Here is a 57,671-nt window from a genome sequence, read left to right as displayed (position 1 = left end):
CACTCAGGCCGAACGGACGCAGCCGTGTGTCGACCCGGAACACGAAGCCCTCGGCGCGTGGGCTTTCCAGCGTCACGGTCACGGCCCTGGCGATGCGCGTGAAGTACTCGTGGTTCGAGGTCGATCGGCGGCCGCCGCAGGTCTCGCCGTCGGCGCGGTAGGCGAAGATCAGATCGATGTCCGAGCTGAAGTTCAGCTCGCCGCCGCCGAGCTTGCCCATGCCGATGGCGATCAGGTCGACGGCCGCGCCGCGATCGTCGAACGGCTCACCCCATTGCGCCGCGGCGAGCCGGCGGTGGTGCGCCAGCGCGGTCTGCACGCAGGCGTCGGCGAGGTTGCTCAGGTCGGTGAGGATCTCATCGAGTTCCGCCAGGCCGCCGATGTCGCGCCAGCAGATGCGCAGCATCTCGCGCTGGCGCGCGAGCCGCAGTGCGCGGCCAAGCTGCTCCTCGTCGCCGGCCTCCACGCAGGCGTGCGCGACCTCGGCGGCGATCGTCCCCGGCGCTCGCGGCGCGTCCAACGCGCCGCTCGCGCGAAGCCCGTCGAGCATCTCCGGCCAGCGTTCGGCCGTGCGGCGCGCGAAATCGCTCGCCGCGAATACGCGGGCCGTGATCTGTTCGTGGTCGGTCTGCGACAGCGGCGACATGGCCCGCGAGCCTGCCACCGCCGCTGCGCCGGGGCAATCCCCGGCCGGCGCTCACATGCCGGCGGCTGCCTTGGCGAGCGCGGCCAGCGCCAGGGTCATCTGCTTGAACGGCGGTGCGTTCGGGTCCATGCCGTGCGCCGCGGCGAGCGAATCGGCCGACCGATACGTGACGCGCGTGCGCCCGTCCGCGGCCTGCCAGACCGACATCTTCAGCGGCAGGTCCACGCCGATCTCCGGGTTGATCTGCATCAGGGCCGTGCCGAGTTTGGGGTTGCCGAAGATCAGCACCTTGCTGGGGGCAAGGGTCTGGCCGACATTGACGGCGCCCTTTGCGTGGTCCACCTCGACGAAGGCCTTCAGCCCGCGGTTGCCGAGCGCCTTCTGGAGTCGGTCAAAGGTGGTCTGCACGTCGTCGGGGCTTTCGGTGGTGATGTAGTCACCGGCGCGGGCCGTGGTCGCGATGCAGACCAGGGCCGCGATCAGCAGTGCACGGAACATGGGGCTACCTCCGGGTTGGGTGGTTGCGATGACCGCTTGGGGCGCAGCGCGCGAATGACAGGAGACCGGCCGGGACCGGGGATGCTTGCGCGGGATTCAATTTTTCAGCACGCCAAGGTGGCGTTCCAGGAACCGCGTCAAGGGTCGGGGATTGCGGATATGAATCTTGCCGTCGCTGAGCTGCGGGTCCAGGAAACCGTCCACATCACTGTAGTCAGTGTAAACGTCCACGAACACCAGCCCACGCGCGCGGCATCCGGCGCGCAGTCGCTCGTTCATGTAGCAGACGTAGTGCAAGCGTTCGGCGTCCGATCCGAGGAACGGAAACGCCGGGTCCTCCCAGACCCGGTCGCGGTGCACGGGCGGGACCACGTTGTAGACGGCGATGGTCCTGGCGGCCGTGCGCGCCCGATTCAGCTCGATGGCGTCGAAATAGGCATCGACGACCTGGTCGATGACCGATTCGTGGTCGGTCTCGGCAAGTCGCTGCACATGTCCGCGGCAGTCGATCTCGCCAAAGCAGAAACAGGCGACGTCGTCGGCGTCCAGTCGATAATCGGCGAGGTCAAGCAGTTCGAGGCCGAGTTTCCCAAAGCTGTGCATCAGCCTGGGCCCCAGCCGGTGGGTATGCACTTCCACCGAGCGCGAACGCACCTTCTTCCAGCCAGCGTGACAGTGGCTGTCGCCGAAGGTGTGGATCTTGCGCCTGGGGCGGGTGCGAAACAGTCGCATGGGCCGTCGGGGTGGGCGGTGCGGCTCGGGCCGCGGAAGGCGCTACGGTATCATTGATCGACGATGCCACGGCCCGGCATGCCCGCCATCCCCGAAGGTTTCCACGAGCGGTTTGCACAGACCCATGCTGTGGCTCGACGACACGTTTGAAAAGACCCTGCCGCGCGATGGCGCGACCATTGACTATTTCATGGCGCTGGACGGCGAGGTCGTTCGTCACCAGGACCGTCGCCGCACCGTGCGTGCGCAGATCGGCGCTGAGTTCTTCTACGTCAAGACACATCGCGGCGCGCGCGTGAGGGAGATCCTGAAGAACCTCTTCTACCTGCGACTGCCGGTCATCGGTGCCCGCACGGAATGGACCGCCATCCAGCGCTTCCGGGCCTCCGGAATCCCGACCGTGGAGATGGTCGCCTACGGCGCCAAGGGGCGAAATCCGCTGACCCAGCGCTCGCTGGTCGTAACCCGGGCCCTCGAGGACACGATTGCACTGGACCGCTATTGCGAGCAGTGGCGTGACACCCCGCCGGCGTTCGTCGAAAAGCGCGCGCTAGTTGACGAACTCGCGGCGATCTCGCGGCGCATGCTGCTCGGCGGCATGAATCATCGAGACTACTACCTCGGGCACTTTCTGCTCGCGCGTGATTCGATCGAGGGCCTGAGACGTGGCGCACCGCCGCGTGTATATCTGATCGATCTGCATCGTGTGCAGATCCGCGGCAAGACACCGCGACGCTGGCTGGTCAAGGATCTCGGCAGTCTGTATTTCTCCGTGATGCACTTCGGCATTACACGACGCGACCTGTTGCGCTTCATCGTGCGTTTTACCGGTCGGCCGCTGCGTCATGCGCTCGGTGGCGACTGCCCATTCTGGTCCGATGTAGAGCGTCGCGCGATCGCCCTGTATCGCAAGATGTACGGCCACGCGCCGAAACTGCCTTGACCATCACCGCACTCACGTCGGCCGGTCGACCGGCGAACATGCCGCTGACGCGTGACGTTTCTCCTGAACATCTCGTTGCACCCTTCCGCGTGCCGGTCGGGCAGGCCGCCGGCCGAACCGGAGAACTGCAATTCACCGAAACCCTGCGCTGGCTGCCCGGCAAGCGACTGGTCGGCGCCGGGCGCTGGCACGATGAACCCGTGCTGATCAAGCTGTTCTACGGCGACGGTGCACGCAAGAACTGGCGTCGCGAGGATCGGGGCTACGCGACCCTCGCGAGGGCCGGCATTTCCGCGCCGTCGGTGCTGCACTCCGGTCCGGTCGACGGAACGGCCGCGTTCGTGCTGGTGGCCAGCTGGCTCGCCGATGCGCAGACGCCCCGCTCTGCCCTGCAGAACGCGACGAGCGATGGGGAGCGGCTGGCGATCTTCTCCGATCTTGTCGACCATGTCGCCGCCAACCACAACGCGGCGGTTGTCCAGAACGACATGCACCTGGGCAATTTTCTGCTCGCCGACGGCAAAGTCTATTCGATCGATGGCGCGCGGGTGCGCATGCACGGGCGGTTGTCACGGCACACCCGCAGCCAGAACCTTGCCGCATTTTTTGCGCTGCTGCCGCTGCGCATGTTGTCCGCGGTGCCGCAGCTGTTCCAGCGCTACGCACAGGCGACGGGGTTTTTCACCAACCGCGAGGCGATCGCCGCAATCGAGCGCCACACGGCCCGGCTGCGGCGCGAATCCACACGGCGACATCTGAAGAAGATGTTCCGCAATTGCACAGACATCAAGGTGGATCGCAACGGCGACCTGCGACGCATCTATGTGAGAAAACTTGACGGCGCGGATCCCGGTTGCGAACTGAACTTGAGCGCAATCGAACAACCACCGGATGGCGCGCGAATGCTCAAACAGGGAAATACCTGCACGATCTGGACGCGCGAGCTCTTGGGGCGAGTGCTCGCGGTGAAACGCTACAACATCAAAAACGCACTGCATGGACTGAAGCTGGCGCTGCGCCAGTCGCGTGCGCTCAAATCCTGGCGCAACGCGCACCGGCTGCTGTTTCATGGCATTGCGACGCCGGCGCCGATCGCCGCGATCGTGGAAAAGCGTGGCCCGTTCACGCGGCGCGCATGGTTTCTCGCGGAATGGGTTGATGCGCAGAACGCAGCCGAATTCTTCGCGTTTGACCGCGCGATGAACGCCGACGAGGCGCTGGTTGCCAGGCGGCTGTGCGACCTGGTGCAACTGCTGTCCATGAATGGCATTGTGCACGGTGATATGAAAGCGACGAATTTTCTGATTTGCCGCGATGACGTGTTGCTCCTCGATCTGGATGCGATGCGCGAACCGCGGTTTGGCTGGCTCGCGCGACGCGGCTGCGCGCGGGATCGACGCCGGTTTCTCGCCAACTGGCGGGATCGGCCAGAACTGCTGCGGCAGTTCGAAACACTCCTGAATGGCGGCTCGGCGGAAGCCGCCGGTCCAGGAAACAACAAGGGGTGATGTCTTGGTGAGACTATTGATTGCCGTGCTGCTTGTGGCGGTGGCGGCATACATCGGCTATCGGCTGTACCGGCGTTCACGCTGGAAGACGCTGGCGCCCCTGTTGCCCGCGCGGTTCAACTTCGGCAAGCGGCGCGACACCTTTCGTCGCGCACTTGATCTGCTCGAAGCGCGTGGCGGGCGTTTCATCCTCGAAACGGGCGTCGCGCGCGAGGGACTCGCCAAATCCAAATCGGACGGCGCGTCCACGATCGTGTTCGCCGCATGGGCGCAACAACACCATGCGCGCGTGGTGTCCGTCGATATCGACCCCGCCAGCATCTCGGCGGCGCAGGCCGCGGTCGCGCAGCTGGGCCTCGGGGAGTTTGTCGAGTTCGTGACCTCGGATTCGGTCGCCTACCTCGCGCAGTGCGACCGAGCGGTGGACCTGCTGTATCTGGACAGCTTCGACTATGACCGCAACGATCCGGCCGTGCAGCAGGCGAGCCAGGCGCATCACCTCGCCGAATTCAAGGCGATCGAGGCGCGGTTGCACGCCAACAGCATCGTGCTGATCGATGACTGCCGCATACGCGGCGGCGGCAAGGGTAAGCTCGTGATCGCCTACATGCTGGAACGTGGTTGGCGCGTCGAGTTGTCGCGCTACCAGATGCTGCTGGTGCGCGATTGAAACCCGCGCTGCATCGCGTGGTTCGCCTCTGGCGCTGCGACGCGCTCTGCAGCCCAGCCTGAACCTGATTGTGAAGGTTTATTACGTTGTCTGGATGGAGGACCTGGCTTCGCCGCTGTTGCGTGGTCAGGTGCTGGACATCTGTGCGATGTTTGCCCGACAGGAGGTCGATCTCACCTTCGTTTATTTTTCCAGACCGGAAGATGCGAAACCTGCTGGGCGACTGTTGCGACAAGCGCTGCCGGATTCTGTCGGGCTCGTGGTGGAACCGGTGGGGTTCCTCGGCTGGACGGCACGTCGCCTGGACTGGCAGTTCTATCGCCCCGTCCAGGGTCCGCTGGTCATCGGCCGCGTTGTGCGTACGCTGAAACGACTGATCGAACGGCGCGCCAGTGCCGTCGTTCACTTCCGCTCCTATCCGATTGCACTCGCGGGCGTTCGACTCAAGTCGAGACGCCCCAATCTCAGGGTGGTCTTCGATCCGCGGTCGCCGTTCCCCGAGGAAGGCGTCACGCTCGGGCGAATGAAACGGGGCGGCCGCACACACCGGTACTGGCAGGCGGTGGAACTGCGGCTTCTGCGTGGAGCGGACGCAGTCGTGGCCACCTCGAAGGCGTTTGGCCGGAGTCTGCTTGCGCGTGTGCCGTCGGCCGGCGTGCATGTCATCGGCAACAACGTCGACACGGCACGGTTCACGAGCGCGGCTGCCGACCGAACCCGCATTCGCCATGAACTGGACATCGATCCGGACGCGTTCGTGTTTGGTTATGTGGGCAGTCTGGGGTTGCGATTCTGGAACGACCCGAACGCCTACGCCGGTTTTATGCGTTCGATCGCGAAGTCCGGGCGGCCCGCCTGCTTTCTGTTTGTAACGCGAGATCAGCGGGTGCTACGCAAGGTCATGGCGGCGCACGGGATCGACGAGCGCCGGCACCGGGTGGTGGGCGCGTCGTTCGACGAGGTGCCCGGATATCTGGCGTGCATGGACGCCGGCCTGAACTTCATGGCGCAGCCCGATCCGCGTCTGAGCGTGAAGACCGTCGAATACCTCGCGGCGGGCCTGGCGGTCGTCACGAACGAACGGGCCTCCGGCGTGGCGGGCCTGGTGCGCGACAACGAGCTGGGCGTGGTCGTGGGCGATGAAACGGCATTGTCCACCGACGAGATTGAGCGGATATTCGCGCTCTTCGAGGCAAGGGACGAATATGCAAGTCGCGCAAAAAGCTACGCGCTCAGCGAGTGTTCTACCGAGGCGGTCTCCGGCAGATATCTGGCGATCTATCGGGCCTTGTGGGCCTAAATTGAATGACGATCCCTAGCGGTCCAGCCTCCTGCCTTTCTGATTCATTCTTCGCGTTTCTCTGGAAAGAAACAGCAGGTTCGTGCGTCGCAGATGCGGTTCCCGCGTGGTCCATTCATGGATCTGTTCGTAGATCCCGAACAGATAGTATTCGTGCGACTCGAGAAACTGTTTGAGGTTTTCGAACGACACGTGTCGTTGATTGGTCGGGCTCATTCCGGCCTCGACCAGAACGAGATCGATCGACTGTCTGGCGAGCGAATCCGTTGCACCCTTCAATACCTCGAGGTCACTGCCCTCGGTGTCGATCTTCAGGAAACCGATGCGCTCGATCGCGTTCCGCTCGCAGAATGCGTCGATGGTGTCGATCGTTACGGATTCGGTGGGCGAGTCGGCGTCCGGCTGCTCGCGGGACTGTTCGCGCAGGAAATACATCTCGGGGATGCCCTGCAGCACCATGGTCCCGTCGGCCTTCGCGGCGCCGAGCGCGATTCGATGACAGTGTGCCTGCCCGGTTCCGGCGAGGTGGTTGCGCAGCTTGCGATGATTGTCCGTGGACGGCTCGAAGCAGTGGATGGTCGTATCTGGAAAGTGATCCAGGAACAACCGCGCGGACTGGCCAACGTTTGCACCGACGTCGAACACAATGCTCGGCCGGAACATCGGCAGCGCCGCGGCGATGTCGTGGAACATGTCGACCCCGCGCGGCGGGAACCGAAAGATCCGTGTGCCCGTCAGGCGCTCGATCGCCTGTTTCATCCTGCCGGAGAGATTCATGTTTCAGCGTCGCTGTTTCGGGCGGTGGGCGCGGACCGAGCAGTGGATCGGATGAACCGGTCCGCGTTCGTCCGCATGTTGAACTGAGCGGTTGACGGCCGGGTTGCGAAGTATATCGGAACGACGAGTTCCGCCCGCGCTTCGAATAGACTGGCGGGCGGACGCCTGCGTGATCACGCCAGGCGTGCGGGTTGACAGCCGGTCGGACTCAGCACTCCGGGCGCCGCGCATTCTGGTACCGTCCGAATTCCGCCGCAACCGCTCCGGCCCGTCACCCCACATTTTCTGAGTCATGCAACACACGCCCGCTGCCGTTCTTCCGGACGATCTGACGTCCTACGATCTTCTGAAGACGCTGGCGTTGATCCTGATGCTGATCGATCATGTCGGCGCGTACTTCTTTCCGGAGCAGGCCGGCTGGCGAATCTTCGGACGGATATCGTTTCCGATCTGGCTGTTTCTGGTCGGCTATTCGAACACGCGCACGATCCCGTGGACACTTGTGGCCGGCGCGGTGGTGCTCGCCGCTTCATCGTTTGTCGTCGGCGAGCCGATTTTCCCCCTGAGCGTGCTGGTGACGATCATCGTCGCGCGACTGTGCAAAATACCGTGTGCGGACTTTGCATTTCCCGGCATTGGCCGGATGTTGGTGACCGCGGTATTGCTTACAGCACTGGTATGGCCAAGCCTGTTCGCATTCGAATATGGCGCGCTGGGCATGCTGTTCGCGCTGTATGGGCATGCGGTGCGGCATCGATCCGGCGATTCGAGGGGAGCGCCGGGCGTTCGCGTTTTCATGCCCCTGTCGGCATTGGCCTACATCGGTTATCAACAGCTGTACTTTCGGTTCAGCCTGCTGGATGGGCTGACCATGGCGGCCGGTGTCATTGCCATCGGTCTGCTGCTCGGCCTGTTCGAGTCACATCGCTATGCGAGACTCACCGCTGCGCTGCCCACGGCGATGACCGCGGTGCTCAAACTCACGGGGCGACGGACACTGGAGGTCTACGTGATCCATCTGCTGGCCTTCAAGGTGCTCGCGGCCCTGCTCTATCCCGAGCGCCATTCCCTGTTCGAATTGCATTGGTACTGAATCTCATCGCGCCATGGCAGTCCATGACATCGTGAACCCATCCACGGCCGGCGGCCGCGCCATGGTTTTTGTGTTCTCGCTCGCCATCTTTCTCGGCGCGGCTCTGTTGTTCATGATCCAGCCAATGGTGTCGCGGCTGGTGTTGCCGACCCTGGGCGGGTCGCCGGCCGTGTGGATCACGGCGGTGATGTTCTTTCAGGCCGTGCTTCTGCTGGGCTACCTCTACGCGCATCTGTTATCCACACGCGTAACGCCGTGGATGCAGCCGGTTGTTCATGTCGTGCTGCTGTTGCTCGCCCTGGCGAGCCTACCGGCAACACGGCCCGACGCCGGTTCCGCCGAGATCACGACGCAGCCCGCGCTCTGGTTGCTGGGGCATCTGTCGCTGTCGATCGGCCTGCCGTTCTTCGCGGTTTCGGCGACCGCGCCGCTCATGCAGCGGTGGTTCGCCCGCAGCGGTCATCGGCACGCGCATGACCCGTATTTCCTCTACGCCGCAAGCAACCTCGGCGCGCTCCTGGCCCTGCTTGCGTATCCGGTGCTCGTCGAACCGGCGCTGGGGCTGGATCAGCAGAACCTGGCATGGGCCCTGGGCTACGCGCTGTTGCTGATGGTGATCGCGATCTGTGGCGGGTGGATGATTCGCTCGAGCCGTCCGGAGCGGCCTGCGGTGGATGTGACCGGCGCGCGGGCCGCGCGGGTGCCACCCGATTGGCCAACACGTTTGCGCTGGCTTGCATTGGCCTTCGTGCCGTCGGCGCTACTGTTGGCCGTGACGCTGTATATCAGCACCGATGTTGCCGCGGTTCCGTTTATCTGGGTCGTGCCGCTGGCCCTGTTCCTGCTTTCGTTCGTGTTCGTCTTCGCGCGGCGGCAGTGGCTGAAGGCGCACTGGATGCTGGAACTCCAGGCCTGGGCGTTCATTGCCCTGGCAATCTTCTGGGCGATCGACGACGGCTGGATGCGGCTGGTGCTGCACCTCGCCGTGCTGTTTCTGACGGCGATGGTGTGCCATGGTGAACTCGTGCGGCTGCGCCCGCACGTGAGCGATCTGACAGAGTTTTATCTATGGATCTCCGTCGGCGGTCTGCTCGGCGGGGTGTTCTGCGCAGTCATCGCCCCGCTGGCTTTTGATGGTGTATACGAGTACCCGCTGGTCGTGTTGCTCGCCGCTTTGTTGAGACCGCGCGCGAGGGCGTCATCGGGGCGCGCCATGACCCGACTCTCGTGGCTCGATTTCGCACTGCCCGCGCTGCTGGCGGTGTTCTTTCTGCTTCCGCGTGCATTCCCGGCGCTGAATCCGGACCAGTTCGGCGCCGCTGGCGTGTTTGTCTTCTTCGCCGCGATCGCCGTGGTGCTCGACCGGTTTCGCAACCATCCGGCCCGATTCGCGCTCGGTCTGCTGCCGCTGCTGGCGACCGCGCATGCGTCCAGCACTGCGGGTGCAGTGCAATTGCGCGACCGCAGTTTTTTCGGCGTGTACTCGGTGGTCGACAAGGGCGACGGCAGCATCCGCTACCTGGTGCATGGCCGTACCGTGCACGGCGCCCAGCGCCTGCAACCGGATCGCGCCACGGAGCTGGCCACCTATTACCACCACGCGGCGCCGCTTGGTCAGATCGTTGAGGCAATGCACGCTGCGGGCCGCATTCGCAACATCGGCGTACTGGGCCTTGGGGCGGGCACGCTCGCCTGCATTGTCCGCCCGGGCCAGTCGATCACGTTCTATGAACTCGATCCGCTCATGGCCGAAATCGCCCGTGACACGCGGTACTTCAGCTTTCTGGATCGTTGCGCCCCGCAGGCGCGGATCATTCTCGGCGACGGACGGCTCAAACTCGCGCAGGCGACCGATGGCGCATACGACCTGCTGGTGTTCGACGCCTTCACCTCCGATGCGATCCCGATGCATCTGGTGACCCGCGAGGCGCTCGGCATGTACCTCGACAAACTCGCGCCCGGCGGCCTGTTGATGTTCCAGATCACGAACAACTACGTGGACCTCGAACCGGTCCTGGCGCGGCTGATCGATTCTCTCGGGCTGGCCGGACGGGTCGGTGAATTCACGCCGACCGCCGCGCAATCCGCCGACGAGATATCGGCCTCGAAATGGGTCGTCATCGTACACTCGGAAGCCGACCTGCCGGGTGTTGCGCAGGGTGACGGCTGGCGAGCTCTGCCAGCCGTAGGCAGCGGCACGCATCGCGTCTGGACCGATGACTACTCGAACCTTTTCGAGGCGCTGTATCTGCGCACCTGGTTGCTTGGCCCCGAACGTTTCGGGGGCGATCAGGCAGGCAGTCATCAGGCCGACCGGGCCGCGTCGTTGTGATGCGTGCGGGGTTCCGTTATGGTTGCGGCGTTTTGGGGTACACCCGGAATCCGGGTGATTCGCTTTCCGTTGGAGGATCAGATGATCAACAAGTTCCTGCTCGTGGCCGGCACCACATTGCTGCCGCTGTCCGCGTTCGCGGAGATGAAGAAGAAGGTGGTCGAGCAGTCCGTACCGGTCGACTCTCCCGTCGCGCTCACGGTACTCGGCGTGCTGGCGGCCGTGCTCGCGGTACGTTTCTTCCGCAAACGTTGAGCACCCGGCGCGACGCGGAGCCCTGTCTCCGCGCCGCGCCTGATCGACAGCCATCACGCGCGGTTACGCTGATCCCGGCGCGACAACCGCGGCCTTGATACCGCGCAACGCGGCGGGACGCTCGGCAACGATCAGCCGAGCCCCGTGCGCGGCGCACGCAACGGTCCCGATGATTGCCGGGCTCCGGGCTCGGAGCACCGCCTTCCCGAAAATCAGGTCCGTTTACAGAGCGGGCCTCAGCCCCTCACCAGCGTTGTTTGATGCGCGCGCAGTGCGAGCGTGTCGTCGTTCGAAAACGCGTGGCAGCAACCACCAGCCGGGGAGTATGACCTGTAACAGGTAGCGCAGTGGGGTCTGCGGCTGGAAGTACGCAAAGGTCAGATAAGTGCCGACGATGAACCAGGCCAGAAAGACGCTGGTGATGTTCCGGCCGGATCGTTCAAGCAATGCGAACAGGGCGAGAAAGACCGAAAGCGCCGTCATCACATGAAAGGCAGCATGCTCGTAGAGCCAGCGGTTCAGATCGATCAGTTTCCGCATGGTCGCAGACGGTGTCAGCGGCCCCGGATCCAGCGCTTGCGCGTACACGGCGCGCGTATCGGCGTGTTCGGTCAACAGGCTGTGGCCGGCATCAAATCCGAATGCCTGGTATTCGAGGTGCGGATAAAATTCGCCCAGATAGTCCAGCGGCGCCTGCGCGAGCCAGCGTAGCGTCTTCTCGGCGCCGGCGTAACGAATGGCGGCGAGCACGGAGGGTTGTTCGACTCGCGGCGGCCCGAGACTGGTCATGAACTGAACCAGTTCATGGCATTGCGTGCGCTCCACGAGCGCGCGGCCCTGCTCGGTGCTGCAATCGGTTTCGTACATCGCCAGATCGCATTTGAGCCGGCATTGCAGGCTCTTTTTCACCAGATCCGGAAAGAATGCCCGACCGTAGGGGTCTTCCGGAAAGTTCCGGACGAAGTACTGGTCTTTCTGCTGGTGAACCAGGAGCACCGCAGTTCCCAGCAGCACGACACCAATCAATCCCGACCGCCTGGCCGGTTTGGACAGGTTCGCCGTCAGCATCGTGGCCAGCAGCGCCAACGGCAGGATCATCAGTTGTCGGCGGGCCATCGTCGCCAGCAGGACCAGACCGAACAGCATCACCCAGAGCCTCGCGCCTCGATTGCCCCGCTCGTGACTCAACACCAAGCACAGCAAGAGCACGAAGGTCCATGCCGTCACCTCCGCCCAAAACCCGTTCGCGACGAACATCGTCGCCACGATCACAAGCGGTGTCGACACCACGAGCACAATGCGGCCCGTCGTGCTGGTCGTACGCCAGTGCTGTTTCACCCACAGGGCCATCAGGCCGAAGAACAGACTGTGCCACCCCAACAGCAAGTCGTTCAGATTCAGCCACGGCTGAAGGTTGGCGAAGCGCGCCAAAGCAAGCAGCATCCAGCCGAATCCGGGTTGTCGAAGTGCATGCCCCTGCGGGTGCATCCCGAGGGCAATGTAGGCATAGCTGTCAAACGAGAAGAACTGTGGGAGCAACGACCACAGCAAGGCCCCACCTGCGAGCGCGCCCGCGATTACCGTCGTCAGATTCGCACGCGATGTCGGCATCAGCATGTCCTGAGACAATCCCGTGGCGTCGTTGCGCACGAGTCAATTCCGGGTGAACGGGCGTGGTTCAATCGCCGACTCTCCCGGGGTCGTCTACCAGCCCCAGCAGGTAGGCGCCAGCTTCCGCCAGGTCGCGCCCGTAGGCGAGCACGCCGTCTTCATGACCGCCCATCGCAAAACCGCCGGGCAGCGCCGGATGCTGCGCCAGAATGCGCTCGGTCTCGGCCGCCATCTCAGCCGTGCCATAGGGGACGTCGGGGCTTGTGACCGGCAAATGCAATGCGTCCGCCGATCGCCATAGTGCTGGCGCGTGGACGTGAATCACGGCCTGCACCTGCGGTCGACAGCGATAGATCGCCGCATGCGTCATCGATTCCGACGACGGCGGTATCGGGCCGCGCGACCGCACGCTGTTATTTTTTTCATCGACTCGCAGAACATGGCACAGGTGTTCCGGCCCGATGGATTCGAGTCCGCCGGTCTGCGAACCGGTGACCACGAATCCGCCATCGGGCCAGCGAATGCTCAGGTTTCCATAGGCCGCGCCGTCGTAGCGCGTGCCATCCTGCCCGACCAGACCGCGTTCGCGGCAGCGTCGGAACCAGTTCAGCAGCGACGCGACGGCTGGCAACGCGAGAGCGGGTGCCGACTCGTGGTGCAACCGGAATTTGATGACGCCGTCCGCTGTCTGCATCGTTTTTCGATTGAATCGGGTGGCAGATCTGGCGAACCGTCACGCGCAACCTGACTCGGGAAGCTCTGATCAAGCCAGATTCGCTCAGGGTATTCCCCAGGGAAACTCTGATCAATTCGGCGTTTTTCGCGGCACAAGCAAGGGACGCCGTTTGCGACGGCTGCATGCCGTTGAAATTTCGAGAAAACGAAAAATCACGCTTTTTCGTTTTCGCTGCTCTGGCAACCCTGGATGGATGATCAGAGCTTCCCTAAGGGAAGGCGCTGATATCAAGGACCAATCGGGGCAGCCACGTTCAGATTGTCGGCCGCCTCCCGCAGGCGACGGTCGCGAGTCCAGAAGCCAGCCCCTGCGACCATAGCCGAGCCTAAGAGGTGAATATCGATCCAGCCTAGGCCACGACCCATGAGTTGGTGATGCTCTATCAGCGCAAGCGCTTCATCGTGCGTAATCGGGTTGATCGCGGGCAGTTCGCCCAACAGGGAAAGCAGCTCTTGGCAGTTACTTAGATTGCCGCAGGCCAGTTCGCCAATAACGAACGGATGGATGAGCACTTCTTCGCGCTCCAGCAGCGCCACCAGTCGGGGTTCGCCCTGGCGCAGGTGGTCGACCCAGATGGAGGTGTCAACCAGCAGCATCCGAGGCTTCCCTGCGGCGTGGAACTTGTTTCAGATCTGGCTCGGAACCGCCCAGGGCCGCCAGGCGGCGCGCACTTTCCCGAGCAATCAGGGCCTCCAGCCCTGCCCGGACCAGCGCGGTCTTCTCACGAATTCCTGTCAGGCGCCCCGCTTCGGACAGCAAGCTGTCGTCGATATTCAGTGTCGTTCTCATGCATACAATATAAGCATCATTGTATGCATCCACAAGTGGACGCAGTCAATTTAAGGGCTCTGACCCCTTTGCCCTGACCCCTTTGCCGGACCCCTTTGCCGGCCGCACGGGGTTGCGATCAGGCGGCCCTGAACCGGCGTCGCAGTGCGAACATGCCCGCCAGCACGAGTAGCAAGGAGGGCGGCGTGGGCACGAGGTCCGGAGTGGTGGTTTGATCGGTAAAGTTGAAGGTCGCGCCGGGCCCACTATCGTCGGCGATGATCAGGAGCCCGACATCGAATACCCAGTAGGGGAAGGTGTAGCCACCGGTAGGCGATGTGGCGAACCCAAACCCGTTTGTGCTTACACCGCTGTCGCGATAGTACTGGGTCACCGCCGACCCGTCCCAAAGCATCCCGAGGTCGGGTCCGCTGAACAGATTGAATGGACCTCCCGGCCAGCTGCCGCCCTCCAGTGACTGCAGCGCCACCACGCTGGTCTTGTCCATGAAGAATTCCAGGATCACGTAATCGCCGGCGGCAACCGTGCCCCCAGTGACGTCACCGGTGGTGACGAAGCGTCCGTGATCCTGGCCGCCATTGGCACTCCAGTCCCACATGATGTTGGCACTGGCGGAGCGGCAGAGGGTGAGAAGCAACGTCAGGAGAAGGAGGCGTCGGATCGGATTTTTCATGGTGTGGTGACCCTTGTCGGCGAACCGGTTCGTGCGGGGGCGCGAAGTGCCCGCGACCGGCGGTGCTTTCGGGCATTGGCACCGACGGCCGGGAGGATAACACGCCTCAGGGCCTGGACCGCTCCGTCGGCAGGCCGTCGGGTCCGGCATCCGTCTCGGTGTATCCCCGGAGCCTGGACATCTTGACCGATCCCCGGATTGAAGCTGTTGCTGGGGTCCACTCGCGGTAGTTCGCGCGCAGCGCCGGCTTGGTCGCTTACAAGTAGCCGACGGCTCGGCCGGGTGCTCGGCGCCTCGTCCAATTCTGCGCCGCTGGGAATCCTGACCCAGCGAAAACGCGGGCACCCGCTACCCTGTTCGACATACACGCCATCGAGAAACAGCATGTGAAAGTGCACGTTCAGGTTCAATGCACGTCCGAAGCGCTAGCAGGCTGTTGGACAATGGGGACAGACCACGGTTTCGTGAAAAGTCCAAGAAAAACCGTTGTCTGTCCCCAGTTATTTCCCAATCTCAAACTCTACTCTTCGGCGACCGGCCGCGACGCGAAGCGCGCCTCAAATTCTCACGCGCGTCGGGAACTGCCGGCGAGGGATTAGCCCGCGGACGACGGGAACAAGCTCGCCGCGCGACTACCAAAAAAAGGCAATGCCGCAAGGCCGAGCAACAGCAGCAGAGGTGCCGGTGCGCTGGGCACCCAGGCCACCGGGCCGAATTCGAGTGCGACAAACGCACCGAGGGAATCCAGCGTGCCGACGGCGGCGGTGGAGCCCAAGGCGAGATTGAGGCCGAGAAAATGGCCCTGGGGGTCCAGCAGGCTGGCCAGTTCCGCGATGCTGACGGCCAGATCATCCGGGTCACTCAGAATCGGGTGGACCGACAGGAAATCGGTGTCGTCGAATAGCTCGAAGACGTGCAGCACGGGTCCTACTAAAATATTTCGCAGGTCAAACTCGAACACCGAGTCGAGCTGGATATTGACGCCCGGGCGCATCGCGATGGTCGTGCCGCTGATGGCTCCAGTCAGGGTGATGGTGCCGGTCGGGTCCTCGAACTCTCCGCGCTGATCGATCGGGTCGATATCCGGTGTCGCATCGTCGATCGCGAAGGTCACCAGTACGGATTCCCCCAGCTGGAATCCCTGGAATGCTGCGACCTCCGGATCGACCGGGCCAAGTTCGACAAAGACGACCGGTCCGGCGTTGAACGTAAATCCGATCGGTGCGGCAACCGCCGCCGGTGCGACGCAAGACAGCAAGAATGCTGAAAGCAGCCTTTTCATCTCATGTACCCCTGTGCTGATCCGGCGAGCCAAATTCCGCCGACCCTCCTATTGGACCATCCAGTTTCGACAGATGCCAGCGAGGCCCGGGTCGGTCACCTTGCATACATCGGTCCGCGGGTTCTGGATGTCAAAACGATTTGGGAGCGTCGGGGACCGGGGCGCGGGTATCGGAATTGTGGCGGGGTCAGTGCCGCGCAAATTACAAATTACAAATTACAAATTACAAATTATTGGGGACACAAATTATTGGGGACAGACCACGTTTATCGAATATTTTAGCGCGCAGTTATCAATGACCTCGCCGACAAAAAAGCCCCGCCGGAGCGGGGCTTTCGTGTGGTGAAGCAGGTTCGTCTGCCCGCATGAGCGGGCAGACGACGGGCGCTTACATCATGCCCATGCCGCCCATGCCACCCATGTCGTCCATGCCGCCGCCCGGCACGGCGCTACCGTGCTCTTCCTTCTTCGGCGCTTCGCTGACCATCGCCTCGGTCGTGATCATCAGACCAGAGACCGACGCGGCGTTCTGCAGCGCGGTGCGGGTGACCTTGGTCGGGTCCAGGATGCCCATGGCAACCATGTCGCCGAATTCACCGGTCGAGGCGTTGTAGCCGTAGTTGCCTTCGCCGGCGCGGACCTTGTCGAGGATGACCGAGCCTTCGAGGCCGGCATTCGCGACGATCTGGCGCAGCGGCTCCTCGATGGAGCGACGCACGATGGAGATGCCACGATCCTGATCGGTGTTGTCGCCCTTGGCGTTGTCGAGCGCGGAGATGGCACGCACCAGCGCGACACCGCCACCGGGGACCACGCCTTCCTCGACGGCGGCACGCGTGGCGTGCAGCGCGTCTTCGACGCGGGCCTTTTTCTCTTTCATCTCGACCTCGGTTGCGGCACCGACCTTGATGACGGCCACGCCGCCGGCCAGCTTCGCGACACGCTCCTGGAGCTTCTCCTTGTCGTAGTCGGAGGTGGCTTCCTCGATCTGCTTGCGGATCTGCTCGACACGGTTCTTGATCTCGGTCGAGTCGCCGGCACCGTCGATGATCGTGGTGTTTTCCTTGGAAATCTGCACCTTCTTCGCACGGCCCAGATCTTCCAGCGAGGCCTTCTCCAGCGACAGGCCGACCTCTTCGGAGATCACCTGGCCGCCGCTCAGGATCGCGATGTCCTGCAGCATGGCCTTGCGACGGTCACCGAAGCCCGGCGCCTTCACGGCGCAGACCTTCACGATGCCGCGGATGGAGTTCACGACCAGGGTCGCCAGGGCCTCGCCCTCGACGTCCTCGGCAATGATCAGCAGCGGCTTGCCGGCCTTCGCCACACCTTCGAGCACCGGCAGCATCTCGCGGATGTTGGAGATCTTCTTGTCGTAGAGCAGGACGAACGGGTCGTCGAGCTCGGACTGCTGGCTCTGCTGGTTGTTGATGAAGTACGGCGACAGGTAGCCGCGATCGAACTGCATGCCTTCGACCACGTCGAGTTCGTTCTCCAGGGTGGAGCCTTCCTCGACGGTGATGACGCCTTCCTTGCCGACCTTCTCCATCGCCTCGGCGATGATCGAGCCGATCGAGTCGTCGGAGTTCGCCGAGATCGTGCCGACCTGGGCGATGGCCTTGTTGTCCTCGCAGGGCTTGGACATGTCTTTCAGGCGCTCGACGACGACGCCGACCGCGCGGTCGATGCCGCGCTTGAGGTCCATCGGGTTCATGCCCGCGGCGACGGCCTTCAGGCCCTCGCGCAGGATCGACTGGGCCAGCACCGTGGCGGTCGTGGTGCCGTCACCGGCGGCGTCGGAGGTCTGCGAGGCAACCTCCTTGACCATCTGCGCGCCCATGTTCTCGAACTTGTCGGCCAGTTCGATCTCTTTGGCGACCGAGACACCGTCCTTCGTGACGGTCGGCGCGCCGAAGCTCTTGTCGAGCACGACATTGCGGCCCTTCGGGCCCAGGGTCACCTTCACCGCATTGGCGAGGATGTTGACGCCACGCACCATGCGCGAGCGGGCGTCGTCACTGAATCGGACGTCTTTTGCAGCCATTGCAAACTACCTCTATGAAATCTTCAGGGGATGGGGTGGAAACGGCGCGGACCGATCAACTGACCAGCACGGCCATGATGTCGTCTTCGCGCATCACGACCAGCTCCTGGCCGTCGAGCTTGACCTCGGTGCCGGAGTACTTGCCGAACAGGATCTTGTCGCCGACCTTGACGTCGAGCGGGCGCTTCTCACCACTTTCGAGAATCTTGCCGTTGCCGATGGCGAGGACTTCGCCCTGGATCGGCTTTTCGGTCGCGGAGTCCGGGATCACGATGCCACCGGGGCTTTTGCGCTCTTCGTCGAGACGACGGACCACGACGCGATCGTGCAGGGGACGGATATTCATTGCTGCCAGCTCCTCCTTAACGAGAGATGCAATGAGAAAAACGAGTGCGGAAAATTGTTAGCACTCACCAAAAGCGAGTGCCAATGGTAGGAGCGGCGCCGCGGATGTCAAGGGCGGAGATGGGAAATTTTTCCAGGCCGGCGTGGTTCGGAGGATCGGGCGAGGGCGAGGATGCCGGTCTGGACTGAGGCCGCTGAAGCCTTGGCGATTATTGAAATCAACCGCTTACAGGTCATCCCGGCGTTCGAACTCGCCCTCGATGGTGTTGCCGCTCGCCGGTCGGGCGCCGGGCCGGCCGGCGACATGGATCACTCCACGGTCGATGAGAGCGCGGACCAGCGCGCGGCGGCTGGCTGGGATCAGGAGCAGAAAGCCGATCGTGTCGGTCACGAACCCGGGGGTGAGCAGCAGAGCGCCCGCGACCAGCAGCGCGACGCCCTCGAGCAGCTCGGCGGCAGGCAGCGTTCCGGCATCGATGCGCTCGCGCGCCCGTGCAAGGGTTGCCATGCCCTGCTGGCGCAACAGGCTCACGCCAACTGCGGCGGTCAGCAGCACCAGACCAATCGTCGGCAGCGCGCCGATCACGCCGCCGACCTGAATCAGCAGATACAGCTCGGTGACGGGTACGGCGACGAACAGCGCCAGTGCGAGAGGGCCGGACAGTTGCATTACGCAGTCCCAGATGGGGCGAAACCGTAACCATACAAGACCGTTGGCCGGATTTGACTAGTCCCGCTAGGGTGCGTCGAGGGCCTTGGTGTATCTTGGCCGGATGGCAGAAACCGACGTTGTAGTGGCGCTGTGCACCTGCCCGGACGAGATCGTCGCCGGGGCGATCGCCGACGCCCTGGTGGGCGGACGACTGGCCGCCTGCGTGAACCTGATCGGCGGGCTGCGGTCCACCTATCGTTGGAAGGGCGAGGTCTGTTGCGACCCCGAGGTGCTGCTGGTCATCAAGACCACGACCGCAAACCTGGATGCGGTCACCGCGCGCGTGCGTGAGCTGCATCGCTACGAGCTACCCGAGCTGATCGCCCTGCCCGTGGTCGGCGGCTTCGAGAACTATCTGAACTGGGTGCGGGAGTCCGTGAAATCATGATTGACGCGTTTGCGGCGCGCTGGCGCGCCCTGCTGTGGATTTTCGCCGCCCTGTGGGCCGGCGCGGCCGGAGCGATCACAGACGACGACCTGCTGCCGCCGGAACAGGCCTTCGCACTTCAGGCTCCGCAGCTCGTCGACGGCGCGGTGCGCCTGAGCTGGCGCGTCGCCGATGGCTACTACCTGTACCGGTCCAAGTTCAAGGTGCTGGGCACGACCGAGGGCGTGACCCTGGGCGACCCGATCATCCCGCCGGGCGAAAAGAAGAACGACCCGTTTTTCGGCGATATCGAGATCTTCCGCGGGGCGGTGTCGATCGATGTGCCGTATCAAGCCGACCCGTTGCCCGACGCCCTGGATCTGAAAACCACGGTGCAGGGCTGCGCGGATATCGGTGTCTGCTATCCGCCGTTTCACCAGACCGTGACCATCGCGCTGGCGGGCGCCCCCGCCGCGGTCATTCCGGTCGCCGGCGCCCCGGCGCTGGCCGCGACGGCGCTGGCGCCGCTGGCCGACGCAGTTCCCGCCACGCCGCTTGCCGTCGCCGGGCTCGCGCCTGCGCTGGGCGATACCGCGCCGGCCGCGGGGCCGTTTGGCGGATCGGCGCTCGACGGGCTGACTTCACTCAGCCGGTCGCTCGGATTCAACGACGACGAGGACGACCTGCTGCCGCCCGACCAGGCGTTCCAGTTCATCCCGGAGGTCGTCGACGGCAACCGGCTGCGCATGCAGTTCCAGGCCGCGCCGGGCTACTACCTGTACCGCGACAAGATCAAGCTCGAACTCGTCGGTGCCGACGCACGCCTCGGCACGGTGGAACTGCCGCGCGGCGAGACCAAGGACGACCCGAGCTTCGGCACGGTCGAGGTCTATCACGGGTTGATCACGGCCGATGTCGCCGTCGAGCGCGCCGCCGGTGGTCCGCTCGCGCTCGATCTGAAGGCCGCCTACCAGGGCTGCGCCGAGCGTGGTGTGTGTTACCCGCCGATCAAAAAGACCATCGCGATCGAGCTTCCGGCGACGACGGTCGATTCGCGCGCGACGGCCGTGGCCGCCGCGCCCGTGGTGGCAACACCAGTTGTAGCGGCGCCGGCCCAGACCGCTTCCGCGCCCGCGCCGGTTGCGGCCGCGCCGGCCGCCCCGGTGGCGGCGCCGCCGGAGAGCGAACAGGACGAACTTGCGAAGTTCCTGCTCGAAAAACCGCTGATCGTGTCGGCCGGGCTGTTCTTCCTGCTCGGCCTGGGGCTCGCGTTCACGCCCTGCGTGTTCCCGATGATTCCGATCCTGTCCGGCATCATCATCGGCCAGGGCGACAAGCTGACCACGCGCAAGGCCTTCGTGCTGTCGCTGGTCTACGTGCTGGCGATGGGGCTGACCTACACGGTGGTCGGCGTGCTCGCGGGGCTCGGCGGCGCGAACCTGCAGATCTGGTTCCAGAACCCCTGGGTCCTGTCGATCTTCGCGGCGATCTTCGTGCTGCTGTCGCTGTCGATGTTCGGCTTCTACGAGCTGCAGATGCCGGGCAAGGTGCAGAGCTGGCTCAGCAATGTCTCGAATCGCCAGCAGGGCGGCAGCCTGACGGGCGTCGCGGTCATGGGCTTCCTGTCGGCGCTGATCGTCGGTCCGTGCGTGACCGCACCGCTGATCGGCGCGCTCATCGTCATCGGCCAGACCGGCGATGCGGTGCTCGGCGGCACGGCGCTGTTCGCGCTGTCCATGGGCATGGGCGCGCCGCTGCTCGCGATCGGCACCTCGGCCGGCAAGCTGCTGCCGCGGGCCGGCGTGTGGATGGACGCGGTGAAGGCCTTCTTCGGCGTCGGCCTGCTGGCAGTCGCCATCTGGCTGCTCGAACGCATCCTGCCGGTCGGCGTGACCCTGTTGCTCTGGGGCACGCTGCTGATCGCCAGCGGCGTCTACCTCGGTGCGCTGGACCCGGTCGGCCGCGACGGGCCGAACGGCTGGCGCAGGTTCTGGAAATCGCTCGGCGTGGTCGTCGCGCTGTACGGCGCGCTGCAGATCATCGGTGCGGCCAGCGGCGCGCGCGAGGTCTGGCAGCCGCTGCGTGGCCTGACCTCGTCAGTCGCCACCGGGGGCGCGGCGGGCACCGCCGCGCCTGCCCCCGCGCTGGGCTTCCAGAAGGTCAAGGGCACGGACGGGCTGGATGCCGCGCTCGCGCAGGCCGCCGCGCGTGGCCAGCCGGTGATGCTGGATTTCTATGCGGACTGGTGCATCTCCTGCAAGGAACTCGAGCACTACACCTTCAGCGATGCGAAGGTCGTCCAGTCGCTTTCGAGTTTCCTCGTACTACAGACCGACGTCACCGACAACGACGCGGCCGACCAGGCGCTGCTGAAGCGCTTCGGCCTGATCGGGCCGCCGGCGATTCTGTTTTTCACACCGGACGGCACCGAGCTGCGGGCCTACCGCAAGGTCGGCTTCGTGCCGGCCGAGGCGTTCGTCACGCACGTCGAGCATTTCAAGACCGCCGCGCAGGGCGCCGGCGGATGACGCGCGTGTCCCGCTGCCTGTCGATCCCGCGGTCGACCCGGCGTTGAACGCGCCGGGCCGCGGTCTGGCGATCGCCGCGATTGCGGCGCTCGGCGTGGCCGCCGGGGTCGCGGCCGGCCTGTACCTGCGTCCGGCCGTACCGCCGCCGGCGCCGGAGATGCGCACGCTGGTGCAGCCCAAGCCGGTCGAACAGGTCGCGGAATTTCGGTTTCTCGACCTCGAAGGCCGCGAGCGCGACGCGCGCGAGTGGCGCGGCAAGGTGCTGGTGGTGAATTTCTGGGCGACCTGGTGCCCGCCGTGCCGCGCGGAAATTCCGGGCTTCGTCGACCTGCAGAACCAGTACGGCGCGGCCGGCCTGCAGTTCGTCGGGATCGCGACCGATGACGAGCAGGCGGTCCGCGAGTTCGTCTCCCGCTACGGGATCAGCTACCCGATCCTGCTCGGCGATGAAGCGGGCTCGGAGCTGGCGCGTGCGTTCGGCAACGAATACGGCGGGCTGCCCTATACCGTGGTCTTCGATCGCGACGGAAGGCTCAAACGGGTGTTCTCGGGGCTCGTCCAGCACGCCGAAGCGGAGGCCGTGATCAAGCCCCTGCTATAGCGGCGGCGGTTCAGTTGGTGCGCGATCCGGCAGGGAATGTCGCGCAAATGTCGAAAAACTGCATGTAAACAACTGGACATGGCGCTGGTGCCCGGTCATGATGGGCGCGCGGTGCCAAGCGGCGCCCAACCCCCGGCAACCTCCAGCGAGAAGCACCAGTCCAGTGGCCTCGATTCTCGTCCTGCATGGTCCGAACCTGAACCTGCTCGGCACCCGCGAGCCCGAAATCTACGGCCGCACGACCCTGGCCGAAATCGACGCGCGGCTCGCCGGACTGGCTGCGGAAGCCGGCTTCGAACTCGACAGCTTTCAGTCCAACGCCGAGCATGAGCTGGTCGGGCGCATCCAGACCGCACCGGCCCGGGGCTGCCGGTTCGTGATCATCAATCCCGGGGCGTTCACGCACACCTCGATCGCCCTGCGCGATGCGTTCGCCGCCACCGCGCTGCCGTTCATCGAGGTGCACCTGTCGAACGTGTTCGCGCGCGAGGCGTTTCGCCACCGCTCGTACCTGTCCGACATCGCCGTCGGTGTGATCTCCGGCCTCGGGGCGGCCGGCTACGAGCTGGCGCTTGCCGCGGCGCTCAACCGCCTGTCGGCCGCCGGCTGAAGCACAACCCAACCAGACGAGAACCTTTGTGCCGATGGATATTCGCAAGGTCAAGAAACTGATCGAGCTGTTGGACGAATCCAACGTCGCCGAGATCGAGATCCACGAGGGCGAGGAGTCCATCCGCATCTCGCGCAATTCGACCAGCGCCCCGCCGATGGGCTTTGCCGCGCCCTGGCCCATTCCCATGGGCGGAATGCCCGGGGCGCAGCCCGCGCCGGCGGCCTCGGGCGCCGGTGCCAGCACATCGAGCGAACCCGCCGCGCCGGTGCACGATGGCGACCCGGTGACTTCGCCGATGGTCGGCACCTACTACGCGGCGCCGTCACCCGGCGCCAAACCGTTCATCGAGGTCGGCCAGCGGGTGTCGGCCGGTGACACGCTCTGCATCATCGAGGCGATGAAGATCCTCAACCAGATCACCGCCGATCGCGCGGGTGTGATTACGGAGATCTGCGTGGAAAACGCCCAGCCGGTCGAGTACGACCAGGTCCTGTTTTACATCGACTGAGGCGCCAGCGCGCCCGGTAACGGCCCATGCTCGAAAAAGTCCTGATCGCAAATCGCGGCGAGATTGCGCTGCGTATCCTGCGCGCCTGTCGTGAACTCGGCATCAAGTCGGTGTCGGTGCATTCCGATGTCGACCGCAATCTCATGCACGTGCGGCTCGCAGACGAGTCGGTCTGCGTGGGTCCGGCGCGCGCGGCCGACAGCTATCTGAACGTCCCGGCGCTGATCAGCGCCGCGGAACTGACCGACTCGGTGGCAATCCACCCGGGCTACGGGTTCCTGTCGGAGAACGCCGATTTCGCCGAACGTGTGGAATCCAGCGGCTTCGTGTTCGTCGGCCCGCGGCCGGACACCATCCGCCTCATGGGCGACAAGGTCGCCGCGATCCGGGCGATGCGCGAATCCGGCGTGCCCTGCGTGCCCGGTTCCGACGGTCCGCTGGGCGATGATCCGGACGAGAGCCTGCGCATCGGCCGCACGATCGGCTATCCGGTGATCATCAAGGCCGCCGGCGGCGGCGGCGGCCGCGGCATGCGTGTGGTGAATTCCGAGGCGACGCTGCTGAACGCCATCGCGCTGACCCGCGCCGAGGCGCATGCCGCGTTCGGCAATGCGACCGTGTACATGGAGAAGTTCCTGGATCACCCGCGGCACGTCGAGATCCAGTTGCTGGCCGACACGCACGGCAACGCCGTACATCTGGGCGAGCGTGACTGTTCCATGCAGCGGCGCCACCAGAAGGTCGTCGAGGAGGCGCCGGCGCCCGGACTCGACGAGGCCACCCGCACCCGCATCGGCGAACGCTGCGCAGAGGCCTGCCGGCAGATCGGCTACCGCGGCGCGGGCACCTTCGAGTTCCTGTTCCAGGACGGCGAGTTCTATTTCATTGAAATGAACACGCGCGTCCAGGTCGAGCACCCCGTCACCGAATTCGTCACGGGCGTGGACATCGTGCGCGAGCAGTTGCTGATCGCCAGCGGCGAGCCGCTGTCGATCCGTCAGGAGGACCTGCGCATGCGCGGCCACGCGATCGAGTGCCGCATCAACGCCGAGGATCCCGAGACCTTCATGCCCTCGCCGGGCACGATCCGCCAGTTCCACCCGCCGGGCGGACCGGGGGTGCGGGTCGACAGCCACATCTACAACGGTTACGTCGTTCCGCCCTACTACGACTCGATGATCGGCAAGCTCATCGTGCACGGCCGCGACCGCGAAACTGCGCTGGCGCGCATGCGTCAGGCGCTGTCCGAACTCGTCATCGACGGGATCAAGACCAACACGCCCCTGCACCAGCGCATCATGCGCGACTCCGGTTTCATCAAGGGTGGCGTGAACATCCACTATCTGGAGAAGCTGCTCGGCGCGTAATGGACTGGCTCGAGGTCTCGCTCGAAGTCAGCCGGGAGGCGGTGACCGGCACCGAGGCCTGCTTCGAGGCAATCGGTGCGCTTGCCATCACCCTGCGCGACGCCGCGGACGATCCGCTGTTCGAACCACCACCAGGCGCGACACCGCTGTGGCCGAGCGCGCGGATCACGGCACTGTTTGAAGCAACCGAAAGCGCCGGGCGCATCGCCGAGGCCGTCGCCGCGATGCTCGGCGCCGCAACCGCCCAGTCACTGCGGTTCGCGCCGCTGGCCGAACGCGAGTGGACGCGCGAATGGCTGGCGCACTTTCGACCGATGCGTTTCGGCCGCCGGCTGTGGGTGCTGCCGCATGCCGCGGAGCGACCCGACGACCCGGACGCGGTCTGCGTGCGACTGGACCCGGGGCTGGCGTTCGGCACCGGCACCCACGAGACCACGGCCTTGTGTCTGGCATGGCTGGACGGCGCGATCGACGGCGGCGAGCGACTGCTCGATTTTGGCTGCGGCTCCGGCATTCTCTCCATCGCGGCCCTGAAGCTCGGTGCCGCGGCGGCAATGGCCGTGGACATCGACCCGCAGGCGCTCGAGGCCACCCGACTGAACGCCGCCGCCAATGGCTGCGCCGCGCGCGTGACGGCCAGCGACGTGCTGCCGGCGGCGCGTTACGATGTCATCGTGGCCAACGTACTTGCCGGTCCCCTGGTCGAACACGCAGCCGCGCTGATCGAGCGTCTCGCCGCTGGCGGGCGCATCGCGCTGTCCGGCGTGCTGGCCGAACAGGCCGACGCCGTGATGACGGCCTACGCGCATGCGATCCGTTTCGATCCGCCGGCCGAACGCGGCGGCTGGGTACGCCTCGCCGGCCGGTGCGGCTGACATGCTGACCCAGTGTCCCGCCTGCCATGTCTGGTTTCGGCTGCGCCCCGAGCATATCGAGGCCGCGCAGGGGCTGGTGCGCTGCGGGCGCTGTCGCGAGGTGTTCAATGCGCTCGACGGACTCAAGGTCGAACGCGATGACGACGATCCGCTGAATCCCAAGACGATCCTGCCGGAGTGGTCCGAGGCCGAACCGGTTATGCGGCCGGACGACGATGCGGGCGTTGAATCGCCGCCCCGCAGTGATCCCCTGCACTGGGACGCCGATCGACGGCCGGCGGACGCGTCTGCCCCGGCCGATTCCCGGCGCCAGGCGGCGTTCGATCTGGATGCCGACGCGCCGTCCAGCGGCCCGGCGGAATCGCCCGATTCGCTCGACCCGGATACGCTGCGGGCCGTTTTGCGGGCCGCGCCCGGCCACTCGCCCGCGCGCCACGCCCGGCCCGCCACGCGGCGCCCGTCCACGGGGCTCGCGCTGTGGTCGGTCGGTGCGGTGATCGCCACGGTCACGCTGGCATTGCAGTTCATGCTGGCCGATCCGGCCTTCGTCGACCGTTATCCGCTGAGCCGACTCGTGCTCGAACCGTTCTGCCGCATCGCGCCGTGCAGCGTGCCGCCGCGTCGCGATCCGGCGCTGCTCGCGGTGATTTCGCGCGAGGTGCAGCAGGACCCGGATCGGGCCGACGCGCTGCAGGTGACCCTGACGGTCGTGAACACCGCGGACTTCGCGCAGCCCGCGCCGCGCGTGCAGCTCGCCCTGATGGCGGCCGGCGGACAGGTGCTCGCGCGTCGCGTGTTCGAGCCCGGTGAATACGCGGTGGCGGCCGCGATGATCGAACCAGCCGGGCGCATGCCCATGCGCCTGGACATCATCCGACCGGACGCCCGCGCATCCGGTTTTCAGATCGACCTGCTGTAATCCCGTGTGGAACATCGGCCCGATCGAGATTGTGAATCGCGTCGTGCTCGCACCGATGGCGGGCGTGACGGACCGGCCGTTCAGACAACTGTGCCGGCGGCTCGGCGTCGGACTCGCGGTGAGCGAAATGGTCAGCGCGAATCCGCTGCTCGCCGAAACCCGCAAGAGCCGGCTGCGTCGCGATCATCGCGGCGAGCCCGGCCCCATCGCGGTGCAGATCGCCGGGGCCGATCCGCGGCTGATGGCCGACTGCGCGCGCGAAAATGTCGACTACGGCGCCGAGATCATCGACATCAACATGGGCTGCCCGGCGAAGAAGGTCTGTCGCGTCGCCGCCGGTTCCGCACTGATGTCGGACGAGCAGCGTGTCGCGGAGATTCTCGATGCGGTCGTGCACGCGGTCGACGTGCCCGTCACGCTGAAGATTCGCAGCGGTCCGGACCCGTCCCGCCGCAACGCGGTGGCGATCGCGCGGATTGCGGAGTCCGCCGGCGTGCGCGCCATTGCGGTGCACGGTCGCACGCGTGCCTGCGCGTTTGGCGGCGCGGCGGAGTATGCAACGATCGCGGCGGTCAAGCAGGCGGTCGCGATTCCGGTCATCGCCAACGGCGACATTGATTCATTGCAGACCGCGCGGCGGGTACTGCATGAAACCGGCGCCGACGCTATCATGATTGGCCGCGCGGCACAGGGGCAGCCGTGGCTGCCCGGCGCGATCGCGCGGGCGCTCGAAACGGGCGCGTCGGCCGCGGAGCCGCAGCCCGCGGAAATCGGCGCATGGCTGTGCGAACATCTGCTCGCGCTGTACGATTTCTACGGCGAGGCGCAGGGCGTGCGGATCGCACGCAAACATATCGGCTGGTACCTGGCGGGCCGGCCGGACGGTCGCGCGACGCGCGCCGCAATCAATGAACTTGAAACCGCCAACGCGCAATACGCGGCCGTACGCGCGTGTTTTCCACCGACTTGTGGCGCAGAGGGGGCCGATGACCGTGGAGTCATCAACAGTCAAAACGGATATCGATCTGGCGGTTTCCGCGCACAAGCGTTCGGAACCGCTGCGTGAATGTGTGCGCGATGCGATCGACCACTATCTCGACCGCCTCAACGGCGAACCGCCGAGCGGTCTGTATCAGCTGCTGCTCAGTCAGGTCGAGCAGCCGCTGCTGGAATCGGTCATGCAGCATTGTGGCGGCAATCAGTGTCGGGCCGCGGAGGTGCTGGGCATGAGTCGTGCGACGCTGCGCAAAAAGCTGCGCCAGTGGAATCTGATTTGATCAGGCGCTGATCGACGCCCCGCGCAACGCGCCTGGTAGCGACATCAGGCAATCTTCATCGAACCCTTGGAGACCTCCGCGTGAACCGAATTCAGCGCGCGCTCATCAGCGTATCGGACAAGACCGGGATCGCCGACTTCGCGCAAGCGCTGGCTGGTCGTGGCGTGGCGATCCTCTCGACCGGCGGCACCGCGCGTCTGCTGAGGGAAGCAGGCGTCGAGGTGACCGACGTCTCCGAGCACACGGGCTTCCCCGAGATGATGGACGGTCGCGTGAAGACCCTGCATCCGCGCGTGCATGGCGGGATTCTGGGGCGGCGCGGCATCGACGATGCGGTCATGCGCGAGCATGGCATTGCGCCGATCGATCTGGTGGTCGTGAACCTGTATCCGTTCGAATCCACCGTGGCGAATCCGGCGTGCGAATTCGCCGATGCCATCGAGAACATCGACATCGGCGGGCCGACCCTGCTGCGCGCGGCCGCGAAGAACCATGCCAGCGTCGGAGTGGTCGTCGATCCATCCGACTACGCGCGCGTGCTGGATTCAATGGATGCGCATGCTGGTGCGCTGGACGACGCATTGCGTCTGGACCTCGCAACACGCGCGTTCGAACACACCGGGCGCTATGACGGCGCGATCGCAAACTGGCTCGGCTCGCTCGACGACGGGAAGGCCCCGGCAACCAATCTGCCGCGCACCCTGTCGTTGCAGTATGTCCGCGTCCAGCCGATGCGCTATGGCGAGAATCCGCATCAGGGCGCGGCGTTCTATCGGGAACACAGTCCGGCCGAGATCGGCATCGCAACCGCACGCCAGCTGCAGGGCAAGGAACTCTCCTACAACAACATCGCCGACGCCGATGCCGCACTCGAATGCGTGAAGCAGTTCGAGAGCCCGTGCTGCGTGATCGTGAAACACGCCAATCCATGCGGAGTCGCGGAGGCCGACGAAATCGCCAGGGCCTACGATCTGGCGTTCGAAACCGATCCGGAATCGGCCTTCGGCGGGATCATCGCGTTCAACCGGCCGCTGGATGAAGCCACCGCGAAGGCGATCGTCGAGCGGCAGTTCGTCGAGGTCATCATCGCACCGGCGATCGAACCCGGCGCCGTCGCGGCCGTCGCCGCGAAGAAGAACGTGCGCCTGCTGGAAACCGGGGAATGGACCGAGTCGCTCGCACGGCTGGATTTCAAACGCGTCAACGGCGGGCTGCTGGTTCAGGACGCCGATCTTTCGCTGTGCGAGAGTCTGCGCACGGCGACCGATCGCGCACCAACCAAGGACGAGGCCGTTGATCTGGTCTTCGCCTGGAAGGTCGCCAAATTCGTCAAATCCAACGCCATCGTCTATGCGAAGGGTCGACGCACGATCGGGGTTGGCGCCGGCCAGATGAGTCGCGTCAACAGCGCGCGCATCGCCGCAATCAAGGCCGAACACGCCGGGCTCGAAGTGAAGGGTGCCGTCATGGCCTCCGATGCGTTCTTTCCCTTTCGCGACGGGATCGACCAGGCCGCGGCCGCTGGCATCGTCGCGGTGATTCAGCCCGGTGGTTCCATGCGCGATGAGGAAGTCGTCACGGCCGCCAACGAACACGGCATGGCGATGGTGTTCACCGGCATGCGCCACTTCCGGCACTGACGGCGATGAATGTGCTGATCGTCGGTGGTGGCGGACGCGAGCACGCGCTGGCATGGCGCGTCGCGCAGTCGCCGCAGGCCGAGGCGGTGTATGTCTCGCCGGGCAACGCCGGGACCGCGCTCGAACCGCGCCTGACGAATGTCCCGATCGACGCGGACGACCTCGATGCGCTGGTCGCGTTCGCGCGCGAGAAGGCGGTGGGCCTGACCATCGTCGGGCCGGAAGCGCCACTGGTGATCGGCATCGTCGACCGGTTCCGCGAAGCGGGGCTGCGGGTGTTCGGTCCGACGGCGGCCGCGGCTGAACTCGAGGGCTCGAAGACCTATTCGAAGGATTTCCTGGCACGGCACAAGATTCCCACGGCCGCCTATGCGAGCTTCACGGAGGTCGGGCCCGCGCTGGCCTATCTTAAAAATCAGCGGTTCCCGGTCGTGATCAAGGCCGACGGGCTGGCCGCCGGCAAGGGTGTCGTGATTGCCGAGTCGCCTGCGGTTGCGTCGGACACGGTGCGCGACATGCTCGACGGCGGCGCGTTCGGCGCGGCTGGACAGCGCGTCGTCATCGAAGAGTTCCTGCGCGGCGAGGAAGCCAGCTTCATCGTCATGGTCGACGGCGAGCATGTCCTGGCAATGGCGAGTTCGCAGGATCACAAGGCACGCGACGACGGCGATCGCGGGCCGAACACCGGCGGCATGGGCGCGTATTCGCCGGCGCCCGTCGTCACCGCCGAGATGCACGACCGTGTCATGCGCGAGGTCATGCTGCCGACCGTCGCGGGCATGGCCGCGGAGGGTCGACCGTACACCGGGTTCCTGTATGCCGGCCTGATGATCGATGCGGCCGGCGTGCCGAAGGTGCTTGAGTTCAACTGCCGGTTCGGCGACCCGGAAACGCAGCCGATCATGATGCGGCTGAAGTCCGATCTCATCGAGCTGTGCGTGGCCGCCACCGAAGGGCGGCTCGACCAGGTCGAGGCGCGCTGGGATTCACGCGCGGCGCTGGGTGTGGTGATGGCCGCGGGCGGCTACCCCGGACGCTATCGCAGCGGCGCGCCGATCACCGGGCTGGACGAGGCCGAAAGCCCGGGCGTCAAGGTGTTCCACGCCGGTACGCGGCTCGACAACGGCCAGGTGCTGACCGCGGGTGGCCGTGTGCTGTGTGTGACCGCCCTCGGCGAGCGCATCCTGGATGCGCGCGTCGCCGCCTACGAACGCGTCGCGACGATCCGCTGGGACGAGGTCTATTACCGCACCGACATTGGTCATCGCGCGGTCGGACGCGATCTGGATTCCGATTCGAGCTGAGTTTCCGGTCAACCCAGGTTTCGCTTCGGGCCGGCTGCTATCCCGCCAGTTCCAGCAGCGCGGTCGCCAATACGGCCGACTGGCCCAGGTACGGCGCAAGTCGAATGTCTGCGTCGGGGTTTGCGGCCCTTGCCTCGTCCACCGCTGCGGGAATGTCGGTTGCGACATGGCGTCCGGCGGACAAGAAATACGGCAGCACGACAACCTCGCCTGCGCCGTCGCGCACGCACTGCGTGATGCCGTCCGGGATCGATGGCTCGGCCAGTTCCAGAAACGCCGCGCGCACCAGTTCGAAACGTGCACCGGCCTGTGCGGCGAGTCGCGCGGCCAGCTCACGCACCTCGTCGTTGGATGCCCCGCGGCGTGATCCGTGAGCGACCAGTACCAGCGCGCGCATGATTGAAAAATCCTGAAAATTTCCGGTGATTGATGCCCTGCCCACGGGGTGGAGGGCAGGACACGAGCCCCTATAATACCCGACCCTTGCGTGTGCCCAGGGCCGTGATCCACGGTCGGGTGCAGACAGGTTTCTGATGATGATTCGTTTACACGGCGCCCCGACAAGCGGTGCCGCCGAACCGGGAGGCCGCATGCCGAAACGACGTGGATCGACAATCACAGTGGCAGTTGCACTGTTCGTGCCGCTGCTGGCTTCAGCGCAGATGCCCTGGGGCGGCCCACCGCTGCCACCCCCGCCGCCACGCTATGTGCCGCCGCCGATGATCGATCCGGGCATCGTGCTCATGCCGCCCCCGCCGCCGATGGTGTTCGAGGATCGCGTCGCGCCACGCGCAGGTGGATGTCACCGCACGCCTGAGCGCGTCGCGGCCGGCCCGGACTGCTCGGCCATCGAGCAGGAACTGACGAAAAGCCGCACCGAACTCGATCAGCTGCGCGCGATCGTTGCCGACGCGCAGAGCGCAATCGCCGAACTCAAGGCGCAGCTCGCCGAGGCCACGGCCGCCCGCGAGGCGGCGCTGGCGACGCAGAACGAGCTGGGCAGCCAGATCGACGCACTGACCGGGCGCCTGACGTCCGCACAGGATGCCGCCGGCAATGCGGCGAACCAGGCGGCCGCGCAGCGGGCCGAACTGGAGACCGCGCTGGCCAGCTCGCGCGCCGAGTTCGCCGCCGCGCAACAGCGCTCGCAGAGCGCCGCCACGGCACTGGATGAGACCTCCGCGCGCATCGCCCGCCTGGAGCAGCGCACCCAGGCGCTGGACGCCCAGCGTGCCGCGGCCGAGGCACGCGTGGAGGAACTTCAGCGACAGCTGGCGGAACAGGCCGGCAGGGGCGCCGCGCTCGAACGCGAGCTTGAGGCCGAGCGGGCCCGAGCGAAGGCTGGCGCCGAGGCAGCGGACGCGGCGCGCTCGGCCGACGCCGATCAGCTCCGTCGGCTGCGCGAGACGGTCGCATCCGGTCGCGAGCGCATCGCTGCGGCCGAAGTGGCCGCCGCGGACGCGCAGACGGCGCTGGCCGCGGCGAGCAAGGCCGCGGATGCGCGCGACCGGTCGGCAGCGGTCGAAGCCGATCGCCTGCGTGCCGAGGTAACCGCTGGAGAACGGGAACTCGCAGGGCTGCGTGGGCGGATCGCCGAGCTTGAGGTCAGCCTGAGTGCTGCACAACAGGAACTCGTCACTGCGCGCATGGCGGCCCGGGATCAGGAGGCCCGCATCGCCCAAGGCGACCAGCAGGCCGCGGCTTGTGCCGCCGAATTCGCCGCAAGCCGCGCGGCGCAGGGCGCCCGCATCGCCGAGCTGGAAACGCAGCTTGCGGACTGCGCCGGTATTCGGGTCGAGCGCGAAGCGCTCGCCAACCAATTGGCCGCCCTCGAGGCAGCCACCCGCGACAGCGACGGTGACGGCGTGGTCGATGCCGAAGACCGCTGCGCAGAAACCGTGGCCGGCGCGTCGGTGCTGGCGAACGGCTGTGAGCCCGATGCCGACACCGACGGCGTCGCGGACCGCGCGGACCTCTGCCCTGCCACCCCGGCCGGACTGGCTGTCGGCGCAACCGGCTGTCCCGACAACGCGGCGATTGCGCTCGAGGGCGTGCAGTTCAAAACGGATTCCGCTGTGTTGCGCGAGGAATCGCGCGCGATCCTGGATCAGGTGGCCGCAACGCTGAACATCCACGCAACCCTGAAGCTCGAAGTCGCCGGTCACACCGATGCGGCGGGCGATGACGGCTATAACCTGCGCCTTTCGCAGCGCCGCGCCGAGGCCGTGCGCGAGTATCTGATCGAACACGGCGTGGCCGGTGAGCGGCTCGGCGCACGTGGTTATGGCGAGACGGAACCCGTCGCCGACAATGCCGATGCCGCCGGGCGTGCGGCCAATCGTCGCGTGGAACTGCGTCGGGTCGAGTAGGGCCACGCGCCCGGCGCGGCCCTGATCAGATACGAACCTCTGGCGGCACAGGGAAGTGCCGCCCTTTGCGACGGCGGCAAGCCGTCGGGAATGCAATCAACCGAACAACCGCGCTTTTGGCTCAGGAAGGTTCTGGCAAGTCAGGGTGAATTGATCAGCGCTTTGTCAGACCAATCCGGCCAGTCAGCATCTCGCGAAACATTCGCAAGTCCCCGCGCAGGCTGTACCAGGGATGCGAAAACGTCGCCGGCCGGTTGTGTTCGAACGCGGCATGGCCGATCCATGCAAATCCGTAGCCGGCCACCAGGCCGGCCAGCAGCCACCAGGCGTTTTGCGTGAGTGCCGCCATCAGCAGCGCCGCGAACGCGAACACAAGGCCGGCGAAATGCATGCGCCGGCAACGCAGGTCGGCATGCTGTGAGAGATAAAACGGATAGAACGCTTCGAAGTTCTCGAAGCGTTCGTCCGTCCGGTTCATTTCAGAAGATCGCCCGACTGGTAAAAGGCTGTTGAAAAAGGCCCATCCGTGGCCTTTTCAACATCGCAGCCGAAAAGCGCGGTATTCGGTTGCTCCCAAAAATCCAACACGTGTGTGTTCGATTTTCGAGCGAGACATCCCTGTCTCGCGCCAACAGACTGTTAAGGAACAAGCGGCAGGAACTCGTCGCCCGCAATCAGACCGGCCGGATCGGGTTTCCCGGTCGGCAGCGGCAGAAACCGGTTGGTCAGCCATAGCGGCGTCTGGTTCGCATAGAACGGATCGGCCGGATTCGGGATACCGCTGGCGCCGAGGGGCGTGATCTGTTGGGCCTGGATCGGACCCATTTCCGGCGGTACCAGGTGCGCAACGAAACGCCGTGCTGGCCCCATATTGAACTGGTAGTCCGCGGGCGTGTCGGCACGCAGCCGATCGCTCGTTGCGAGATCAATGCTGAGCGTTCCGCCGTCGACGGCAAAACCCTGCAACGCATCGACCGTGTTTGCGCCGGGCGGGACGTTCAGCAATGGCTCGAAATCCCCCAGCGTGTGCTTGAACACGATGCGGTGCAGCATGCCCCAGCGGTAGTCATCGAGGTTTTTCGACTGACCGAACGCGCCGTCGAATGCCGGGCTCGCAAACTGATCGAGCGCGTTCTTCATCGCAAGCAGGATCACGAAGTCGCGCGCATCGGCGACACTGTTGATGCCGGGCGTGCCGAAGAAATAGAACAGCTTGCTGGCGCTGCCGCCCTTGAAGGCATCGAAATTCTCGAGCACGTGGCGCAGGGCTCGTATGCGCGATTCCGGTTCCGGCAGGACGTCGTCCGCGAGCCCGTCTACCTTCGTGAAGGTCTCCAGGGTGCCGAACAGCAGGTCAAACGTGCCGCGAACGATGAAGTCGCGCCAACCGCTATAAAGCGTAGCGGCGACGCTGTTGGCGATCTCCGCGTCCGACGGCGGGCCGGGTTGCGCCGGGTTGTCGCCGAAATCAAATCCGTCATCCGTTCCGGTCGGCGTCGAGAAATCCCACGCCGCGAGCCGCTGTACGGCCGCGACGAGATTCGGCACGAGCAGCAGTGCCTTCAAGGGCAGCTCGGCTTCCGGACGCTGGGCGTTCACCAGGGCCTGGACGATGTACGGCACGAACACCGAGGCGTCGTGCAGTTTGGTCTCGCCCTGGATCGAGATCATGTCATCGAGCGTGAACTTCCGCTGATCGTTCTCCACAACCTCGGCGATCCGCGTGGCCATGCGCACCTGGCGATATCCGCCGTAATAGGTGCTGCCTTCGTTGAGATAATAGATTCCGCCACCGGCCCGCCACTGGTTCAGGGGGTTGTTGTCCGCAGTCGTTCCGACCGGGTCGCTGTTGGCGTTGATGATGTAACCGCGTGTCGGATTGATCTCGTTCGGCAACTCATCGTAGGGCAGGATCTCGAACGGCGTTGCCTGGTTGGGCTGCGGGTTGGCCAGCGCAGCCCAGTGGGTCATCGGGTCATTGCCGTTGCGGATGAAACCCGGGCCAAGGCCGGCGACCTTGTCCATCTGCAGGTCCGTGCGAAGTGGAATCTCCGCCATCGTGAAATAGGCGATGTTGCCGGCGTTGTCCGCGTAGCCCCAGTTCTGTGAACCCACGTCGAAGTACTCCAGCGCGGCGCGAAAGTTCTGCGGTGAATTCACGAACGGCAGCTGGCGGAAAAAGTGGAACTCCTGCGTAGCGAACTGGATGACACTGGCCACCGCCAGCGCGGTGACATTGGTCGGGTCGCTGAAATCGACGTTGACGATGGGTCCGAAATCCGGCGCGATCAGGGTCAGGCCCCCGGGATCCTGTGGGGTGATTCCGGAGTCGACCACGTCGTCGAACACGGTATTTTTGATCAGGTTGACCTTGTAGGTCTGCGGAATCAGCTGCAGCGGGCGCGGCATGTTCTCGACAAAGTACGCGACCGGAACGCCAGCCTGCGGATCGATCTGCAGTTTCAGCTGAAAGACGTCGGTCTGGTCCACGCGATTGACGGTCGAGCCCCAGCAGTAGCTTGCGGTGCAGCCTTGGCCGAACCCTGGTACGCCCGGGAAGCTGACGCCTGAAACCCAGTACGGCGTTTGTGCATCCGTCACGTCCAGACTCGCAATCGGAAAGAACAGCGACGGATTTTCCAGCGGTTGGTGCGGGTCGTTCGCGAACATCGGATAGCCGGATTCCGTCAGCGCGCCAGCGACCAACATCATGTTGCTGCCCATCGAACTCGAGGTCGGCCTGAGTGCCGCCTGCAACAGCGGGTTGGAGTCCACCTGCGACCGAAACTGCTTCAGCTGCGCGAGCAGTTTTCCCTGCTCAATTGCGGCCGCCGCGAGCGGGGTGGGGGCCTTGCCCATGTCATCGAAGTAATCGGGGATCGTCGGGGCAGACTCGAACGGAGCGGCGCGCCAGAGTTCCTCAAAGAACGCTGCGGCACCATCAAAGCCGGTTGCTGCGCCTACCCCCTGCAATGTCAGCAATGCAATCGTGCGATCGATATCAACCAAGCTTACGCCGAGCTGAAACGTCAGCAGCTTGACGATCGCCAGGGTGTCGGTTGGTGTCCATGCCGGAATGCCCGCCTTCGTGAGTTCCAGCGCGCCGTATTCCGGTGGAAGCTGCGGCGCCACGGCGATCAGCGTATTGATCGCAGCGGCGTAGGCCTGCAGGCACGCGAGGTCGGTGGCCGAAAGTACGGTTTCGGATCGTTCCGCCGCACGCCGCAGCCCCAGGGTGCGCAATTGCACGTCCTGTTCAAGGACGGCACTGCCAAGCAGTTCGGCAAGGGTGCCGCTGGCTGCGCGGCGCAGCACGTCCATTTGATACAAGCGGTTCGATGCATGGGACCAGCCGAGCACGAAGCAGGCGTCCGCGTCATTGGTGGCGGTGATGACGGGCTGGCCCGCGGCATCGGTGTCGAGACTGGCCGGTCCGTTCAGTCCGGGAAGCACCAGGGCGGCGGCGTGGACGCCGGCCGAGGCCAGTGTCAACGACAGTGACAGTGCACCCAACCCTGCGCGTACGATCTGGCGAATTCGCTTCATGGCGTCGTGACTCCGGCGGCTTGCTTTGGCGGTGGTCCTTGTTCTTCAAGTCATATGCTTTCAGGGATGGGTTGCCCATCACCTGAAACGTCTCGGAGTATAGCATCGGGCAGGCGTTGCACCGGAACGCGCAGTTCCGCAACGTCTGGCACAGTCGATTAGAAAATCTCCATATATTTATATACGCGCCTACTGTTCTGTGTGGCGGTTTCTCAATGCTGTCCAGAGTCCGCGAATCCGCTACACTTCCGCCAGTCGCGGCGCGTTCACCTTGTCTGAATCAGCACCTGCGGTGGCCGCAATGGTCGGCGGCTTCGTTCAAACGCTTTGGCCAACAGTCGTTGCGTGATCAGACCCGGCGCAGCGGAAGGGGAGTACGACGAGATGCGTGTAGACACACCAAAGACTCATTACCCACGGCTGACCGGCCTGGGTGCGCTGCTGGCACTGGCGCTTGCCCCGGGCGAGGCCCCGGCGCTGGATCTCTCCACCGGCGAACTTGAAGCCCGGCTCGACACGACGCTGTCCTGGGGTGTCGCGTGGCGCGTGAGCGGGCGCGACGACGACATCGTCGGCATCGCCAACGGCGGCAACGCGTACTCGGTCAACGGCGACGACGGCAACCTCAACTACGATCGCGGCGTTGTCAGCAACATCGCCAAGATCACCTCGGAACTGGATCTGCGCTGGCGCAACTTCGGCGCGTTCGTGCGCGGCAAGGCGTTCTACGATTTCGAACAGGAGGACTCCGATCGCGACCGGACCGACCTGACCAGCGAAGCGCTCGACGTCGTGGGCTCCGATGCGGTGCTGCTCGACGCCTACCTCTCGGCGAATTTCGACGTCGCGAATCACCCGGTCGCGCTGCGCGCCGGTGAACAGGTCGTCAGCTGGGGCGAGAGCACGTTCATCCCCGGCGGCATCAACGTCATCAACCCGGTCGACCTCTCGGCGCTGCGTGCACCCGGCGCGGAACTGCGCGAGGCGCTGCTGCCGGAGGGCATGTTCTGGGGCTCGGTCGGACTGACCGAAGACATCTCCGTCGAGGGCTTCCTGCTCTACGACTGGGATCGAATCGAGGTCGATCCGCCCGGCACGTATTTCTCCACCAACGACTTTGCCGGCGTCGGCGGCACCCGCGCGATGCTCGGCTTCGGTTCAGTCTCCGACATGCTGCCGGCCGGGCCCGCCGGCGCGGCGCTGGCCGGCAGTTCACCAGCAGGTTCGGTGGTGCCGCGCGATCCGGGTCGCACCCCGGGAAACAACGGCCAGTACGGCGTCGCCGTTCGGCTGTTCGTCCCGCAGCTAAACGAGACCGAATTCGGCCTCTACCACATCCGCTATCACAGTCGGCTGCCGATCATCAGCGGCCGGACCGGCTCGCTCGCGCCGATCGTGGATCCGCGCACCGGCCTGCCGGCCGGCGCCCTGGCCGGGGATTACGCCGGCAGCGCCGGGTATTTCCTCGAGTATCCGAAGGACATCAAGCTCTACGGGCTGTCGTTCAACACCCAGCTCGGCACCACCGGCGTTGCGTTGCAGGGCGAGCTTTCACACAAAAAAGACGTGCCGTTGCAGGTCGACGATGTGGAGCTTTTGTTTGCCGCCCTGTCACCGCTGGGTGTGCCCAGCCAGCTCGGGGCCTATGGCTTCAATTCAGAGGTGCCCGGTTTTATCCGGCGCGACGTATCGCAATTGCAGGTGACGGCGACGAAGGCATTCGGACCCGCACTGGGTGCGGATCAGTCGATCCTGCTCGCCGAGGTCGCCTGGAACCATGTGCATTCCATGCCGAAGAAGGATGACCTGCGGCTCGAGGTCGCCGGCACCTACACCAGCGGCAATCCGCTCGCGACGCTCGGCGGACTGCAACCGGCGACCGAGAAGACCGGGAATTTCGCCGATGGCGATTCCTGGGGTTACCGCCTGCTTTACCGCATGACCCTCAACAACGTGTTCAGCGGCGTGAACCTGTTGCCGCGCGTGGCCTGGGCGCATGATGTTAAGGGCAACTCACCCGGGCCAGGCGGGCCGTTCCTGGAAGACCGCAAGGCCATCACGCTCGGCTTGCAGGCGACCTATCTGGAAGCGTGGGAGGCCGACATCTCCTACACGAATTTCTTCGGTGCCGGGCGGCTGAACCTGGTCAACGATCGCGATTTCATCGCGGCGACCGTCAAGTACTCGTTCTGAGGCGGAGGGAAGCAAACGTGAAAACAATGAGCAAACTTGCCGCCGCCCTTGCGATCTGTCTGCTGAGCCCGCTGTCACGCGCCGAGATCAGCGCCCAGGAGGTCGCGCGTCTGGGTGCGGACCTCACGCCGCTGGGCGGCGAGAAGGCCGGCAATGCGGCCGGCACCATCCCGGCGTGGACCGGTGGCATCACGGCGCCGCCGGCCGGTTACACGAAAGGCATGCACCATCCGGACCCGTTCGCCGCTGATGCCGTCATCGCCAAGATCACGAAGGACAACATGGCGCAGTACGCCGAGCGGCTCACCGCGGGCCAGAAGGCGATGCTGGAGACCTATCCGAGCTTCTACATGAACCTGTACCCGACGCAGCGCAGCGCGTCGGCTCCGCAACGCATCTACGATGCGACGCGGACGGTGGCAAGCACGGCCAGGGTGACCGACGGCGGCAACGGCGTGACCGGCGCGGTCATCGGCATACCGTTTCCGATCCCGAAGACCGGTCTGGAGGTGATCTGGAATCACATCCTGCGCTATCGCGGCGAGATCGCCTCGCGGGTGATCTCCCAGGCCACGCCGACGCGCGGCGGTGACTACACGCTGGTCGATTTCAAGGACGAGTTCTACGTGATCTACTCCATCGACGGCTCCACCGAGGCGTCGCTGGACAACACGATCCTGTATTTCAAGCAGGAAGTGACCGCGCCGGCGCGCCTGGCCGGGCAGATCCTGCTCGTGCACGAGACCCTCGATCAGGCCAAGGAACACCGTCGCGCCTGGATCTACAACCCGGGCCAGCGCCGCGTGCGCCGCGCGCCGAACGTCGCGTTCGACAATCCGGGTACCGCGTCGGACGGCATGCGCACGTCCGATCAGTTCGACATGTTCAACGGCAGCCCCGAACGCTACGACTGGGAACTGGTCGGCAAGCGCGAAATGATCGTGCCGTACAACTCCTATGCGCTGCACAGCGACAAGCTGAAGTACTCCGACATCCTCACGCCGCTGCATGTGAACCCCGAGCACCTGCGCTACGAACTGCACAGGGTCTGGGTCGTCGAGGCGCGTCTGAAGGACGGCACGCGGCACGTGTACAAACGCCGCACGTTCTATGTCGACGAGGACTCCTGGCAGATTCTGCACGTCGATCAGTACGACAACCGCGACCAGATCTGGCGCGTGTCCGAGGGACACCCGATCAACTACTACGAGAAGCCCGTGTTCTGGACCACGCTGGAGGTTCACACGGACCTGCAAGCCGGGCGCTACCTCGCGATCGGGCTTGATAATGAAAGCTCGATGTACGACTTCGAGGTGCAGCGCACGCCCGACGACTACACCGCCGACGCCTTGCGCAGAGAAGGGCGGCGCTGATCCGAACGGCCAACGGATGACGCGATGATCAGGGATTCCCAAGGCCCGCCATCCGCGGGCCTTTTCGGTTGCAGATGGTCACTCGACAACTGATCTGCGGCCTCGCATCGCTCTGCGGGCTGGCGGTTGCGCTGGGCTCCGTGGCGCGCGCCGCGGACCAGCCCTGCGCCGGCCACAGCGCCAGCATCGCACCGCTCGCGGCACAATCGTTATTGCTCGACGGCGCCGTCGACGACGCGCTCGCGATCGTCGTCGGCGAGCGTGGGCATATCCTGCGCAGCGACGACGGCGGGCACGAATGGCAACAGGTCGTGCCGCCTGCGCGTGCGACGCTGACCGCCGTCACATCGATCGGCGCCGATGTATGGATCGCGGCCGGCCACGATGGTGTCATCGTGCGCAGTCACGACGCCGGTCGGTCGTGGACCCTCGCGCGTTGCGAGCCCGATGCACGGCAGCCTCTGCTCGATGTCCTTGCGGCCGATGGCGTCGTGCATGCGATCGGCGCCTACGGCCTGTACCTGCGCTCGATGGATTCGGGACAGACCTGGGCTCAGCACGCAGTGAATCCCGACGAAGACTTTCACCTCAATGCGATTGTGCGGCTGCCAAACGGTGGGCTCCTGATCGCCGCGGAGGCCGGCACGGCCTATCGCTCCGACGATGCCGGCGAAACCTGGCGCAATCTCGAAACGCCGTATGAGGGCTCGTATTTCAGCGCCATTGCGACCGCCGATGGCGACATTGCGCTGCTGGGACTGCGCGGCCACCTGTTTCGATCGGTTGACGACGGGGAAACCTGGGAGGCTCTCGACACCGGGACCACGGCGATGCTCACTGCGGCCGTCGCGCTGGACGAAGATCGCGTGCTGATCGCGGGCCTCAGTGGAACCCTGCTCGAATGGTCCGTTGCCGGGCAGCGCATCGCGGCACTTCCCCAACCCGACCGCAAGGGCCTGCAAAGGCTTCTACGCATGGGCGATGGCAGCCTCGTGTCGGTCGGTGAGGCAGGCGTGCGCCGGGTCAATCTGACGTCAACTCAGCCAGGCACCGGCGGTGGCTAGGGGCGGAGTCGTACGTGCCATCGAGCGGGCGGTGTTCGACCACCGCGGTCTGGTGCTGCTGGCATTCGCGCTGGCGACACTGGCCTTCGGGGCGGCCGCACTCAAGCTGCGGGTCGATGCCGGGTTTGCCAAGCTCCTGCCGTTGCAGCATGAGTACATGCAGACCTTCGTCAAGTATCGCGACTCCTTCGGCGGCGCGAACCGCATCCTGATCGCGTTGACCGTCGATCGCGGTGACATCTTCACCCCGCAATTCTTTGAAACCCTGAAGGGCGCGACCGACGAGGTGTTCTTCATCGAGGGCGTCGACCGCGCACGCGTGCAGTCCCTGTTCACGCCAAACACCCGGTTCACCGAAGTCGTCGAGGACGGCATCTCCGGCGGCAACGTCGTGCCCGCGGATTTTCAGCCAACGCCCGAGGGGCTCGCCCGCGTCCGGGAGAACCTCCTGAAATCCGCCTATGTGGGCCGTTTGGTCGCGAACGATTTCACTGGCGCGATGATCGTCGCGAACCTGCTGGAGATCGATCCAGCCACGGGCAAGCGTATCGACTATCAGCAGGTCGCCGGCGAACTCGAAAAGAAGATCCGCGAGCGTTTTATCACCAGCGACCGCGGCATCTCGGTGCAGGCCGCAATCGACGTGCACATCATCGGGTTTGCGAAGGTTGTCGGAGACATCACCGAAGGCGCAGCGCGGGTGGTGGTGTTTTTCGGCATCGCGTTCGTGATCACCGCGGTTTTCGTTTACTGGTTTACGCGCTCGCCTGCACTGACCCTGATCCCCCTGGTCTGTTCGTTGATTGCCGTCGTCTGGCAGCTCGGCAGCCTGACCCTGGTCGGCTTCGGCATCGATCCGATGTCCATACTCGTGCCGTTTCTGGTGTTCGCGATCGCCGTCTCGCACGGAGTCCAGATGGTCGGCGCCGTGCGTGCGGAGGTGTTCGACGGCGCCGACTCGATGCAGGCCGCGCGCCTGAGCTTCCGCCGGCTGCTCGTTCCAGGCGGGATCGCACTCGCGAGCGATACCATCGGCTTCATCACCATCCTGCTGATCAAGATCGAGATCATCCAGGAGATGGCGATCACCGCCTCGCTCGGTGTCGCGGCCATCATCCTGACCAATCTCGTGCTGTTGCCGGTGCTGCTGAGTTTCGTGCCGTACTCACACGAGTACCGGCGGCAGCTGCATGCGATCGCCGAGGCCAGGCGCGGCATGTGGCATGGCCTTGCGAAAATCACCCGGCCGCGCCCGGCGTCGATCACGGTTGCGATCGGCATCGTGCTGTTCGTGCTCGGCGCCTGGAAGGCGGCGGACATCAAGATCGGCGATCTGCATCGTGGCGTGCCCGAGCTGCGTCAGGATTCGCGCTACAACATCGATACCGACGTGATTTCCCGGCGTTTTTCGATCGGCGTGGACGTGCTCACGGTGTTCGCCGAGACCGAACCGCAGGCCTGCATCGACCACGCGCGCATGGCGGCCATCGACGAGTTCACCTGGCACGTCGAGAACATTCCAGGCGTGCAGTCCGTGCTGACGCTCGGCATGCTCGCGAAACTGATCAACGCCGGCTGGAACGAGGGTGCCATGACCTGGCGTGTGCTGCCGCGCGATCAGACCGTGCTTGCGCAGGCCGTCTCGCCGATCGATACCTCGAGCGGCCTGCTGAACAGCGACTGCTCGGTCATGCCGGTGCTGATCTTCACCGACGATCACAAGGCCGAAACCATCGAGCGCATCGTGGAGTCCGTGAAGCGCTACCGTGAAGCGCATACGGACGATGGGGTGACCTACGCGCTCGCCGGCAGCAACGTCGGCGTCATGGCCGCCACGAACGAGGCGGTCGATGCCGCGCAGTTCCCCATCCTGGTGTATGTCTACGCCGCCATCATCGTGCTCTGTCTGCTTACGTTCCGATCGCTTCGCGCCACGCTGTGCATCGTGTTGCCGCTTGCCCTGGTCTCGGTGCTGGCGTATGCGCTGATGACCTTCCTGGAGATCGGGCTCAAGGTTTCGACCCTGCCGGTCGTGGCGCTGGGCGTGGGGATCGGCGTCGATTACGGCATCTATATCTTCAGTCGTCTACAGAGCCGCCTGGAAAGATCCGAGCCACTTGAGGATGCGTTCGACAAGACGCTGCGCATGACGGGTATTGGCGTGCTGTTCACCGGCCTAACGCTCGCCGTGGGCGTGGCGACCTGGATATTCTCGCCGCTGAAGTTCCAGGCCGACATGGGCATTCTGCTGACCTTCATGTTCCTGTTGAACATGATTGGCGCACTCGTGCTGCTGCCAACGCTGGCGCGCTGGTTGATCGGCGATCCAAAGCCGATTGCTGGCGAACCGAATGAACATGACTGACGACACGCTGCGAATCACGCACAATCCGGCCGCGAACCGCTTTCAGGCGGAACTCGCTGGCGCGACGGCGATGCTGGAATATCGCATCGCCGGCAATACCGTGACGATATTTCACACCCTGGTTCCGCCGGAACATCGCGGGCAGGGGGTTGCGGCCGAACTCGCGCGCACCGCGTTGGACTGGGCACGCACGCAGTCCCTGCGCGTCGTGCCGCAGTGTTCCTACATTGCGGCGTTCATGCGGCGCAACCGCGAATACGGCGACCTTCTGGCCGACTAGCGTCCTGTCCCACAATTATCTGTCATTTCTGAGGGTTCCTACGGTTCGAGGGCAAGGCGCGTCGTGAAGGCAATGGTCATTCCATTGGCAAGCGGCGCAACACCGCCCTCGAACCGTAGGGGCCCTCCCTGCGGGCGCGGCTGGGCAGGGCTGACGCAGCGTTGGCGATCCTGTCCATAGCTCGCTATGGCTGCGAATCGCCGCCTTGATTCAGCCCTGCTCAGCCACGCAGAAACGATAGATAATTGCGGGACAGGACACTGGCAGGCTGTTGAAAAAGGTCCATCCGTGGCCTTTTCAACATCGCAATCGAAAAGCGCGGTTTTCGGTTGCTCACGAAGATCAAACACTTGAGTGTTCGATTTTCGGGCGAGACGACCATGTCTCCCGCGCGGCGGCGTTATCCGCGCGCGCTGCGCGGCACGAAGTCGCGTTTCTTCTCACCCAGATAGAGCTGGCGCGGCCGGCCGATGCGGTGATCCGGTTCGCCCATCATCTCCTGCCAGTGCGTGACCCAGCCGACCGTGCGTGCAATCGCGAACATGACGGTGAACATGTTGCGCGGGATGCCGATCGCCTTGTAGATCAGCCCGGAATAGAAGTCGACGTTCGGATAGAGCTTGCGCTCGATGAAATATTCATCACTGAGCGCGATTTCCTCGAGGCGCAGCGCGAGTTCCATCTGCGGGTCATTCGAGTCGCCCAGCGCCTCGAGCACCTCGTGGGCCATCTTGCGGATCACGCGTGCGCGCGGGTCGTAGTTCTTGTAGACCCGGTGACCAAAGCCCATGAGCCGGAACGGGTCGTCCTTGTCCTTGGCCTTGGCGACGTACTTGTCGATCTGCGAGACGTCGCCGATCTCGTCGAGCATTTGCAGCACGGCCTCGTTCGCGCCGCCATGTGCAGGCCCCCACAGCGAGGCGATGCCGGCCGCTATGCACGCGAACGGGTTCGCGCCCGAGCTTGAAGCGAGCCGCACCGTGGAGGTGCTGGCGTTCTGCTCGTGATCCGCATGCAGAATGAACAGTGCATCCAGTGCGCGCACGGCCACGGGTGGCGCCTCGAACCGTTCGCTGGGCACCGAGTACATCATGTGCAGCAGGTTCTCGGTGAACGAGAGCTTGTTGTCCGGGTAGATGAACGGTTCGCCGATGTTGTGCTTGTAGCTCGCGGCGGCGATGGTCGGCATTTTCGCGATCATGCGATAGGCCGAGACCCGTCGGTGCCCCGGATCATTGATGTCGAGGGAGTCGTGATAGAACGCGGCGAGCGATCCGACCACGCCGACCATCATCGCCATCGGATGGGCGTCGTAATGGAAGCCGTCGAAGAAGATCTTCAGGCTTTCGTTGATCATCGTGTGATAGACGATCTTCGAGCGGTAGGACTCGTATTGTTCCGCCGTCGGCAGTTCGCCATACATGATCAGGTAGCAGACTTCGAGGAAATCGCTCTGCTCGGCGAGCTGATCGACCGGGTAACCGCGATACAGCAGCATGCCCTGGTCGCCGTCGATGAACGTGATGCTGGAGCGACAGCTCGCGGTCGACATGTAACCCGGGTCGTAGGTGAACATGCCGGTGCGTTTGTAGAGCTGCTGCACGTCCAGCGTCGATGGCCCCATCGTGCCGTCGAGCACCGGCAACTCGATGCTTTCGCCGGTTTCCGGATTGGTCAGTACATAGGGTTTATGGGCCATGTGCGGTTCTCCGATGGTGGCCGGACGCGGGCCGAACCGGCATTGTACCGGTGCGGTCCGCGTCAGCCGTTCTGGCGGTTCAGGGCGTGGGCAGCCGATCGATGTCCTCGCGCACGGCGCCGGCCGAGGTCGCGAACGCAGCCTGCTCGGCATTGGTGAGTTCGAGTTCGACGACGCGTTCGATGCCGCCAGCGCCCAGCACGCACGGGACCCCCATCGCGATGCCCGATTGTCCGTATTCGCCGTCGAGTATGGCGACCGACGGCATGATACGCCGCCGGTTGAAGGCGATCGCGTCGACCATCGCCGCGACCGATGCGGCCGGCGCGTCGTAGGCACTGGAGTTTCCACGCAGTTTCAGCACTTCCGCGCCACCGTCGCGGGTGCGCTGGATGATCTGGGCCATGCGTTGCGCGCCAATGAAGGTCTCGACCGGAATGCCGTTCACCGTGCAAAGCCGCTGGACCGGCACCATGGTGTCGCCATGCCCGCCGAGCACGATGGTCGTGATGTCTTTCATCGAAAACCCGGTTTCCAGCGCGATGAAGTGCGCCATGCGCGCTGCATCCAGCACGCCGGCCTGGCCGATCACGCGCGAGCGCGCCCAGCCGGTGCGCTGGCACACGCGCCAGGTCATGACGTCGACCGGGTTGGAGACGATGAGCATCATCGCGTCGGGCGCGTGGGCGAGCGCCGCATCGATGACGGTGTCGATGATCGCGACGTTCTTGCCCAGTACGTCCGAACGGGACATCCCCGGCTGGCGCGGCAGGCCTGCTGTTACGACGATGAGATCCGAACCGGCGACCGCGGCCGGGTCGGACGAGCCGTCGACCCGCGTGTCGCTGCGGTAATAGTTGCGGCTCTGGGCGATATCGAGCGCCGCGCCTTCCGGAGCGCCCGCGCGCACGTCGACGAGCATGAGCTCGCGACAGAGTTCGGCCTGCGCCAGATAGACGCCGGTGGTCTCTCCCACACGGCCGGCGCCGCCGACGATGGAAATCTTGTTCAACATGTCCGGGAACCTCTTGGTGGTGAATCGGCCGGCGACGGGGCGTTCGCCGGATCTATTTGGACTTTTTCTTTTTCTTGCGGCGGGCGGGTTGGTCTGCGTCCGGACGCTTCGGCTCGGCGTTCGCCGAGTTCACGGGTGCGGACGTTTCGGGCGGGGACCGACGCGCGACGCCGGAGTCGACCGCCGCACGGGCGACGGCCGGCGGGATGCGTTCACGCAGGCGCGGGTCGGTTGGTTTGGGAATGATGTAGTCAGGGCCGAAGCCGAGTTCGCTCAGCCCATAGGCCTCCAGCACGGCCGCCGGAACCGGCTCGTGCGTGAGTTCACGCAACGCCTTAACACAGGCGATGAGCATTTCGTGATTGATGGTGCTGGCCCGCACATCGAGTGCCCCGCGAAAGATGTACGGGAAGCCGAGCACGTTGTTGATCTGGTTCGGGTAGTCGCTGCGGCCGGTCGCGATGATTGCGTCGGGGCGCAGTTCGCGGATCTCCTCGGGCCACAGCTCCGGATCCGGGTTCGACAGCGGAAACACGATCGGGTCGCGTGACATCAGCCGCAGATGCTCGGGCGGCAGCAGACCCGGGCCGGACAGGCCGATGAACACGTCGGCGTCGACCATGGCCTCCATCAGCGTGCGACGGCGGGTGTCGACGGCAACCGCGAGTTTGTGCGCGGAGAGGTCCGTGCGCCCGGTGTGAATGACCCCGGTCCGGTCGACGACGATGGTGTTGCGGCGTGGCACGCCGAGCAGGTTCAGCAGCCGCACCGAAGCGATGCCGGCCGCACCCGCCCCGAGGCAGACGATGCGTACGTCCGCGAGCCGCTTGCCGACCAGTTGCAGGGCATTGAGCAGCCCGGCCGCAACGATCACCGCCGTGCCGTGCTGGTCGTCGTGGAACACCGGAATGTCGAGCCGCGAGCGCAGCGCCTGCTCGATCTCGAAGCAGTGCGGTGCGGCGATGTCCTCGAGATTGATGCCGCCAAAGGTCGGCGCGATCCGCGCGACGGTATCAATGAACGCCTGCGGCGTTTCCGCCTCGACCTCGATGTCGAACACATCGATGCCCGCGAAACGCTTGAACAGCACGGCCTTGCCTTCCATGACCGGCTTTCCGGCGAGTGCGCCGACGTTGCCGAGCCCGAGCACGGCGCTGCCGTTGGTGATGACCCCGACCAGGTTGCCCTTGGCGGTGTATTCGTAGGCCGTGGCGGGGTCCGCGGCGATCCGCCGCACCGGTTCGGCGACGCCCGGCGTGTAGGCCAGCGCGAGGTCGCGCTGGGTCTCGGTGGGCTTGGTCAGCGCAATGGCAAGCTTGCCGGGCACGGGCTGCGCGTGATAGCGCAACGCGGCGGCGATGAATTGTTCGTCTTTGCTGCGTGCCATTTCCGGGCGGTCCGGTTGTCAGCGCAGGGGATGGTCAGCAGAGATTTTGTGCATAGCACAAAATCTACTACTTGCCAGACGAAAACGCCAGCCCGGCGGGGCTGGCAGGACGCGATCGCGCGCGGCGCGACCGCAGCGGCACTACATGCCGTACTTGCGGCGGAACTTGTCCACGCGGCCGGCGGTGTCGACGATCTTTTGCTTGCCGGTGTAGAACGGATGGCACGCCGAGCACACATCGATGTGCAGTTCCTTCGACCCGGTCGAACGGGTCTCGAAGCGGCTGCCACAGCTACAGGTGACGCTGACGTCGTGATAATCGGGATGCACGTCTGATTTCATGTTCGGATGCTCGGCCTGCACGGCCTTCAGCGGGAATTGCGGGCGCGAGATTATAGGGGCTGAACCTCGGCGCCGGCAAGCCATGCGTGAGGGCTGCGAATTGCGCGAAGAACCTGTCGCGCACTTTCAGCGAAACCCGCTAAGTGCTTGATGGCGCGAGGGTCGATCATTGATCCCCAAAGCGTGTGGATAACGCTGTGGATAAAGGTTCGCCCGCGATGCCTAAACCGCATGAATACGGGTTTTTTTTCATTTTGGTTACTTTTTTTCCAGATGATTGATGCCTCATGGAATCAATCACTTACACCTTTTCATGATATACGAATGGACTGCGCGGGTCGGACAGTGACGCAGCGCGTCAGCCGTTCGTCGGAATGTGTAAAACTTTTTTGACGCCGCGTGACGCGGTGCTCAATCGTCGTCACGTTTGAGGCGCAGATAAACGCCCATTCCGGGGTCGAAAACGGCCTCGAATTCGATCGGTCGGCAGCACACCGGGCAGTCTTCTACGTAGCGACCGGTGTCCGACGGGTCCACCAACGCCGTGAACGGCTCCCCGCAATACGGGCAGTGCAGTTCGTGCTCCTCGCGCTCGATCATTTCACGCAAAGCTGCCGACCAGGTCGTTCAGAAACCGGCGTCCCAGGGCTGTCGGGCGCCAGATACCGCCCTCGGATTCGATCAGTCCGCGGTCGCGCGCGGCGTCCAGGCGGGTGTCGAGCACGCTGGCGGGCAGCGCCGTGCGTGCCTCCCAGCGTTCGAGGGTGAACCCCTCGTCGAGCCGCAGCGCGTTGAGCATGAATTCGAACGGCAGTTCGTCCGCGTCCACGAAGCGTCGCTCGGCGTCGGCCGCGGCTGTGCCGGCGGTGGCCATGTAACGCACCGGAGCCTTCTGTTTCGCGTGGCGTTCAACCTGCCCCGAGGCCGGGTCGGTCAGCTTGCCGTGGGCGCCGGCGCCGATGCCGACGTAGTCACCGAAGCGCCAGTAGGTCAGGTTGTGTCGACACTGGTGCCCGGGTCGTGTCCAGGCCGAGACCTCGTAGCGCGCGTAGCCGGCGGCGGCGAGCATTTCGGTTGCCGCGTGCTCGATCTCCGCGATCGCGTCGTCGACCGGCAGGTTCGCCGGCGGGCGCGCGGCGAACGCCGTGTCCGGCTCGATCGTGAGCTGGTAATACGACAGGTGATCAGGGTCCAGCGCGAGGGCCCGATCGAGGTCCGCCAGTGCCGACGCCGCGTCCTGGTCAGGCAGGGCGTACATCAGATCAATGTTCAGATTCTCGAATCCGGCGGCGCGCGCCGCACGCACGGCGTCGCGCGCCGCGCGTGCGTCATGGATGCGCCCAAGGCGTTGCAGGGCCGCGTCGTCGAGGCTTTGCACGCCGATCGACAGGCGGTTCACTCCGGCGGCGCGGTAGCCGGCGAAGCGCGCCTGGTCCGACGCGCCCGGGTTGGCCTCCAGCGTGATCTCGGCTTCGGGCACCAGACGATCGCGCTGGCGCACGGCATCGAGAATGGCGGCGATCGACTCCGAGGCGAACAGGCTCGGCGTGCCGCCGCCGAAAAAGACGCTGGTGAAACGCGGTGCTTCAATGGCTGCGCATTCGCGCTCGAGATCGCGAATCAGTGCGGCCACGTAGGCGTTCTCGTCCGGCGCTTGGGTCCGTGCGTGGGAGTTGAAGTCGCAGTACGGGCATTTGCGCACGCACCACGGCAGGTGCACGTAGAGCCCGAGGGCCGCGTCGCTCATGGACGGTCGGTCGTGCCCGGCCGGGCCTTACACGGCCAGGGCGGTGGCAAGCAGCGCGCCATGCACGATGGTGCCAGCGATGGTCAGACGAATGGCCGGCACGAGGCCCTGCGGACGCTCGTAGTTGCGCGCCAGGGTGCGCGCGGCGGCGTAATGCAGCGCGGCCGGCGCGGCGGCCGCCAGCGCGGCGGCGGGAAGCCAGCGAAGGGCAATGGCCGTGACCAGCGCGCCATAGGCCAGAACGACAAGCAGGTAGTAACCGATCACCGCGCGTTTTCTGCCCAGGCGCACGACCCAGTTTCGTTTGCCGACCGCGCTGTCCGCACGAAAATCCGGAAACTGGTTGATGTAGAGCACGGCCGCGACCAGCAGCGCGAACGGCCCGCCCGCGATCAGCGGCAGGGCGTGAAACGGCAACCCCTGCGCGAGCCAGGTCCCCACCGGGATGAGCAGGCCGAAGCCGATCGCAACAGCGGGTTCGCCGAGGCCACGCGCCGCCAAGCTGAACGGCGGGGCCGAGTACGCCCATCCCAGCCATAGCCCGAGCGCGCCTAGCGCCGCGAGCGGCCAGCCGCCGCGCGCGAGCAGCGCGAACCCGATCGCCGCCCCCAAGGCAAGCAAGGTCATGCCAAACCGCGCCATCGCGGCGCCACTGAGCACGCCGTTCTGGATCACCCGGCTGCCGCCGGTGAACGGAAAAACCCGCTCGGCATTCAGTGCGTCGCCGCCCGAGCGATCGTCATAGAAGTCGTTCAGTACATTGACACCCGCATGCACCAGCAGCGCGCCGATCCCGGTGGCGGCCACCACGCCGGCCTCCAGCGATGCGCCGGCGAAATGTGCGGCCGCAGCGCCCAGCGCTACCGGTACCGCGCTTACGGCGAGAAAACCGGGGCGGGTCGCGACCAGGTAGCGCAGCGGGCTGTGGCCGAGGGCCGCTACGGTCGGCTCGCCGGCCTGGATCATCTGTGGATCGGACATTTCGGTTCAGAACTCGGGCGCAAAACCTGCAAATAATGATCTACGGCTTTTTCCCGGTCCAATGCACGTGATAGAGGTCCAGGCGCCGGTCGCGCCAGTTGCGCACGGTGCCGTTGCGGCGCAGGTCCACAAGCTTGTCGAGATCGAGATCGGCAATCAGCGCCATTTCAGTGTTCGGCGTGGCTTCGGCCGCGATTGCATCGTGCGGAAACGGATAGTCCGAAGGCGTGAACACCGACGCCTGCGAATACTGGATATCCATGTTCTCGACGTTCGGCAGGTTGCCGACACTGCCGGTGATGATCACGTAGCACTCGTTCTCGATGGCGCGCGCCTGCGCGCAGCGGCGCACGCGCTCGTAGGCGTTCTTGGTGTCGGTCCAGTACGGCACGAACAGGAGCTGCAGGCCACGCTCTGCGAGGATGCGCGGCAGCTCCGGAAACTCCACGTCATAGCAGATGAGAATGCCGATTCGACCGGCGTCGGTGTCGAACACGCGCAGTTCGTCGCCGCCCTGCAAGCCCCAGTAGCTCGCCTCGTCCGGCGTGACGTGAATCTTGTACTGCACGTCCCAGGTGCCGTCACGGCGCAGCAGGTAGCAGGCGTTGCGCAGCGCCTGACCGTCGTAGACGGGCATGGAGCCCGCGACGATGTTGATGTTGTAGCTCAGCGCCAGCGACAGCATGTGCTCGCGCAGGGTTTCGGTGAACGTGGCCACGTCGCGGATGGCCTGCGGCGGGTTGTCCTGATTGAACTGCACCATCAGCGGAAACGTGAAAAACTCCGGAAACAATACGAAATCCGCCTTGTAGCCCGCGAACACATCGACGAAATATTCGATCTGCTGTTTCAGCACGTCGAGTGTCGGGGCCTGGCGCATCTGCCACTGCGCCGCGCCGACCCGGACCTGCGACCGATCCACATGCAGCGGTGGTTCCTTGGCCTGGTGGTGGATGTTGATCCACTCGATCAGCGCGGCATTCGCGCGTGATTCCTGATCCTTCGCCTCATACTCGTGAATGACCTTGAGCACGTGAAAGTCGTTCGCGAGCTGGATGGACAGCACCGGGTCACGCAGCTCCTGCGCCTTGACCAGTTCGATGTACTTGACCGGGGTCATCCTGTCGGCATATTTGCGGTAGCCGGGGATGCGCCCGCCCGCGACAATGCGGCGCAGGTTCAGGTTCTCGCACAGGGTCTTGCGCGCGTCATACAGCCGACGTCCCAGGCGCAGATCACGATAGTCCGGGTCGACAAAGATGTCCGCGCCGTACAGGGTGTCGCCGTGCGGGTCGTGGGTCGTGAAGTAGCCGTCGCCGGTGACCTCCTCGTAGGTGTGGCTGTCGCCGAAGTGCCGCAGGTTCACGATCAGCGCATTCGAGGCCGCGATGACCCGGCCGCGATCCTCGATGCAGATCTGGCCTTCCGGGAAGCGGGCGATCTGCGCGGCGAACTGCTCGCGCGACCACGCGCCGTCCCAGTGCGGATAGATGCGGTCCATCATCCGCGCGATGTCCGGGTAATCCTCGACGCGGGTGTTGCGCAGGACCAGCTTGTGCTCGCGTTTGCGTGCGCGCTTTTCGGCCTTGTCGACGTCTTTGGCGCCTTTCGCCGCGGACTTCGAACGCTTCTTGTGGCCCTTGCGAGCGGCCGGAGCCTTTGCGGATTTGCCGTCTGCGGGCTTCTTGTCGGTCTTGCTCATGGGCATGCCTGTATTCGGGGGGCCTGCTCGATCATACCGCGAGCCCGTTCGGTTCGATTCCGCGGCCCGCCTGCGCCCGGCCGCAACGAGCGGCCCGCGCTCCGCCGCTCTCAGCTTGCGAACGGCGCGTTGAGGGTTTCCAGAGATTCGGGTCGCCCGCGCACGAAGGTCGCGCCGCTGTCGAACGGCAGGGTGAACAGTTCCAGGCCTGGATCGTTCCTGAGCCGCTCCATCAGCAGGCACACGGTGTATTCATAGCGCACCTCCTCGCCGTAGATGCGCCCCCGGCGGCGTTGCACGCTGTCGTGAAACACGGTCACGGCCTGATCGGTCAGCTTGTCGAGAAACGCGAGGTAGTCGAACCGTGCCTGCTCGGCCGTGTGCAGACCATCGATCATCAGCAGGCCAATGTCACGAAGTTCGGCATAGGCCTCGGTCGCGACGAACTCCTGTGTCGTGCAGCAGAAATGCCGGACGTTCGGCGTACCGAGATCACGGAAATGCGCGGCAACCTTTCCGGCCTCCATCCAGAAGTCGTCGACAAACGACGGATCGATGAAGACCACCCCGCCGCCCTCGCCGTTCTCACGCAGGGCATTGGCGATGACGGCCGGCGCGAACCCGCGCCACGAACCGATCACAACCGCAGTCGAGGGCCGCAGCAGCCGCGCGAGCGCGTGGTAGATCTCGCCCAGACCCAGATTGTGGTCGGCAAGGCGCTGATGATGGCCCATGCCGAGCATGTCCGGGTTGGAGAACAGTCTCTTGACGAAGTCGCTCACGTTCAGGCTTGCAGGAGTGGATCTGGTTGACCGTCCGGAAGGATACGCAGGTCGGACAGCGCGGTGCATGCGCGTTCACGCCGGTGGCGCTATTCTGTTGCCTCCTTCAAGACCATCGGTGTCCGGGCGCGGTGACGACCAACCAGAATCCATCCATCATGCCGTCGCCGGCCGTGTCGGTGGTGATTCCCACCTACAATCGGGCCTATGTGCTCGCGCGTGCGGTCGACAGCGTGCTGGCGCAGACCTTTCAGGATTTCGAGCTCCTGATCGTCGACGACGGCTCGACGGATTCGACGGCTGCACTGGCCCGACGCTATGTCGACCTCGCGCCGGACAAGGTTCGCTATCTGACGCAACCGCACTTCAACGTCGCCTCCGCGCGCAACCGTGGCGTACGCCACGCGCGCGGCGAGTTGCTCGCGTTTCTGGATTCCGACGATCAATGGCACCCGGAGAAGCTGCAACGACAGATCGGTTTTCTTGAACGCTCCGGCGTCGCCCTGGTCCACACCGGCCGCACGCTGACCCGCACGCCAGGCAACCGGCGCGATCGCATCCGCAGCTTTCCACAGCGGCTGGCGCGCAGCAGCCGCGAGCTCCTGTCGGCCAGCGCGAACGTCGCGATGACCGTCATGGTCCGGCGCGCGGCGCTGGATCGCGTCGGGCTGTTCGACGAAATGCTGAACACCACGCAGGATCTCGATCTTTGGTTGCGCATCGCGCGCGAGTTCGACATCGGCGTGATCGACGCGCCGCTGGTCCACAGCTTCAAGCTCGAAGACAGCCACATGGCCGCGAATCCCGTGCAGACCTATCACGACCGCATCCGCGTCATGCACCGGATGGCGCGGGATCGCCACGAGGCGGTCAACCGGCCCGGCTGGTATCGGCTGATGGCGCTGCACTGTGCAAGCCAGTCCGCCGAGCACTGCCGCCGGCGGCGCTACGCGGGCGGTCTGTACTGGGCGCTGCGCGCAATCCACGGATTCGCGTTTGCGGCGTTCGGCACACCTCGATCGACACGGCGGCGTCTGTCCCTGCCCGCGATCTGGCGCGCACTGCGGTCGACCGCTTGAGCGACCTGGGTTGTCGGTTCGAGCTTTTGCCGAACGGACAGATTCGCTACGCCCGCGATGGTTCGTCGCTCGCCCCGCGCATGCCACTGTGGCTCGCACGCCACGGCCAGACGCATGTCAACGGACTTCGCGACGAATCCGGCTGGGCCAACTCCGGCCGTGACGATGAACTCAACCAGCTGACGGAGCTTGGTCGCCGGCAGGCGGACGTGCTGGCCGATGCTCTGTTTCAGGCCATGCGGGCGGAGCTTTCAGGCGCGCAACGATTCGTCGTTTGCACGAGCGCCCTCTCCCGCGCACGTGAGACGGCCACACCGTTCATTGAACGCCTGCATCAGCACGGTCATGCGCCGGAGGTGCGGTCATTTGCAAGTCTGGACGAGATTGACCTCGGCGAATGGAGCAACAGGCGGCCATCGGACCTCGCGCCGGTCGAGCGGGAACGGCTGGACCGCTTCCGCTTCGGGGCGGACGCCAGCCTGCGCGCGCCCGGCGGCGAATCGTTTCTCGATCTGCTGGAACGCACGGCCTGCGCGCTGGATGCGCTGAACGCCACGCATGCGAACGATACGGTGGTTGTGTTCACGCACGCGACCACCATCAGCGCGATGCGCATGCACGCACGCGAACCGCTGTTCGAAGACGAGTCCGGCATCCTGCGCTGGACCGGCAAGGCGATCGGTTCCGCGGACTACCTGCGCTTCGACCCCGCAAGCGGGCGGTATCTGAAGCCGACCTGAGTCAGATCGTACCGTCCTGCGGTTGATAGCCAAGCAGCTCGCAGGTCGACTCGATGCTCAGCCGCGGGTTCGCGTGCCGGCTGAGCGCATGCACGATCGCGAAGTCGACGGATTCCTTCGCGACACAGCGATCGAACACGCTCGCCAGATCGCGGGCGCTGATCCAGGCCTGATGGTAGATATCGTCCGGCGGCGGCGGCGCCTCGCCGGGCGCGAGAATCTTGCCGATGCGCACACACAATGCGGACAAGCCGCGGTTCGCGTAGCTGCGCGCCAGCGCCTCGCCAAAACACTTGCTCGCGCCGTAGACGTTCAGCGGATTCACCGGCAGGTCCGGCGTCACGCTCATCGACAGCGGATACGCGAACACGCTGTTGATGCTGCTTGCGAACACCACGCGTGCGCAGCCGGCGCGCTGCGCGGCCTCGAACACGTGGTAGGCGCCGACGATGTTCGGCCCCAGCACGGCGTCGAACGTGGCGTGCATGCTCGGCTCGGCGGCGAGATGCACGACGGTGTCGACGCCCTTGCAGGCGTCCAACAGCTGTTCGAACACGGTGATGTCGGCCGCGACCCGTTCGCCGGGCACGTCGAGCCCGACCGGCCGCCGGTCGAGCAGTCGCAATGCGTGGCGTTCGGCGAGCCGGGGCAGCACGTAGCCCGCCACGACACCGGCCGCACCGGTCACCAGCACCCGTTTCGTCATTGCTCGCGGCTCGCAGCCATGGCGCCTGGATCGTTACACGGCCCGGCCGGTGGCTGTCTAAATTTTTTACAATTTGCGACGCCGGCGGGTCGACCCAGAATACAAGCCATTGAATGGATTGAACTGTCTTGGATGGCGCGAAAATTGCTTTGTCTTAAGGTCTGACAGTTTTCTCTGCGGAACATCCGAAAATGAAACCCGGTTCCAGACTGCTTCCATTGTGCGCGGCCATCGCCGCGCTCGGCGTAGCGACCAGCCAGCCCGCGGGCGCCGCGATCATGATGACCTCCGACATGACCGCGTTTACCGCCGACGAGACGGTGTTTCTGGACAAGTTCGACTCCAGCCTCGGCACCCTGACCGACGTCCAGATCAATTTCGACTGGAACTGGGATCTGGAGCTTACGATCAATTACGACGGACCCGAGGGCTACCAGCTCGACCGGTACGCCCACTCCAATCACAGCGGACAGGTCGACGGATCAGTGCTGCCGGGTAGCCCACAATCATCCGAGTTCGCAACGAATTTCGAAGCGAGCTGCACGTACAGCAGCGTGGGAAGCTCCACTGGTTCCGTCTCGTGCATGGACGGCCGGATGGAAACTAACGGCACGTCAGGCGATTTCGAGGACGAATTCACCATCGTGCTCGATCCGCTGGACTTCATCGCGGCCTTCATCGGCGACCAGTTCTCGCTGACCATGAGCGCAATTGCCCAACTGGTCGACTGCGAGGACGCGGACAATACCAGCCAGCTCGGTTGTGTTCCAACCACTGCCTGGTACGGTGATCTGGAAGTCGTCTACACCTACGAAACCGAAGACGAGCCCCCGCCGAACGAGCGTGTGCCGGCACCGGCACCGCTGGCACTGATCGGGCTCGGCCTCGCGGCACTCGGTATCTCACGGCGAAACCGCACGGGCCAGTCCGCATAGTCAGCGGCGAATCAAAGTAGTAACAAAAGCCCCCGACACCGGGGGCTTTTTTGTGGATGCTTTGATTGATGCGCCCGAAGGGAGCACTCCATGCTGTCCCGGTCATGCGCGTCCGCGCGACCACGCAGGCGCATTCAAAATCGCTCCCGAGCGCTGTGTGCGACTGAGTGCTTGTGCCAACGCCCAGGCCAGGCCACTTTCGCAGCCGGGCCCCCTGAAGGATCTGGCTGTGTGAATGGCGCGCCCGAAGGGATTCGAACCCCTGACCTCTGCCTCCGGAGGGCAGCGCTCTATCCAGCTGAGCTACGGGCGCGTTGTGGGGCAGACATTGTACTTGCCGTCCATGGCGCAGCGCGGCAGAAATGACCAGCCCCGGCCCCGCCCTCCATGGCGCGGCGTTCACCCCTGCAAGCGCCACGTT

General features: G+C 65.0%; 54 protein-coding genes, 1 tRNA gene and 1 pseudogene (1 of these 56 running past the window's edge). 28 read left to right on the top strand and 28 right to left on the bottom strand.

Features of this window, described 5'->3' with window-relative positions:
• The 3 genes from glnE to KDG50_08675 form a co-directional block, all read right to left on the bottom strand.
• Positions 1-646, bottom strand: partial view of a bifunctional [glutamate--ammonia ligase]-adenylyl-L-tyrosine phosphorylase/[glutamate--ammonia-ligase] adenylyltransferase gene (glnE, locus tag KDG50_08685; protein MCB1865495.1) — the 5' end (the start) only. Its footprint begins 2,135 nt before the window's first position; 646 of the gene's 2,781 nt are visible here — the first part of the coding sequence; it begins with the start codon at positions 644-646; the stop codon falls past the left edge of the window.
• Positions 647-697: 51 nt separating this feature from the next.
• Complete coding sequence (locus KDG50_08680; GenBank protein ID MCB1865494.1) at positions 698-1,144, bottom strand: DUF302 domain-containing protein; 447 nt, start codon at positions 1,142-1,144, stop codon at positions 698-700.
• 96 nt (positions 1,145-1,240) lie between these two features.
• Positions 1,241-1,876: an SGNH/GDSL hydrolase family protein gene (locus KDG50_08675; protein ID MCB1865493.1), complete on the bottom strand. Its 636-nt coding sequence runs from the start codon at positions 1,874-1,876 to the stop codon at positions 1,241-1,243.
• 124 nt (positions 1,877-2,000) lie between these two features.
• On the opposite strand from KDG50_08675, the gene rfaP reads away from it, so the two are divergent.
• The 4 genes from rfaP (at position 2,001) to KDG50_08655 (ending at position 6,297) form a co-directional block, all read left to right on the top strand.
• Positions 2,001-2,819 (top strand): lipopolysaccharide core heptose(I) kinase RfaP, encoded by an 819-nt coding sequence (gene rfaP / locus KDG50_08670; protein MCB1865492.1) that lies wholly within the window; start codon positions 2,001-2,003, stop codon positions 2,817-2,819.
• Entirely contained in the window at positions 2,816-4,327 is a 1,512-nt protein-coding gene (locus KDG50_08665; protein ID MCB1865491.1) for a hypothetical protein, read from the top strand. The genes rfaP and KDG50_08665 overlap by 4 nt, the downstream gene beginning before the upstream one ends.
• Positions 4,328-4,334: 7 nt before the next feature.
• Positions 4,335-4,997: a class I SAM-dependent methyltransferase gene (locus KDG50_08660; GenBank protein ID MCB1865490.1), complete on the top strand. Its 663-nt coding sequence runs from the start codon at positions 4,335-4,337 to the stop codon at positions 4,995-4,997.
• A gap of 70 nt (positions 4,998-5,067) precedes the next feature.
• Entirely contained in the window at positions 5,068-6,297 is a 1,230-nt protein-coding gene (locus KDG50_08655) for a glycosyltransferase (GenBank protein ID MCB1865489.1), read from the top strand.
• A gap of 15 nt (positions 6,298-6,312) precedes the next feature.
• Here the strand turns inward: KDG50_08655 and KDG50_08650 are convergent, their stop codons facing one another.
• Positions 6,313-7,074 carry an FkbM family methyltransferase gene (locus KDG50_08650; GenBank protein MCB1865488.1) on the bottom strand — a complete coding sequence of 254 codons (762 nt, stop codon included), beginning with the start codon at positions 7,072-7,074 and terminating at the stop codon, positions 6,313-6,315.
• 292 nt (positions 7,075-7,366) lie between these two features.
• Between KDG50_08650 and KDG50_08645 the strand changes: the two genes are divergently transcribed.
• From KDG50_08645 to KDG50_08635, 3 genes are all read left to right on the top strand, one after another.
• Positions 7,367-8,167 (top strand): hypothetical protein, encoded by an 801-nt coding sequence (locus KDG50_08645; protein ID MCB1865487.1) that lies wholly within the window; start codon positions 7,367-7,369, stop codon positions 8,165-8,167.
• Between the two features lie 13 nt (positions 8,168-8,180).
• Positions 8,181-10,499 carry a fused MFS/spermidine synthase gene (locus KDG50_08640; protein ID MCB1865486.1) on the top strand — a complete coding sequence of 773 codons (2,319 nt, stop codon included), beginning with the start codon at positions 8,181-8,183 and terminating at the stop codon, positions 10,497-10,499.
• 81 nt (positions 10,500-10,580) lie between these two features.
• Positions 10,581-10,754 (top strand): hypothetical protein, encoded by a 174-nt coding sequence (locus tag KDG50_08635; protein ID MCB1865485.1) that lies wholly within the window; start codon positions 10,581-10,583, stop codon positions 10,752-10,754.
• 222 nt (positions 10,755-10,976) lie between these two features.
• Here the strand turns inward: KDG50_08635 and KDG50_08630 are convergent, their stop codons facing one another.
• The 10 genes and pseudogenes from KDG50_08630 to KDG50_08585 all read right to left on the bottom strand — a co-directional run bounded on the left by KDG50_08630 (position 10,977) and on the right by KDG50_08585 (position 18,904).
• A complete protein-coding gene (locus tag KDG50_08630) occupies positions 10,977-12,404 on the bottom strand; it encodes a hypothetical protein (GenBank protein MCB1865484.1) in 1,428 nt (475 codons plus the stop codon).
• Between the two features lie 28 nt (positions 12,405-12,432).
• Positions 12,433-13,059 carry a class II aldolase/adducin family protein gene (locus tag KDG50_08625; protein ID MCB1865483.1) on the bottom strand — a complete coding sequence of 209 codons (627 nt, stop codon included), beginning with the start codon at positions 13,057-13,059 and terminating at the stop codon, positions 12,433-12,435.
• Positions 13,060-13,328: 269 nt separating this feature from the next.
• Positions 13,329-13,697 carry a type II toxin-antitoxin system VapC family toxin gene (locus tag KDG50_08620; GenBank protein MCB1865482.1) on the bottom strand — a complete coding sequence of 123 codons (369 nt, stop codon included), beginning with the start codon at positions 13,695-13,697 and terminating at the stop codon, positions 13,329-13,331.
• Positions 13,684-13,890 carry a type II toxin-antitoxin system VapB family antitoxin gene (locus tag KDG50_08615; GenBank protein ID MCB1865481.1) on the bottom strand — a complete coding sequence of 69 codons (207 nt, stop codon included), beginning with the start codon at positions 13,888-13,890 and terminating at the stop codon, positions 13,684-13,686. The genes KDG50_08620 and KDG50_08615 overlap by 14 nt, the downstream gene beginning before the upstream one ends.
• Before the next feature lie 118 nt (positions 13,891-14,008).
• Positions 14,009-14,563 (bottom strand): hypothetical protein, encoded by a 555-nt coding sequence (locus KDG50_08610; GenBank protein MCB1865480.1) that lies wholly within the window; start codon positions 14,561-14,563, stop codon positions 14,009-14,011.
• Positions 14,564-14,856: 293 nt separating this feature from the next.
• Positions 14,857-14,988: pseudogene (locus tag KDG50_08605) on the bottom strand (transposase).
• A 170-nt stretch (positions 14,989-15,158) separates the two neighbouring features.
• Positions 15,159-15,845 (bottom strand): hypothetical protein, encoded by a 687-nt coding sequence (locus tag KDG50_08600; protein ID MCB1865479.1) that lies wholly within the window; start codon positions 15,843-15,845, stop codon positions 15,159-15,161.
• A gap of 388 nt (positions 15,846-16,233) precedes the next feature.
• Positions 16,234-17,889: a chaperonin GroEL gene (gene groL / locus KDG50_08595; protein MCB1865478.1), complete on the bottom strand. Its 1,656-nt coding sequence runs from the start codon at positions 17,887-17,889 to the stop codon at positions 16,234-16,236.
• A gap of 55 nt (positions 17,890-17,944) precedes the next feature.
• Positions 17,945-18,235, bottom strand: a complete 291-nt coding sequence (gene groES, locus KDG50_08590; GenBank protein MCB1865477.1) for a co-chaperone GroES — start codon at positions 18,233-18,235, stop codon at positions 17,945-17,947.
• Between the two features lie 225 nt (positions 18,236-18,460).
• Positions 18,461-18,904, bottom strand: coding sequence for an FxsA family protein (locus KDG50_08585; GenBank protein MCB1865476.1), 444 nt, complete (start codon positions 18,902-18,904; stop codon positions 18,461-18,463).
• A 103-nt stretch (positions 18,905-19,007) separates the two neighbouring features.
• On the opposite strand from KDG50_08585, the gene KDG50_08580 reads away from it, so the two are divergent.
• The 12 genes from KDG50_08580 (at position 19,008) to purD (ending at position 30,945) form a co-directional block, all read left to right on the top strand.
• On the top strand, positions 19,008-19,334 hold the full coding sequence (locus KDG50_08580; protein ID MCB1865475.1) for a divalent-cation tolerance protein CutA: 327 nt from the start codon (positions 19,008-19,010) through the stop codon (positions 19,332-19,334).
• Positions 19,331-21,841, top strand: coding sequence for a protein-disulfide reductase DsbD (dsbD, locus tag KDG50_08575; protein ID MCB1865474.1), 2,511 nt, complete (start codon positions 19,331-19,333; stop codon positions 21,839-21,841). Before KDG50_08580 ends, dsbD begins: the two co-directional genes overlap by 4 nt.
• 43 nt (positions 21,842-21,884) lie before the next feature.
• Entirely contained in the window at positions 21,885-22,442 is a 558-nt protein-coding gene (locus KDG50_08570) for a TlpA family protein disulfide reductase (GenBank protein ID MCB1865473.1), read from the top strand.
• Between the two features lie 163 nt (positions 22,443-22,605).
• Positions 22,606-23,052, top strand: coding sequence for a type II 3-dehydroquinate dehydratase (aroQ, locus tag KDG50_08565; protein MCB1865472.1), 447 nt, complete (start codon positions 22,606-22,608; stop codon positions 23,050-23,052).
• A 34-nt stretch (positions 23,053-23,086) separates the two neighbouring features.
• Positions 23,087-23,563 (top strand): acetyl-CoA carboxylase biotin carboxyl carrier protein, encoded by a 477-nt coding sequence (locus KDG50_08560; protein MCB1865471.1) that lies wholly within the window; start codon positions 23,087-23,089, stop codon positions 23,561-23,563.
• 26 nt (positions 23,564-23,589) lie between these two features.
• On the top strand, positions 23,590-24,930 hold the full coding sequence (accC, locus tag KDG50_08555) for an acetyl-CoA carboxylase biotin carboxylase subunit (GenBank protein MCB1865470.1): 1,341 nt from the start codon (positions 23,590-23,592) through the stop codon (positions 24,928-24,930).
• Positions 24,930-25,805, top strand: coding sequence for a 50S ribosomal protein L11 methyltransferase (gene prmA, locus KDG50_08550; protein MCB1865469.1), 876 nt, complete (start codon positions 24,930-24,932; stop codon positions 25,803-25,805). Before accC ends, prmA begins: the two co-directional genes overlap by 1 nt.
• 1 nt (position 25,806) lies before the next feature.
• Positions 25,807-26,724: a zinc-ribbon and DUF3426 domain-containing protein gene (locus KDG50_08545; protein MCB1865468.1), complete on the top strand. Its 918-nt coding sequence runs from the start codon at positions 25,807-25,809 to the stop codon at positions 26,722-26,724.
• A gap of 55 nt (positions 26,725-26,779) precedes the next feature.
• Positions 26,780-27,790, top strand: a complete 1,011-nt coding sequence (gene dusB, locus KDG50_08540) for a tRNA dihydrouridine synthase DusB (GenBank protein MCB1865467.1) — start codon at positions 26,780-26,782, stop codon at positions 27,788-27,790.
• On the top strand, positions 27,711-28,001 hold the full coding sequence (fis, locus tag KDG50_08535) for a DNA-binding transcriptional regulator Fis (GenBank protein ID MCB1865466.1): 291 nt from the start codon (positions 27,711-27,713) through the stop codon (positions 27,999-28,001). The genes dusB and fis overlap by 80 nt, the downstream gene beginning before the upstream one ends.
• Before the next feature lie 80 nt (positions 28,002-28,081).
• Entirely contained in the window at positions 28,082-29,641 is a 1,560-nt protein-coding gene (gene purH / locus KDG50_08530) for a bifunctional phosphoribosylaminoimidazolecarboxamide formyltransferase/IMP cyclohydrolase (protein MCB1865465.1), read from the top strand.
• 5 nt (positions 29,642-29,646) lie between these two features.
• Positions 29,647-30,945, top strand: coding sequence for a phosphoribosylamine--glycine ligase (gene purD, locus KDG50_08525; protein MCB1865464.1), 1,299 nt, complete (start codon positions 29,647-29,649; stop codon positions 30,943-30,945).
• A gap of 37 nt (positions 30,946-30,982) precedes the next feature.
• Here the strand turns inward: purD and KDG50_08520 are convergent, their stop codons facing one another.
• Positions 30,983-31,342: a CbiX/SirB N-terminal domain-containing protein gene (locus KDG50_08520; protein ID MCB1865463.1), complete on the bottom strand. Its 360-nt coding sequence runs from the start codon at positions 31,340-31,342 to the stop codon at positions 30,983-30,985.
• Between the two features lie 223 nt (positions 31,343-31,565).
• Here KDG50_08520 and KDG50_08515 point away from each other — a divergent pair, with 223 nt between their 5' ends.
• The gene (locus KDG50_08515) at positions 31,566-33,314 is read left to right on the top strand and encodes an OmpA family protein (protein MCB1865462.1); all 1,749 of its coding nucleotides are present in this window, start codon (positions 31,566-31,568) and stop codon (positions 33,312-33,314) included.
• Between the two features lie 154 nt (positions 33,315-33,468).
• Here the strand turns inward: KDG50_08515 and KDG50_08510 are convergent, their stop codons facing one another.
• On the bottom strand, positions 33,469-33,792 hold the full coding sequence (locus KDG50_08510; GenBank protein MCB1865461.1) for a DUF962 domain-containing protein: 324 nt from the start codon (positions 33,790-33,792) through the stop codon (positions 33,469-33,471).
• A gap of 161 nt (positions 33,793-33,953) precedes the next feature.
• The gene (locus tag KDG50_08505) at positions 33,954-36,860 is read right to left on the bottom strand and encodes a penicillin acylase family protein (GenBank protein MCB1865460.1); all 2,907 of its coding nucleotides are present in this window, start codon (positions 36,858-36,860) and stop codon (positions 33,954-33,956) included.
• A 384-nt stretch (positions 36,861-37,244) separates the two neighbouring features.
• Between KDG50_08505 and KDG50_08500 the strand changes: the two genes are divergently transcribed.
• The 5 genes from KDG50_08500 (at position 37,245) to KDG50_08480 (ending at position 44,135) form a co-directional block, all read left to right on the top strand.
• Positions 37,245-39,053 carry a DUF1302 domain-containing protein gene (locus KDG50_08500; protein MCB1865459.1) on the top strand — a complete coding sequence of 603 codons (1,809 nt, stop codon included), beginning with the start codon at positions 37,245-37,247 and terminating at the stop codon, positions 39,051-39,053.
• A 17-nt stretch (positions 39,054-39,070) separates the two neighbouring features.
• Positions 39,071-40,426: a DUF1329 domain-containing protein gene (locus KDG50_08495; protein ID MCB1865458.1), complete on the top strand. Its 1,356-nt coding sequence runs from the start codon at positions 39,071-39,073 to the stop codon at positions 40,424-40,426.
• A gap of 74 nt (positions 40,427-40,500) precedes the next feature.
• Entirely contained in the window at positions 40,501-41,490 is a 990-nt protein-coding gene (locus tag KDG50_08490; GenBank protein ID MCB1865457.1) for a hypothetical protein, read from the top strand.
• Positions 41,483-43,855: an RND family transporter gene (locus KDG50_08485; GenBank protein ID MCB1865456.1), complete on the top strand. Its 2,373-nt coding sequence runs from the start codon at positions 41,483-41,485 to the stop codon at positions 43,853-43,855. The genes KDG50_08490 and KDG50_08485 overlap by 8 nt, the downstream gene beginning before the upstream one ends.
• Positions 43,848-44,135, top strand: coding sequence for an N-acetyltransferase (locus tag KDG50_08480; GenBank protein ID MCB1865455.1), 288 nt, complete (start codon positions 43,848-43,850; stop codon positions 44,133-44,135). Before KDG50_08485 ends, KDG50_08480 begins: the two co-directional genes overlap by 8 nt.
• A gap of 400 nt (positions 44,136-44,535) precedes the next feature.
• On the opposite strand, the gene KDG50_08475 is transcribed toward KDG50_08480, so the two are convergent.
• The 9 genes from KDG50_08475 to KDG50_08435 form a co-directional block, all read right to left on the bottom strand.
• A complete protein-coding gene (locus tag KDG50_08475; protein ID MCB1865454.1) occupies positions 44,536-45,834 on the bottom strand; it encodes a citrate synthase in 1,299 nt (432 codons plus the stop codon).
• 79 nt (positions 45,835-45,913) lie between these two features.
• Positions 45,914-46,846: a malate dehydrogenase gene (locus tag KDG50_08470; protein ID MCB1865453.1), complete on the bottom strand. Its 933-nt coding sequence runs from the start codon at positions 46,844-46,846 to the stop codon at positions 45,914-45,916.
• Between the two features lie 55 nt (positions 46,847-46,901).
• Complete coding sequence (locus tag KDG50_08465) at positions 46,902-48,236, bottom strand: malate dehydrogenase (protein ID MCB1865452.1); 1,335 nt, start codon at positions 48,234-48,236, stop codon at positions 46,902-46,904.
• A gap of 141 nt (positions 48,237-48,377) precedes the next feature.
• Positions 48,378-48,578 (bottom strand): 50S ribosomal protein L31, encoded by a 201-nt coding sequence (rpmE, locus tag KDG50_08460; protein ID MCB1865451.1) that lies wholly within the window; start codon positions 48,576-48,578, stop codon positions 48,378-48,380.
• A gap of 411 nt (positions 48,579-48,989) precedes the next feature.
• Entirely contained in the window at positions 48,990-49,178 is a 189-nt protein-coding gene (locus KDG50_08455; GenBank protein ID MCB1865450.1) for a CPXCG motif-containing cysteine-rich protein, read from the bottom strand.
• Position 49,179: 1 nt separating this feature from the next.
• The gene (gene hemW / locus KDG50_08450) at positions 49,180-50,325 is read right to left on the bottom strand and encodes a radical SAM family heme chaperone HemW (GenBank protein ID MCB1865449.1); all 1,146 of its coding nucleotides are present in this window, start codon (positions 50,323-50,325) and stop codon (positions 49,180-49,182) included.
• A gap of 27 nt (positions 50,326-50,352) precedes the next feature.
• The gene (locus tag KDG50_08445) at positions 50,353-51,306 is read right to left on the bottom strand and encodes a prenyltransferase (GenBank protein MCB1865448.1); all 954 of its coding nucleotides are present in this window, start codon (positions 51,304-51,306) and stop codon (positions 50,353-50,355) included.
• Positions 51,307-51,346: 40 nt separating this feature from the next.
• Positions 51,347-53,008: a GNAT family N-acetyltransferase gene (locus tag KDG50_08440; protein ID MCB1865447.1), complete on the bottom strand. Its 1,662-nt coding sequence runs from the start codon at positions 53,006-53,008 to the stop codon at positions 51,347-51,349.
• Between the two features lie 110 nt (positions 53,009-53,118).
• On the bottom strand, positions 53,119-53,859 hold the full coding sequence (locus KDG50_08435; GenBank protein ID MCB1865446.1) for a class I SAM-dependent methyltransferase: 741 nt from the start codon (positions 53,857-53,859) through the stop codon (positions 53,119-53,121).
• A gap of 62 nt (positions 53,860-53,921) precedes the next feature.
• On the opposite strand from KDG50_08435, the gene KDG50_08430 reads away from it, so the two are divergent.
• Together KDG50_08430 and KDG50_08425 are read left to right on the top strand one after the other, a co-directional pair.
• Entirely contained in the window at positions 53,922-54,869 is a 948-nt protein-coding gene (locus KDG50_08430; GenBank protein ID MCB1865445.1) for a glycosyltransferase family 2 protein, read from the top strand.
• On the top strand, positions 54,866-55,609 hold the full coding sequence (locus KDG50_08425; protein MCB1865444.1) for a histidine phosphatase family protein: 744 nt from the start codon (positions 54,866-54,868) through the stop codon (positions 55,607-55,609). Before KDG50_08430 ends, KDG50_08425 begins: the two co-directional genes overlap by 4 nt.
• A gap of 1 nt (position 55,610) precedes the next feature.
• On the opposite strand, the gene KDG50_08420 is transcribed toward KDG50_08425, so the two are convergent.
• Complete coding sequence (locus tag KDG50_08420) at positions 55,611-56,315, bottom strand: NAD(P)-dependent oxidoreductase (GenBank protein ID MCB1865443.1); 705 nt, start codon at positions 56,313-56,315, stop codon at positions 55,611-55,613.
• A gap of 191 nt (positions 56,316-56,506) precedes the next feature.
• Here KDG50_08420 and KDG50_08415 point away from each other — a divergent pair, with 191 nt between their 5' ends.
• Positions 56,507-57,250: a PEP-CTERM sorting domain-containing protein gene (locus tag KDG50_08415; GenBank protein ID MCB1865442.1), complete on the top strand. Its 744-nt coding sequence runs from the start codon at positions 56,507-56,509 to the stop codon at positions 57,248-57,250.
• 236 nt (positions 57,251-57,486) lie between these two features.
• Here KDG50_08415 and KDG50_08410 read toward each other — a convergent pair.
• Positions 57,487-57,563, bottom strand: a tRNA-Arg gene (locus KDG50_08410).
• Positions 57,564-57,671 lie beyond the last annotated feature (108 nt).

It is taken from the genome of Chromatiales bacterium (assembly GCA_020445605.1).
GTDB lineage: Bacteria > Pseudomonadota > Gammaproteobacteria > JAGRGH01 > JAGRGH01 > JAGRGH01.
Note: the sequence above shows the minus strand (reverse complement) of the source record. Positions and strands in the feature narration are given on the sequence as shown.

Bases quoted from the DNA above. Each gene is read 5' to 3' on its own strand.
- groES (MCB1865477.1), bottom strand. From the start codon at position 18,235: ATGAATATCCGTCCCCTGCACGATCGCGTCGTGGTCCGTCGTCTCGAC.
- dsbD (MCB1865474.1), top strand. From the start codon at position 19,331: ATGATTGACGCGTTTGCGGCGCGCTGGCGCGCCCTGCTGTGGATTTTC.
- KDG50_08510 (MCB1865461.1), bottom strand. From the start codon at position 33,792: ATGAACCGGACGGACGAACGCTTCGAGAACTTCGAAGCGTTCTATCCG.
- KDG50_08500 (MCB1865459.1), top strand. From the start codon at position 37,245: ATGCGTGTAGACACACCAAAGACTCATTACCCACGGCTGACCGGCCTG.
- KDG50_08615 (MCB1865481.1), bottom strand. From the start codon at position 13,890: ATGAGAACGACACTGAATATCGACGACAGCTTGCTGTCCGAAGCGGGG.
- dusB (MCB1865467.1), top strand. From the start codon at position 26,780: ATGGCGGGCGTGACGGACCGGCCGTTCAGACAACTGTGCCGGCGGCTC.
- rfaP (MCB1865492.1), top strand. From the start codon at position 2,001: ATGCTGTGGCTCGACGACACGTTTGAAAAGACCCTGCCGCGCGATGGC.
- KDG50_08640 (MCB1865486.1), top strand. From the start codon at position 8,181: ATGGCAGTCCATGACATCGTGAACCCATCCACGGCCGGCGGCCGCGCC.
- KDG50_08420 (MCB1865443.1), bottom strand. From the start codon at position 56,315: ATGACGAAACGGGTGCTGGTGACCGGTGCGGCCGGTGTCGTGGCGGGC.
- KDG50_08580 (MCB1865475.1), top strand. From the start codon at position 19,008: ATGGCAGAAACCGACGTTGTAGTGGCGCTGTGCACCTGCCCGGACGAG.
- groL (MCB1865478.1), bottom strand. From the start codon at position 17,889: ATGGCTGCAAAAGACGTCCGATTCAGTGACGACGCCCGCTCGCGCATG.
- rpmE (MCB1865451.1), bottom strand. From the start codon at position 48,578: ATGAAATCAGACGTGCATCCCGATTATCACGACGTCAGCGTCACCTGT.
- KDG50_08600 (MCB1865479.1), bottom strand. From the start codon at position 15,845: ATGAAAAGGCTGCTTTCAGCATTCTTGCTGTCTTGCGTCGCACCGGCG.
- KDG50_08650 (MCB1865488.1), bottom strand. From the start codon at position 7,074: ATGAATCTCTCCGGCAGGATGAAACAGGCGATCGAGCGCCTGACGGGC.
- KDG50_08610 (MCB1865480.1), bottom strand. From the start codon at position 14,563: ATGAAAAATCCGATCCGACGCCTCCTTCTCCTGACGTTGCTTCTCACC.
- prmA (MCB1865469.1), top strand. From the start codon at position 24,930: ATGGACTGGCTCGAGGTCTCGCTCGAAGTCAGCCGGGAGGCGGTGACC.
- KDG50_08680 (MCB1865494.1), bottom strand. From the start codon at position 1,144: ATGTTCCGTGCACTGCTGATCGCGGCCCTGGTCTGCATCGCGACCACG.
- KDG50_08675 (MCB1865493.1), bottom strand. From the start codon at position 1,876: ATGCGACTGTTTCGCACCCGCCCCAGGCGCAAGATCCACACCTTCGGC.
- KDG50_08480 (MCB1865455.1), top strand. From the start codon at position 43,848: ATGACTGACGACACGCTGCGAATCACGCACAATCCGGCCGCGAACCGC.
- purD (MCB1865464.1), top strand. From the start codon at position 29,647: ATGAATGTGCTGATCGTCGGTGGTGGCGGACGCGAGCACGCGCTGGCA.
- KDG50_08645 (MCB1865487.1), top strand. From the start codon at position 7,367: ATGCAACACACGCCCGCTGCCGTTCTTCCGGACGATCTGACGTCCTAC.
- KDG50_08415 (MCB1865442.1), top strand. From the start codon at position 56,507: ATGAAACCCGGTTCCAGACTGCTTCCATTGTGCGCGGCCATCGCCGCG.
- KDG50_08445 (MCB1865448.1), bottom strand. From the start codon at position 51,306: ATGTCCGATCCACAGATGATCCAGGCCGGCGAGCCGACCGTAGCGGCC.
- KDG50_08490 (MCB1865457.1), top strand. From the start codon at position 40,501: ATGGTCACTCGACAACTGATCTGCGGCCTCGCATCGCTCTGCGGGCTG.
- KDG50_08635 (MCB1865485.1), top strand. From the start codon at position 10,581: ATGATCAACAAGTTCCTGCTCGTGGCCGGCACCACATTGCTGCCGCTG.
- KDG50_08625 (MCB1865483.1), bottom strand. From the start codon at position 13,059: ATGCAGACAGCGGACGGCGTCATCAAATTCCGGTTGCACCACGAGTCG.
- KDG50_08475 (MCB1865454.1), bottom strand. From the start codon at position 45,834: ATGGCCCATAAACCCTATGTACTGACCAATCCGGAAACCGGCGAAAGC.
- KDG50_08505 (MCB1865460.1), bottom strand. From the start codon at position 36,860: ATGAAGCGAATTCGCCAGATCGTACGCGCAGGGTTGGGTGCACTGTCA.
- KDG50_08520 (MCB1865463.1), bottom strand. From the start codon at position 31,342: ATGCGCGCGCTGGTACTGGTCGCTCACGGATCACGCCGCGGGGCATCC.
- KDG50_08560 (MCB1865471.1), top strand. From the start codon at position 23,087: ATGGATATTCGCAAGGTCAAGAAACTGATCGAGCTGTTGGACGAATCC.
- KDG50_08465 (MCB1865452.1), bottom strand. From the start codon at position 48,236: ATGGCACGCAGCAAAGACGAACAATTCATCGCCGCCGCGTTGCGCTAT.
- KDG50_08440 (MCB1865447.1), bottom strand. From the start codon at position 53,008: ATGAGCAAGACCGACAAGAAGCCCGCAGACGGCAAATCCGCAAAGGCT.
- accC (MCB1865470.1), top strand. From the start codon at position 23,590: ATGCTCGAAAAAGTCCTGATCGCAAATCGCGGCGAGATTGCGCTGCGT.
- KDG50_08585 (MCB1865476.1), bottom strand. From the start codon at position 18,904: ATGCAACTGTCCGGCCCTCTCGCACTGGCGCTGTTCGTCGCCGTACCC.
- KDG50_08435 (MCB1865446.1), bottom strand. From the start codon at position 53,859: ATGCACCGCGCTGTCCGACCTGCGTATCCTTCCGGACGGTCAACCAGA.
- hemW (MCB1865449.1), bottom strand. From the start codon at position 50,325: ATGAGCGACGCGGCCCTCGGGCTCTACGTGCACCTGCCGTGGTGCGTG.
- fis (MCB1865466.1), top strand. From the start codon at position 27,711: ATGACCGTGGAGTCATCAACAGTCAAAACGGATATCGATCTGGCGGTT.
- KDG50_08620 (MCB1865482.1), bottom strand. From the start codon at position 13,697: ATGCTGCTGGTTGACACCTCCATCTGGGTCGACCACCTGCGCCAGGGC.
- KDG50_08455 (MCB1865450.1), bottom strand. From the start codon at position 49,178: ATGATCGAGCGCGAGGAGCACGAACTGCACTGCCCGTATTGCGGGGAG.
- KDG50_08545 (MCB1865468.1), top strand. From the start codon at position 25,807: ATGCTGACCCAGTGTCCCGCCTGCCATGTCTGGTTTCGGCTGCGCCCC.